The sequence below is a fragment of the Bradyrhizobium sp. Leaf396 genome (assembly GCF_001424605.1).
GTDB lineage: Bacteria > Pseudomonadota > Alphaproteobacteria > Rhizobiales > Xanthobacteraceae > Bradyrhizobium > Bradyrhizobium japonicum_C.
In genome coordinates, this window is record NZ_LMQJ01000012.1 from 335,694 (window position 1) to 392,645 (window position 56,952).

53 protein-coding genes, 1 tRNA gene and 1 pseudogene (1 of these 55 cut by a window edge) are annotated in these 56,952 nt (G+C 62.8%); 41 read left to right on the forward strand and 14 right to left on the reverse strand.

The features are described from left to right. Positions 1–210: 210 nt before the first annotated feature. The 7 genes from ASG57_RS14660 to ASG57_RS14690 all read left to right on the forward strand — a co-directional run bounded on the left by ASG57_RS14660 (position 211) and on the right by ASG57_RS14690 (position 7,354). Positions 211–1,986 (forward strand): acetolactate synthase 3 large subunit, encoded by a 1,776-nt coding sequence (locus ASG57_RS14660; protein WP_024339627.1) that lies wholly within the window; start codon positions 211–213, stop codon positions 1,984–1,986. 24 nt (positions 1,987–2,010) lie between these two features. Next, entirely contained in the window at positions 2,011–2,553 is a 543-nt protein-coding gene (ilvN, locus tag ASG57_RS14665; RefSeq protein ID WP_024339628.1) for an acetolactate synthase small subunit, read from the forward strand. Between the two features lie 3 nt (positions 2,554–2,556). Further along, positions 2,557–3,252 carry a class I SAM-dependent methyltransferase gene (locus tag ASG57_RS14670; RefSeq protein WP_024339629.1) on the forward strand — a complete coding sequence of 232 codons (696 nt, stop codon included), beginning with the start codon at positions 2,557–2,559 and terminating at the stop codon, positions 3,250–3,252. Positions 3,253–3,297: 45 nt separating this feature from the next. Continuing rightward, positions 3,298–4,173, forward strand: coding sequence for an EamA family transporter (locus ASG57_RS14675; RefSeq protein ID WP_024339630.1), 876 nt, complete (start codon positions 3,298–3,300; stop codon positions 4,171–4,173). Between the two features lie 7 nt (positions 4,174–4,180). Continuing rightward, on the forward strand, positions 4,181–4,783 hold the full coding sequence (locus tag ASG57_RS14680; protein WP_024339631.1) for a LysE family translocator: 603 nt from the start codon (positions 4,181–4,183) through the stop codon (positions 4,781–4,783). A gap of 132 nt (positions 4,784–4,915) precedes the next feature. Then, positions 4,916–5,935: a ketol-acid reductoisomerase gene (gene ilvC, locus ASG57_RS14685; protein WP_024339632.1), complete on the forward strand. Its 1,020-nt coding sequence runs from the start codon at positions 4,916–4,918 to the stop codon at positions 5,933–5,935. A 570-nt stretch (positions 5,936–6,505) separates the two neighbouring features. Continuing rightward, complete coding sequence (locus ASG57_RS14690) at positions 6,506–7,354, forward strand: SDR family oxidoreductase (RefSeq protein WP_057196606.1); 849 nt, start codon at positions 6,506–6,508, stop codon at positions 7,352–7,354. Positions 7,355–7,364: 10 nt separating this feature from the next. Here the strand turns inward: ASG57_RS14690 and ASG57_RS14695 are convergent, their stop codons facing one another. Then, positions 7,365–7,985, reverse strand: a complete 621-nt coding sequence (locus tag ASG57_RS14695) for a hypothetical protein (RefSeq protein ID WP_024339634.1) — start codon at positions 7,983–7,985, stop codon at positions 7,365–7,367. A 107-nt stretch (positions 7,986–8,092) separates the two neighbouring features. Between ASG57_RS14695 and ASG57_RS14700 the strand changes: the two genes are divergently transcribed. Together ASG57_RS14700 and ASG57_RS14705 are read left to right on the forward strand one after the other, a co-directional pair. Continuing rightward, a complete protein-coding gene (locus ASG57_RS14700; protein ID WP_057196607.1) occupies positions 8,093–8,740 on the forward strand; it encodes a TetR/AcrR family transcriptional regulator in 648 nt (215 codons plus the stop codon). 201 nt (positions 8,741–8,941) lie between these two features. Beyond that, positions 8,942–10,654 carry a sulfatase-like hydrolase/transferase gene (locus ASG57_RS14705; RefSeq protein ID WP_057196608.1) on the forward strand — a complete coding sequence of 571 codons (1,713 nt, stop codon included), beginning with the start codon at positions 8,942–8,944 and terminating at the stop codon, positions 10,652–10,654. Positions 10,655–10,882: 228 nt separating this feature from the next. Here ASG57_RS14705 and ASG57_RS14710 read toward each other — a convergent pair whose 3' ends face one another. From ASG57_RS14710 to ASG57_RS14720, 3 genes are all read right to left on the reverse strand, one after another. Next, positions 10,883–11,935, reverse strand: a complete 1,053-nt coding sequence (locus ASG57_RS14710) for a Bug family tripartite tricarboxylate transporter substrate binding protein (protein WP_082528948.1) — start codon at positions 11,933–11,935, stop codon at positions 10,883–10,885. 282 nt (positions 11,936–12,217) lie between these two features. After that, a complete protein-coding gene (locus ASG57_RS14715; protein ID WP_057196610.1) occupies positions 12,218–13,777 on the reverse strand; it encodes an ABC transporter permease/substrate-binding protein in 1,560 nt (519 codons plus the stop codon). Then, a complete protein-coding gene (locus ASG57_RS14720; protein ID WP_024339639.1) occupies positions 13,774–14,556 on the reverse strand; it encodes an ATP-binding cassette domain-containing protein in 783 nt (260 codons plus the stop codon). Before ASG57_RS14720 ends, ASG57_RS14715 begins: the two co-directional genes overlap by 4 nt. A gap of 141 nt (positions 14,557–14,697) precedes the next feature. On the opposite strand from ASG57_RS14720, the gene ASG57_RS14725 reads away from it, so the two are divergent. From ASG57_RS14725 to ASG57_RS14790, 16 genes are all read left to right on the forward strand, one after another. Then, entirely contained in the window at positions 14,698–15,513 is an 816-nt protein-coding gene (locus tag ASG57_RS14725; protein ID WP_024339640.1) for an ABC transporter ATP-binding protein, read from the forward strand. Further along, positions 15,513–16,301 (forward strand): ABC transporter permease, encoded by a 789-nt coding sequence (locus tag ASG57_RS14730; protein WP_024339641.1) that lies wholly within the window; start codon positions 15,513–15,515, stop codon positions 16,299–16,301. Before ASG57_RS14725 ends, ASG57_RS14730 begins: the two co-directional genes overlap by 1 nt. Positions 16,302–16,429: 128 nt before the next feature. Continuing rightward, a complete protein-coding gene (locus tag ASG57_RS14735) occupies positions 16,430–17,455 on the forward strand; it encodes an ABC transporter substrate-binding protein (protein WP_057196611.1) in 1,026 nt (341 codons plus the stop codon). 29 nt (positions 17,456–17,484) lie between these two features. Next, positions 17,485–18,189, forward strand: coding sequence for a hypothetical protein (locus tag ASG57_RS14740; RefSeq protein ID WP_057196612.1), 705 nt, complete (start codon positions 17,485–17,487; stop codon positions 18,187–18,189). 95 nt (positions 18,190–18,284) lie between these two features. Next, positions 18,285–19,595 carry an ABC transporter substrate-binding protein gene (locus tag ASG57_RS14745; protein WP_057196613.1) on the forward strand — a complete coding sequence of 437 codons (1,311 nt, stop codon included), beginning with the start codon at positions 18,285–18,287 and terminating at the stop codon, positions 19,593–19,595. Between the two features lie 15 nt (positions 19,596–19,610). Next, a complete protein-coding gene (locus tag ASG57_RS14750; protein ID WP_024339645.1) occupies positions 19,611–20,378 on the forward strand; it encodes an ABC transporter ATP-binding protein in 768 nt (255 codons plus the stop codon). A gap of 3 nt (positions 20,379–20,381) precedes the next feature. Next, on the forward strand, positions 20,382–21,086 hold the full coding sequence (locus ASG57_RS14755; protein WP_057196614.1) for an ABC transporter ATP-binding protein: 705 nt from the start codon (positions 20,382–20,384) through the stop codon (positions 21,084–21,086). Between the two features lie 5 nt (positions 21,087–21,091). Beyond that, complete coding sequence (locus tag ASG57_RS14760) at positions 21,092–21,973, forward strand: branched-chain amino acid ABC transporter permease (protein WP_024339647.1); 882 nt, start codon at positions 21,092–21,094, stop codon at positions 21,971–21,973. Further along, the gene (locus ASG57_RS14765; protein WP_057196615.1) at positions 21,970–22,989 is read left to right on the forward strand and encodes a branched-chain amino acid ABC transporter permease; all 1,020 of its coding nucleotides are present in this window, start codon (positions 21,970–21,972) and stop codon (positions 22,987–22,989) included. Before ASG57_RS14760 ends, ASG57_RS14765 begins: the two co-directional genes overlap by 4 nt. Beyond that, positions 22,949–23,899: a polyphosphate kinase 2 family protein gene (locus ASG57_RS14770; RefSeq protein ID WP_057196616.1), complete on the forward strand. Its 951-nt coding sequence runs from the start codon at positions 22,949–22,951 to the stop codon at positions 23,897–23,899. Before ASG57_RS14765 ends, ASG57_RS14770 begins: the two co-directional genes overlap by 41 nt. Before the next feature lie 298 nt (positions 23,900–24,197). Continuing rightward, positions 24,198–24,323: a hypothetical protein gene (locus ASG57_RS39650; protein WP_283806188.1), complete on the forward strand. Its 126-nt coding sequence runs from the start codon at positions 24,198–24,200 to the stop codon at positions 24,321–24,323. Between the two features lie 523 nt (positions 24,324–24,846). Further along, on the forward strand, positions 24,847–27,174 hold the full coding sequence (locus ASG57_RS14775; RefSeq protein ID WP_024339650.1) for a mechanosensitive ion channel domain-containing protein: 2,328 nt from the start codon (positions 24,847–24,849) through the stop codon (positions 27,172–27,174). A gap of 163 nt (positions 27,175–27,337) precedes the next feature. After that, positions 27,338–28,990: an NAD-dependent malic enzyme gene (locus ASG57_RS14780; RefSeq protein ID WP_502690790.1), complete on the forward strand. Its 1,653-nt coding sequence runs from the start codon at positions 27,338–27,340 to the stop codon at positions 28,988–28,990. A 173-nt stretch (positions 28,991–29,163) separates the two neighbouring features. Further along, a complete protein-coding gene (locus ASG57_RS14785) occupies positions 29,164–29,706 on the forward strand; it encodes a septal ring lytic transglycosylase RlpA family protein (protein WP_024339652.1) in 543 nt (180 codons plus the stop codon). 78 nt (positions 29,707–29,784) lie between these two features. Then, the gene (locus tag ASG57_RS38695) at positions 29,785–29,940 is read left to right on the forward strand and encodes a hypothetical protein (RefSeq protein ID WP_196232372.1); all 156 of its coding nucleotides are present in this window, start codon (positions 29,785–29,787) and stop codon (positions 29,938–29,940) included. Between the two features lie 62 nt (positions 29,941–30,002). Continuing rightward, on the forward strand, positions 30,003–30,212 hold the full coding sequence (locus ASG57_RS14790) for a hypothetical protein (RefSeq protein ID WP_156402687.1): 210 nt from the start codon (positions 30,003–30,005) through the stop codon (positions 30,210–30,212). 63 nt (positions 30,213–30,275) lie between these two features. On the opposite strand, the gene ASG57_RS14795 is transcribed toward ASG57_RS14790, so the two are convergent. From ASG57_RS14795 to ASG57_RS14805, 3 genes are all read right to left on the reverse strand, one after another. Continuing rightward, positions 30,276–30,581 (reverse strand): hypothetical protein, encoded by a 306-nt coding sequence (locus ASG57_RS14795; RefSeq protein ID WP_024339654.1) that lies wholly within the window; start codon positions 30,579–30,581, stop codon positions 30,276–30,278. 86 nt (positions 30,582–30,667) lie between these two features. Then, the gene (locus tag ASG57_RS14800) at positions 30,668–30,940 is read right to left on the reverse strand and encodes a hypothetical protein (RefSeq protein WP_024339655.1); all 273 of its coding nucleotides are present in this window, start codon (positions 30,938–30,940) and stop codon (positions 30,668–30,670) included. A 131-nt stretch (positions 30,941–31,071) separates the two neighbouring features. Further along, on the reverse strand, positions 31,072–33,756 hold the full coding sequence (locus ASG57_RS14805; protein ID WP_057196619.1) for a flavin-containing monooxygenase: 2,685 nt from the start codon (positions 33,754–33,756) through the stop codon (positions 31,072–31,074). 192 nt (positions 33,757–33,948) lie between these two features. On the opposite strand from ASG57_RS14805, the gene ASG57_RS14810 reads away from it, so the two are divergent. Continuing rightward, complete coding sequence (locus ASG57_RS14810) at positions 33,949–34,197, forward strand: hypothetical protein (protein ID WP_024339657.1); 249 nt, start codon at positions 33,949–33,951, stop codon at positions 34,195–34,197. Positions 34,198–34,268: 71 nt separating this feature from the next. Then, positions 34,269–35,735, forward strand: coding sequence for a carboxylesterase/lipase family protein (locus tag ASG57_RS14815; RefSeq protein ID WP_057196620.1), 1,467 nt, complete (start codon positions 34,269–34,271; stop codon positions 35,733–35,735). 7 nt (positions 35,736–35,742) lie between these two features. Here the strand turns inward: ASG57_RS14815 and ASG57_RS14820 are convergent, their stop codons facing one another. Then, positions 35,743–35,922 carry a hypothetical protein gene (locus tag ASG57_RS14820; protein WP_024339659.1) on the reverse strand — a complete coding sequence of 60 codons (180 nt, stop codon included), beginning with the start codon at positions 35,920–35,922 and terminating at the stop codon, positions 35,743–35,745. Positions 35,923–36,074: 152 nt separating this feature from the next. Between ASG57_RS14820 and ASG57_RS14825 the strand changes: the two genes are divergently transcribed. Beyond that, positions 36,075–36,872, forward strand: a complete 798-nt coding sequence (locus tag ASG57_RS14825) for a DODA-type extradiol aromatic ring-opening family dioxygenase (protein ID WP_057196621.1) — start codon at positions 36,075–36,077, stop codon at positions 36,870–36,872. 32 nt (positions 36,873–36,904) lie between these two features. Here the strand turns inward: ASG57_RS14825 and ASG57_RS14830 are convergent, their stop codons facing one another. From ASG57_RS14830 to glgC, 3 genes are read right to left on the reverse strand one after another with little or no spacing between them, the layout of a single operon-like run. After that, a complete protein-coding gene (locus tag ASG57_RS14830) occupies positions 36,905–37,165 on the reverse strand; it encodes a SemiSWEET transporter (protein ID WP_024339661.1) in 261 nt (86 codons plus the stop codon). A 32-nt stretch (positions 37,166–37,197) separates the two neighbouring features. Further along, positions 37,198–38,652: a glycogen synthase GlgA gene (glgA, locus tag ASG57_RS14835; RefSeq protein ID WP_057196622.1), complete on the reverse strand. Its 1,455-nt coding sequence runs from the start codon at positions 38,650–38,652 to the stop codon at positions 37,198–37,200. After that, on the reverse strand, positions 38,649–39,911 hold the full coding sequence (gene glgC, locus ASG57_RS14840) for a glucose-1-phosphate adenylyltransferase (protein ID WP_057196623.1): 1,263 nt from the start codon (positions 39,909–39,911) through the stop codon (positions 38,649–38,651). The genes glgA and glgC overlap by 4 nt, the downstream gene beginning before the upstream one ends. 341 nt (positions 39,912–40,252) lie before the next feature. On the opposite strand from glgC, the gene ASG57_RS14845 reads away from it, so the two are divergent. Together ASG57_RS14845 and ASG57_RS14850 are read left to right on the forward strand one after the other, a co-directional pair. Continuing rightward, positions 40,253–40,702, forward strand: coding sequence for a hypothetical protein (locus tag ASG57_RS14845; protein WP_024339664.1), 450 nt, complete (start codon positions 40,253–40,255; stop codon positions 40,700–40,702). 365 nt (positions 40,703–41,067) lie between these two features. Further along, positions 41,068–42,237, forward strand: a complete 1,170-nt coding sequence (locus ASG57_RS14850) for a Gfo/Idh/MocA family protein (protein ID WP_057196624.1) — start codon at positions 41,068–41,070, stop codon at positions 42,235–42,237. Positions 42,238–42,427: 190 nt separating this feature from the next. On the opposite strand, the gene ASG57_RS14855 is transcribed toward ASG57_RS14850, so the two are convergent. Together ASG57_RS14855 and ASG57_RS14860 are read right to left on the reverse strand one after the other, a co-directional pair. Then, complete coding sequence (locus ASG57_RS14855) at positions 42,428–43,738, reverse strand: ABC transporter substrate-binding protein (protein WP_057196625.1); 1,311 nt, start codon at positions 43,736–43,738, stop codon at positions 42,428–42,430. A 210-nt stretch (positions 43,739–43,948) separates the two neighbouring features. Beyond that, positions 43,949–45,184: an SMP-30/gluconolactonase/LRE family protein gene (locus ASG57_RS14860; protein ID WP_024339667.1), complete on the reverse strand. Its 1,236-nt coding sequence runs from the start codon at positions 45,182–45,184 to the stop codon at positions 43,949–43,951. Between the two features lie 183 nt (positions 45,185–45,367). On the opposite strand from ASG57_RS14860, the pseudogene ASG57_RS39125 reads away from it, so the two are divergent. The 7 genes and pseudogenes from ASG57_RS39125 to ASG57_RS37780 all read left to right on the forward strand — a co-directional run bounded on the left by ASG57_RS39125 (position 45,368) and on the right by ASG57_RS37780 (position 51,426). Beyond that, a pseudogene (locus ASG57_RS39125) lies at positions 45,368–45,636 on the forward strand (hypothetical protein). A gap of 478 nt (positions 45,637–46,114) precedes the next feature. Then, positions 46,115–47,677, forward strand: coding sequence for a 2-isopropylmalate synthase (locus ASG57_RS14865; protein ID WP_024339669.1), 1,563 nt, complete (start codon positions 46,115–46,117; stop codon positions 47,675–47,677). Between the two features lie 217 nt (positions 47,678–47,894). Next, positions 47,895–48,899: a TRAP transporter substrate-binding protein gene (locus tag ASG57_RS14870; protein ID WP_057196626.1), complete on the forward strand. Its 1,005-nt coding sequence runs from the start codon at positions 47,895–47,897 to the stop codon at positions 48,897–48,899. A 193-nt stretch (positions 48,900–49,092) separates the two neighbouring features. Continuing rightward, the gene (locus ASG57_RS14875) at positions 49,093–49,686 is read left to right on the forward strand and encodes a Spy/CpxP family protein refolding chaperone (protein ID WP_057196627.1); all 594 of its coding nucleotides are present in this window, start codon (positions 49,093–49,095) and stop codon (positions 49,684–49,686) included. Between the two features lie 166 nt (positions 49,687–49,852). Further along, positions 49,853–49,928: transfer RNA gene (locus ASG57_RS14880), tRNA-Lys, on the forward strand. Positions 49,929–50,169: 241 nt separating this feature from the next. After that, the gene (locus ASG57_RS14885) at positions 50,170–50,499 is read left to right on the forward strand and encodes a hypothetical protein (RefSeq protein ID WP_156402688.1); all 330 of its coding nucleotides are present in this window, start codon (positions 50,170–50,172) and stop codon (positions 50,497–50,499) included. Positions 50,500–51,117: 618 nt separating this feature from the next. After that, positions 51,118–51,426 carry a hypothetical protein gene (locus tag ASG57_RS37780; RefSeq protein ID WP_210169290.1) on the forward strand — a complete coding sequence of 103 codons (309 nt, stop codon included), beginning with the start codon at positions 51,118–51,120 and terminating at the stop codon, positions 51,424–51,426. Positions 51,427–51,452: 26 nt separating this feature from the next. On the opposite strand, the gene ASG57_RS14890 is transcribed toward ASG57_RS37780, so the two are convergent. Beyond that, positions 51,453–52,343 carry a hypothetical protein gene (locus tag ASG57_RS14890; protein WP_057196629.1) on the reverse strand — a complete coding sequence of 297 codons (891 nt, stop codon included), beginning with the start codon at positions 52,341–52,343 and terminating at the stop codon, positions 51,453–51,455. Positions 52,344–52,570: 227 nt separating this feature from the next. Between ASG57_RS14890 and ASG57_RS14895 the strand changes: the two genes are divergently transcribed. The 4 genes from ASG57_RS14895 to ASG57_RS14910 all read left to right on the forward strand — a co-directional run. Further along, on the forward strand, positions 52,571–53,368 hold the full coding sequence (locus ASG57_RS14895) for a 2OG-Fe dioxygenase family protein (protein ID WP_057196630.1): 798 nt from the start codon (positions 52,571–52,573) through the stop codon (positions 53,366–53,368). Between the two features lie 232 nt (positions 53,369–53,600). Further along, complete coding sequence (locus ASG57_RS14900; protein WP_063996998.1) at positions 53,601–54,743, forward strand: trans-sulfuration enzyme family protein; 1,143 nt, start codon at positions 53,601–53,603, stop codon at positions 54,741–54,743. 11 nt (positions 54,744–54,754) lie between these two features. Continuing rightward, positions 54,755–55,696, forward strand: coding sequence for a phosphotransferase (locus ASG57_RS14905; protein ID WP_057196632.1), 942 nt, complete (start codon positions 54,755–54,757; stop codon positions 55,694–55,696). A gap of 592 nt (positions 55,697–56,288) precedes the next feature. Continuing rightward, positions 56,289–56,952: the 5' portion of a PhzF family phenazine biosynthesis protein gene (locus ASG57_RS14910; RefSeq protein WP_057196633.1), read on the forward strand. Its footprint extends 290 nt past the window's final position; only the first 664 of its 954 coding nucleotides appear in the window; its start codon is at positions 56,289–56,291; its stop codon lies beyond the right edge, outside the window.

Sequence of the window (56,952 nt, forward strand, 5' to 3'; positions counted from 1 at the left end):
GTTTCGCGCAACCTTTGGGAAGCTGACCGCCTGCCATGCGTAATATTATTACCAAACTCCTTATCGCCGTCGTACCCAGGCACACCGCCGGGGATGGCTAGCTGCCATCCAGAAGACAGGCGGTGTGCATGGGCCCTCTTCGGGGCCTTTTTTATTTGCCGAACCCGACACGAACGAAGCCGCTGACAACAGCGCATCCGGAGCAAGCCAATGAGCGACAAGAGCCACGATCCGAACCAGATGACCGGCGCCGCGATGATCGTCCGCGCGCTCATCGATCACGGCGTGACCGACATTTTCGGCTATCCCGGCGGCGCCGTACTTCCGATCTATGACGAGATTTTCCAGCAGAGCGAGGTCCAGCACATCCTGGTCCGCCACGAGCAGGGCGCAGGCCACGCCGCCGAGGGCTATGCGCGCTCGACCGGCAAGCCGGGCGTCGCGCTGGTGACCTCCGGTCCCGGTGCCACCAACATGGTGACGCCGTTGACGGATGCATTGATGGATTCGATCCCGCTGGTCTGCATCTCCGGCCAGGTGCCGACGCATCTGATCGGCAACGACGCGTTCCAGGAATGCGACACCGTCGGCATCACGCGCCCCTGCACCAAGCACAACTGGCTGGTGCGTGACGTCAACGATCTCGCAAAAGTGCTCCATGAGGCCTTCTATGTCGCGACCTCCGGCCGTCCCGGCCCGGTGCTGGTCGACGTTCCCAAGGACGTGCAGTTCGCCACCGGCACCTATCATCCGCCGCGCAAGTCCGACGTGCATCGCTCCTATGCGCCGCGCCTGAAGGGCGATGCGTCGCAGATCCGCAAGGCGGTCTCGCTGCTCGCGAGCGCCAAGCGCCCGGTGATCTACAGCGGCGGCGGCGTCATCAATTCCGGCCCGGAGGCGACCAGGCTCCTGCGCGAGCTCGTCGAAGTCACCGGCTTCCCGATCACCTCCACGCTGATGGGCCTCGGCGCCTATCCGGCGTCGGGCAAGAATTGGCTTGGCATGCTCGGCATGCACGGCACCTACGAAGCGAACATGACGATGCATGATTGCGACGTCATGCTGTGCGTGGGCGCGCGCTTCGACGATCGCATCACCGGCCGCGTCGATGCGTTTTCCCCTGGCTCGAAGAAGATCCACATCGACATCGATCCGTCCTCGATCAACAAGAACATTCGGGTCGACGTGCCGATCATCGGCGATTGCGGCAACGTTCTTGGCGACATTCTTCAGGTGTTCAAGGCGGAGGCGAAGAAGCCCGACATCAAGTCGTGGTGGCAGCAGATCGCACAATGGCGCGCCCGCAACTCGCTCTATTACAAGAAGAGCAACGACGTCATCCTGCCGCAGCACGCGATCCAAAGCCTGTTCGAGGCAACGCGCGGCAAGGATACCTACATCACGACCGAGGTCGGCCAGCACCAGATGTGGGCGGCGCAGTTCTACGGCTTCGAGGAGCCGCATCGCTGGATGACGTCGGGCGGTCTCGGCACGATGGGCTACGGCCTGCCGGCCGCGGTCGGCGTGCAGGTGGCGCATCCCGACAGTCTCGTCATCGACATCGCGGGCGATGCCTCGGTGCAGATGACGATGCAGGAGATGTCGACGGCCGTTCAGTATGAGCTGCCCATCAAGATCTTCATTCTCAACAACCAGTACATGGGCATGGTGCGGCAATGGCAGCAGCTGCTGCACGGCAACCGACTGTCGCATTCCTACTCGGAGGCGTTGCCGGATTTCGTCAAGCTCGCGGATGCCTATGGCTGTGTCGGCCTTCAGGTGCACAAACCCGCCGATCTCGACGGCGCCATCCACGAAATGATCTCGGTCAAGCGTCCGGTGCTGTTCGACTGCCGCGTCGCCGCGCTGGAAAACTGCTTCCCGATGATTCCCTCCGGCAAGGCGCACAACGAGATGCTGCTGCCGGAGCAGGCGAATGACGAGGCCACCGCGAGGGCATTCGCCGGCGGCAAGGCGCTGGTGTGACGAGAGACATTTGAGGGGACGACAATGAACCAGCCCGCATCCGCCTACTTCATCGAGGAGCGTCACGATCCCAACGAGACGCATACGCTCTCCGTGCTCGTGCAGAACGAGCCGGGCGTGCTCGCGCGCGTCATCGGCTTGTTTTCCGGTCGCGGCTACAACATCGAGAGCCTCACGGTCTCCGAGACCGAGGCCCAGAAGCATCTGTCGCGCATTACCATCGTCACCACGGGCACGCCGATGGTGATCGAGCAGATCAAGCACCAGCTCGATCGCATGATCCCGGTCTACCGCGTCGTCGACATGACTCTGACGAAGCGTTCGATCGAGCGCGAGCTTGCCATGGTGAAGGTGCGCGGGCAGGGCGAGCACCGCGTCGAGGCGCTGAGGCTGGCGGACGCTTTCCGCGCCCGCGTGATCGACGCTACGACCGAGAGCTTTGTGTTCGAGATCACAGGCAATACGGACAAGATCAATCAATTTATCGACCTGATGCGCCCGCTCGGCCTGGTCGAAGTGTCGCGCACCGGCGTTGCCGCGATCGGTCGCGGGCCCGAAGGGATGTGAGCCATGCTGGCGCGCGATTGGTACTATAATGAGCGGAATCGGATGGGAATCGAGCCCGCCGTGGCCTCGATCTACGACAGTCACGAGGATGCCGATCTGCGGGCGCGCGCCGCGCTGAAAATGCTCGGTGTGCAGCGCGGCTGGCGCATCGCCGACATCGGCTGCGGCAACGGCGTGCTCGCCACCGAAGCCGCACTGATGGGTGCCGAGGTCGACGCCATCGACATCTCGCCCGCGATGCTGGCGCTCGCCGAGATCTACGCGCGCGACCGCAAGGCTCCCGTACGCACTCAATCGGCCGGCCTGCTCAGCTTCGCCTATCGCCCGGAAACCTATGACCTGATCGTCAGCGAGTTCACGCTGCACCATCTGCCTGATTTCTGGAAGGCGGTGGCGATATCGCGGATCTATCGCGCACTGAAACCGGGCGCGAGCTTCTATCTACGCGACATCGTCTACACCGCGATGCCTGATGCGATCGAACGTGACGTCGAGCAATGGGCCGACTTTCAGATCAAGAACCACGATTTTTCGCGCGAGAGCGTCGTGGCGCACATGCGCGATGAATATTCCACCTTCGGCTGGGTGATGGAGCGGATGCTGATCGACGTCGGATTTACGCTGGTCTCGGCCGATTACCACGCGCCCATGCACGGTACCTATCTGCTGCGGAAACCAAAGGCCGGCGAGCAAGGCTAGAGAAAAGCAACAGGGCTGCACGACAGTGCAGAACCGGGAACGACAATGAAGCCGGCCGACATCCTCATCGCCATCCTGGTGGCGATCATCTGGGGACTTGCCTTCGTGGCGAGCCGGATCGCGCTCGACGAATTTTCGCCGGAGCTGATGACGGCGATGCGCTTCGCCATCGCCGCCATACCGTGTCTTTTCATTCCCAAGCCGAAGGTCGCCTGGTCGCTGCTGCTGGCCATCAGCTCCACTCTGTTTCTCGGACAGTTCCTGAGTCAAGCCTATGGCATCGCCCACGGCGTACCGGTGGGGCTGACCAGCGTGGTCGTCCAGAGCCAGGCGCTGTTCACGATCGGCTTTGCCGCGCTCGCTTTCGGTGAGCGGCCGACGCCGGTGCAGACGCTGGGCATCGTCATCGCGGCGGCGGGACTTTTGATGATTTGCGCCACGGTCGGCTATGATTTCAGCGTCGGCGCGTTCGCGGTGCTGATGATCGCGCCGATCTGCTTTGCCGTCGGCAATCTTCTGCTGCGGGGCGCCCGTGGCGCGCCGATGTTCGACCTGTTCGCCTGGCTTTGCCTCACTGCGGCGGTGCCGCTGTTCGCGCTAACGCTGGTCGTCGACGGGCCGATGCCGACCGTCCGGGCGCTGACCCAAATGTCGCTCACCGGCCTGATTTGCCTGCTGGCGATCGGCGCCATCTCCACCAGCATTGCATACTGGCTCTGGGGCCGTCTGCTGCGCGACTATCCCGCCGCGCAAGTCGTGCCGTTCGCGCTGCTGGTGCCGTTCGTGGGATCAGCGGCTTCCAGCATCGTGTTCGGCGAGCGCTTCGGCCCTCTGAGGCTCGCCGGCATGCTCACCGTGATCGGTGGTATTGCGGTGATGGTGCTGGCGCAGCGTCCGCAAGTCCTGTCGAAGGCCGCGTGAGCTGAGCATGTCCCAATCGCTGTTCTATGCCTTCCTCATCTTCATGGTCGTGATGTATTTCACGCCCGGCCCGAACAACATCATGCTGCTGTCCTCGGGCCTGACCTACGGCTTCCGCCGTACCATTCCCCATATCGTCGGGATCGTCATCGGCTTTGCCTTCATGGTTGCTGCAGTCGGCCTCGGGCTCGGCACCGTTTTCCTGGCCTATCCGATCCTCCAAACCGTTCTGAAATATGCCGGAGCCGCCTATCTGATCTACCTGGCCGCCGTGATCGCCATGTCCGGTCCGGCCAGGCCGGGCGAGGAGGAGGGCCGCGGCCCGATGACCTTCTGGGGCGCGGCCATGTTCCAGTGGATCAACGCCAAAGGCTGGGTGATCGTGATCGGCACCATCACCGCCTATGCCGCGATTGCCCAATTCCCTCTCAACATCGCCATCCAGACCCTGATCAGCCTCATCGTCGGCACGGTGTCGACCGTAGTTTGGGCGCTGTTCGGCACTGCACTACGGCCGGTGCTGACCTCCGAGCGGCTGGTGCGCGGCTTCAATATCCTGATGGCGATCCTGCTGCTCGCTTCTCTCTACCCCGTTTTCATGGATGCATGATGTCGCGGATTTCCATGCAGAAACGGGTTTCCCTCAAGGCTGAAAATGCTCTAGACAGCCTCCGAAATCCGCAAATTTCACCCTTCGGACACTGACCATCGGCCGATTACGGCCCTGAACGAGGAAACGACCATGCGTGTTTACTACGATCGCGACGCCGACCTGAACCTGATCAAGGGCAAGAAGGTCGCCATCGTCGGCTACGGCAGCCAGGGCCACGCCCATGCGCTCAACCTGAAAGATTCCGGCGTCAAGGAAGTCGCTATCGCGCTGCGCAAGGGCTCGGCCTCGGCCAAGAAAGCGGAGAACGCCGGCTTCAAGGTGATGGAAGTCGCCGAAGCCGCCAAATGGGCCGACCTCGTCATGATGCTCACGCCCGACGAGCTTCAGGGCGACATCTATCGCGAGCACCTTCACGACAACATGAAGAAGGGCGCCGCCCTCGTGTTCGCGCATGGCCTCAACGTGCATTTCAACCTGCTCGATCCGCGCGCCGATCTCGACGTGCTGATGATCGCGCCGAAGGGCCCCGGCCACACGGTGCGCTCGGAGTATCAGCGCGGCGGCGGCGTGCCCTGCCTGATCGCGATCGCCAAGGACGTCTCGGGCAACGCCCATGACCTCGGACTGTCCTATGCTTCGGCGATCGGCGGCGGCCGCGCTGGCATCATCGAGACCACCTTCAAGGAAGAGTGCGAGACCGACCTGTTCGGCGAGCAGGTCGTGCTCTGCGGCGGCCTCGTCGAATTGATCAAGGGCGGCTACGAGACGCTGGTCGAAGCCGGTTACGCTCCGGAGATGGCCTATTTCGAGTGCCTGCACGAAGTGAAGTTGATCGTCGACTTGATCTATGAAGGCGGCATCGCCAACATGAACTACTCGATCTCCAACACGGCCGAGTACGGTGAGTACGTCACAGGCCCGCGCATCATCACCGAAGAGACCAAGAAGGAGATGCGCAAGGTTCTGGCCGACATCCAGGGCGGTAAGTTCGCTCGCGACTGGATGCTCGAGAACAAGGTCAACCAGACCTCATTCAAGGCGACCCGCGCCAAGCTCGCCGCGCACCCGATCGAGGAAGTCGGTGCGAAGCTGCGCGACATGATGCCCTGGATCAAGAAGGGCGCGTTGGTCGACAAGACCAAGAACTGAGCTGTCGCGCCCCGGACGCAGCGCAGCACCTCAATGTTGCGCTGCTGATCCGGGGTCCATACGGCTGTTCTCTGCGCTTCGCCGCACTGCGCTTATCCGGAATGCGAGAGCGCCAAGCTTCGGTCGCCACACCAAATCTTAAATCTTCACGACTAGATTCGAGCGAGGTCGCAAGTAGCGGTCTCGCTCTTTTCATCACGCGCGGAAGCATTGCTGCTTCATCCACATTCTTCGCGCGTTGACGTGTATTCTGAGCACGAAGAACTGACGCTTAAACCACATTCTTGATCGCGCGCCGCTTCTGGCGATTTGCCTGCGAGCTTCCGAATACCAAAACGTCAGCGTCTTCAGCGGCCGGGAGTCGGCTCTTCATCTGCACTCTCATCGTCAGATCGAGCCCTCCGCACGACGTTCACGTCTCGCAGATACCAAGAACCGACATCAGCTACGCCTTCTTGCCACGCGTCGCCCGTGCCGGTTTCATCGTCCTTGCGCGGCCAGACAACCGTGGTCCATTGCGCTGGCGCGGCCTTCTCCGGCATGATTGTGGGAGCTTGAGGGGAGGGGACCATGCGATCAGTCGTCGTGACCGGGGCATCCACCGGCATCGGCTGGGCCATTGCGAAACTTCTGATCGGGCGCGGCTATCGCGTGTTCGGAAGTGTCCGCAAGCAGGTTGACGCCGATCGCCTCAGGGATGAGCTCGGCGCCGGCTTCGCGCCGCTGCTGTTCGACGTCACCGAGGAGGCTGCTGTCCTCGCGGCCGCGCGAACTGTCCGCGAGGCGCTGGGCGGCGAGACGCTGGCCGGTCTCGTCAACAATGCCGGCATCGCCGTCGCGGGTCCCGTCCTCGAATTGTCGGCCGACGATTTCCGGCGCCAGATGGACGTCAACGTTATCGGCCCGGTCCTCGCGACCCAGGCGTTCGGGCCGCTGCTCGGCGCAGATCCGTCGCTGAAGGGATCGAAGGGGCGGATCGTGATGATCAACTCGGTGGCGGGCAAGAACGGCAATCCGCTGTTGGCGCCCTACAGCACCTCCAAGCACGCCATCGAGGGCCTGTCGGAGAGCCTGCGCCGCGAACTGATGCTGTTCGGGATCGACGTCGTCATCGTCGCCCCCGGCGCGGTCAAGACGCCGATCTGGAGCAAGGCCGAACAGGTCGATCTCTCCATCTACAAAAACTCGCCCTACCTGCCGGCGCTCAACAAGGTCATGGCCGTCATGATGGAACTCGGCGCGAAGGGCCTGCCGGCCGAGCGCATCGCCGAAATCGTGCTCGAAGCGCTGACCGCGGCAAGCCCCAAGGTACGTTACCAGATCACGCCGGACCCGATGCGCCATCTGATCGCGGCCGTGTTGCCGAAGCGGACGCTCGACCGCATCATCGCCAAGCGGCTCGGTTTGCGGGAGCAGTGACGCCAGAGCCTCAGCCCGCCGCCGCGGTTCGTCCGCTCGGGTGGCGGGCCGTCGCGATCATGCGCAGCGTCATCGCGATCAGGAGTGGAAGGAGGAACGCGGCATAGAGCGGCATCGTCGGGACGCGCTTGCCGAACGACACCATGAATTGGAACCAGAGATAATAGCTGCCCACAAGGTGCAGCGCGCGCCAGGCGCGCGGGCCGATCAGCGCGGCGGTGCGGTCCAACGAAGTCACGCTCATGGCAATGATGAAGGCATAGCCGATGCCGCCGAAAACGTAGGAGACGGCTGATGTGGCTTCCGCAAAGCCCGCCGGATCCATCTTGGCGAAGACGACGATCGCCACCGCATGGATGCCATGGGAGACCGCAAAGCTCAAACCGAGATAGCGGCGGTTGCGGCGCTGCCAGCGCGCCCAGACATTGGGCCAGAGCCGCGCAACCGCGGCGGCGCTGAATGCGAGGCAGAACAGCAGCAGCGAGCTTCGCGCCGTGAAGCTGATCACCGTGCGGACACCCTCGACCTCGAATTGCCGCATCGAGGCGATCCATACGCTCAGCGCGATCAGACTCAATGAGAGGGCGGTAAGCAGCCGCCAGCCTTCAATCCAGCTTCGACGTTGCGACATGGACGATTCCTCTTTTTATGTAATCAGCGATTACATATCGGTTGCAGGACCGTCAACGGTGTGATCATTGATTACATTCACGTTCGAGTGAGGCTAAAAGCGGGGCCATGCCCGTCCGTCAACCGTCGAGGCCGTCCGCCGGTCGCACCGCAACGCGGCCGTATCACCACGGCGACCTCCGCCGCGTCCTGATCGAAGCTGCGCTGCAACTTGCAGCCGAGGGGGCCGAGGTCTCGGTCCGTGAGGCCGCGCGCCGGGCAGCTGTGTCGCCCGGAGCGCCGTTCCGGCACTTTCCGACCCGCGATGCGCTGATGGCGGCGGTGGCGGAGGAGGCGCAGCGGCGTTTTCGTGCCGAGATCGAAGCGGCGCTGGCGGAGGTTCGGACCGCCGGTCCGCTCGCTCGTTTCCGAGCCTTTGGCCTTGCTTACCTGTGCTGGGCGATGTGCAATCCCGCACATTTCGAGATCATCTCGACAGGGCGCTATTTCGCCCATGGCAGCTCGCCGGAGCTGACGCGCGACAATGCCGAGCTGATCGCGCTGACGGAGCAGATGCTGGCTGACGCGGCTGCGCAGGGCTTAGTGCGCGCGGCCGACATCAAGCGCATCCAGATCGCCGGCCGGGCCTTGGTCTACGGTTTCGCCCGGATGAATCTGGATGGTCACTTGCCGCGTTGGGGCATCGCGCCGCACGAGATCGAGCAGATGGCCGAAGCGGTGCTCGACCTGTTCATCGTAGGGATCGCAAAGACCTAGCGCGACGACGCTGAGGCCGCCGACCTGCGGCGCTTGGTCGCTCGCTGGGTCGCATCGCGGCGGCGCGTTGCCTGTCCTTGACCATTCCGTTACAGTTTTATGACACGGTGCAGGCTTCCGGTTGCGCCGGACGCCTCGGCTGTTCAACGCGGCCAGACGGCTGGCATCACCGCGCCGGACTTGAAGTTTAGCGTGTCCTTGATGGCGTCCGCGCCCAATCCAGGTCCTTCCGCCACGACTGCCGCGCTCGCGAGCGTTGCCGCACTCGGCATCTGGCGGCTGCTCGCGGTCGCGGCGCCGCATCTGGCGGCGCTTGCGCTGATGTACGAGACCGAGACCGATTTCGGCTCGAGGCTCTCCTTCGCGCTGGCCTGGGGCATCCTCAACTTCTTCTGGATCGCTGTGCTGCGGCGGCCGGCATTATCGGGCGCGCTGTCGCTGACCATGGTCGTCGTGCTCATGCTGCTGTCGCGGCTCAAGCACGACGTCGTGCAGATGACGGTCAACTTCATCGACCTGATGATGATCGATCGCGACTCCGTCGCCTTCCTGTTCACGATCTTTCCGAACTTGCGCTGGTCGGTGATCCTCGCCGGGTTGGTCACCCTGCCGCTGATGTACGCGTTGTGGTGGCTCGATCCATTCCGCATTCGCCGCCTGCCGGCGCTCGCCTGCAAGCTCGCCTGTCTTGCCGCGCTCGTCGGCTATTCACTCTATCATCCGGACGAGGCCTGGCGCGGCTATTACGATGACGGCTACCTCTCAAAATTCTTCCGTTCCGGCGTCACCGCGGTCTCCGACTTCGTCCAATACGGTCTTATGGAAGCCGCTGCCGCGAACAGCGAGCGGCTCAACATGCCCTTGGTCGATGCCTGCCACCCAGCGGGTCGCCGGCCGAACATCATCATGATCCATGATGAATCGAGCTTTGACATCCGCGCCGCCCAGGGGATCAAGGTGCCGCAAGGCTATGGCAGCCACTTCAAATCCTGGGACGGCAAGCAACGCTCATTCCTGGCCGAGACCAATGGCGGGCCCAGCTGGTTCACCGAATACAACGTGCTTGCCGGGCTCTCCTCGCGCTCGTTCGGCCGCTTCGCCTATTTCGTGACGCGGATCGCCTCGAACCGGGTCGAGCGCGGCCTGCCGCTGGCGCTGCGCCGCTGCGGCTACGACACGCTGTCGCTCTATCCTGCCCATGGCGGTTTCATGGGCGCCCGCAGCTTCCAGATGACGACGGGCATCCACCGCTTCCTCGACTCGAAGGATCTCGGCGCCAAGGACGTCGAGCCGGACAGCTTCTTCTACGACAAGGCGCTCCAGCTGATGGGCCAGCAGCCGCCGAACAAGCCGCTGTTCACCTTCATCTATCTCGGCGCCAACCATTTCCCCTGGGAGATGCGCTTCCGCCCCGATCTGCTGCCGAACTGGCGCCCGCCAGGCAACGTGCCGTCCATCGACGAATATTTGCGCCGGCAGGCGATGAGCGCCGAGCAGTACAAGGCGTTCGTTGCGGGACTGAAGAACAAGTTTCCGGGCGAGCCTTTCCTGATCGTGCGTTACGGCGATCACCAGCCGGAATTCGCACCGCAGATCCTCGAGCCCGGGCTCGGCGACGGCGCTCTAGGCAAGAAGCTGGACAATTATGATCCGCGTCTCTACGCAACCTACTATGCGATCGATTCCGTCAACTTCGAGCCGGTAAAGAGCCCGGTCGTGATGGACACGATCGACGGCCCCTATCTGCCGCTGGTGATCCAGGAAGCTGCCGGCATCCCGCTCGATCCGTCCTTCGCCGAGCAGAAGGAGATCATGCTCCGCTGCAAGGGAATATTCTATAGCTGCAAGGACGGCGCGGAGGCGCGACGGCTGAACCGGCTGCTGATCGACGCGGGGATGATCAGGGGGCTCTAGCGCTGGCTCGGTTGCAAGTCATACCACTTCGCGATGCAAAGACGCATGCTGTGCGTCGGTGTGGTGCCCGCGCCGAGGCCTACAGACCAGAAGGCCAGCATCGTCAGCTATCATTCGGATCGCTCGCTCCCGAACTTGACGCCGGGGCGATCTCCTTTCGCTGAATGACGCGGGGTGTCATCGAAGGAAGCCGTGCCGTTGCGGCATAGTCGAGCGCCCATTGATCGATCACTCCGATGGCTTGACCCCGAGATCGCGCAAGATGCGGAGCATCACATCGCTGTCGCGCTTGAAGATGCGATTGGTCGTCTCGAAATCGGCTGGAGAGGACAGTAGAAAGTTGTTCAGCATCTGCTGGACCTTCGGATCGGATCCGGCCTGGATCAACATCGGAGAGAGCTGCTCCACGATCTCCTTTGGCGTGCCGACCGGCACGGCGAAGGTCGTGAACGCGCGCAGCTCATAGAAGTCACCGATAGCACCCTGCTCGGTCATGGTAGGCGTGTCGGGATACGGCGGCAGCCTGCTGCCGACCACGCCGATCAGGTTTCCGGTTCCCGCTTGGATGACGGGTGCTGCTGCGGCATAACTTCCTGCGGCGCCATCCAGCGTCTGTCCCGCAATGTCATTCCACATCGGAGCCTCGCCGCGGTACTGGATGACTTGGAATCGAATGCCGTATTGCTTCGCGATTGTCTCAATGAGGACGTGCGGCGTCGAACCTACGCCGTAGGACCCCCAGTTCAGGCTGCCGGCCTTGTTTGCATATTCGATGAACTCACGAAGATTGGTCGCTCCCGTCTTCTTCGCCGCGACCACCGGACCACCGGCGCCGCTGACCATGGTCAGATAGATGAAGTCCCGTTCAGGATCATAGGGAAGGTCTTTCACCGTAATGCGGTTCTGGATGAGTGACGAAGAGATCGTGCAGAGGATGGTGGTGCCATCCGGCTCTGCGCGTTTTGCTTCAGCCACGCCGATGACGCCGCCGGCGCCGGCCCTGTTTTCGACGATGACCGGCTTTCCCACCAGCCGCGCCAGGTAGTCACCGAAAGCTCGCGCGATGCCGTCCGTCTGACCGCCAGGCGGATATGGCACGACGATACGAAGCGGTCGGGCTGGCCACGCAGTTTGCGCGTGCGCCATTCCGAATGGAGGGCACAACAGTGCCGCTGCACCAGTCATGAACAGTCGCCGTGTCGGCTTTTTCATTTTTCCTGCCCCATAGCGTTTCTGATGTTCTTCTTTGGTCGGCCGCAAGGGGCGAGCAAGCGCAATCATCACTCAACTCGCCACCGAGCTCGGTGAAAAGCTATCACGGCGAGCTCATTCAGGCGACGTTCGCTGAGGTGACATTTCGGCACACAATTGTATCTGCCGGCTTACATGGATATCGAAGGATCGCTGGCTACTCCTCCCAGTACGCGACCAGCTCTACGCAACGAGGCGTCCTTCGGTCCGCGGGCGACCATTCGGCCGCGAACTCGATCTTGCGGTGCATCAGGCGGCCGATCAAAGCCTTGTCGATGCTTGGTCGGTTCCGCCAGCCGGAATTGTCGTGCCCTAACGCTGCTTCACCGTCTCCCATAGCCATTTCGCCACCGCATCCGGAGACGAGTTTGCGTCGTTGCCGCTGGCGCGTAAATTTGCCTCCCGCATGGTGGCGATGCCGATCTTGCCGAGCAGCGGCTTGAGCGCCGCTTGCAATCGCTCGTCACCGGCGCGTTTCGGTGCGAGCAGCAGGATCGCGTCGTAAGGCGGGATCGCCTGCCTGGGATCATCGAGCGTGGTGAGATCGTATTTCGCGATCAGTCCGTCGCTGGTGTAGCCCGCGATGACGTCGACCTCGCCACTGGCAATTGCGGCATACATGAAATCGGGTTGCATCTGGCGCTGCGCGCGGAACGAGAGGCCATAGGCCTTTTGCAGCGCGGCCCATTCCGGCCGGGAGAAGAACTCATAGTCGCCGGCAATCGACATGCTCGGTGCGTGCGCGGCGAGATCAGCGATGGTGCGGATGCCGAGTGAATCGGCGCGCTGCCTCGGCATCACCAATGCATAGGCATTCTCGAAACCGAGTTCGCCGAGCAGAGTGATCTTGTCGCGGGCGAGAGCGGTCTTCAACTCCGCGAGCAGCTCCGTGCGCGGTCTGATGTCGGCGCGATGCAGCTGGTTGGCCCAAAGCGTGCCGGAATAGTCGACATAGAGATCGATGTCGCCGGCCTTCAGCGCCTCAAAGATCACGCTGGAGCCGAGACCCGATCGCACCGTCGCGGACAGGCCGGCGACCTGGAGGCGGTCCTTGAGCAGCGCCGACAACACATATTGCTCGGCGAAGGTCTTGGCGCCGACGACGTAACCCTGCGAGGAGCGCCCCATCGCCGGCACCAGCGTTGCGGCGACGAGGGCAGCGATGCCGACGCAGCCGAGCGCTGCTCGCAGACGGTTGCGATGACGCAGGCCTCGCTCGATCAGACCGAGCAGCTGATCGACCGCGAGCGCCAGCAGTGCCGAGGCAAAGCAGCCGAACAGCACGAACACCCAGTTCTGGGTCTGAAGCCCCGCAAAGATGTAATTGCCGAGGCTGGTTTGCCCAATCGGGGTCGACAGCGTTGCGGTGCCGATCACCCAGACTGCGGCGGTACGGATGCCGGCCATCATCACCGGCAGCGCCAGCGGCAGCTCGACCATGAGGAGCGACTGCCGTGCAGTCATGCCGACGCCCTTCGCGGCCTCGATCAGCGCGGGATCGATGCCGTTGAGCCCGGTGATGCCGTTGCGCAACACGGGCAGCATCGAATAGAGCGCCAGCGCCAGCATCGTCGGCAGGAAACCGAATGCGGAGAACGAAACACCGAACCACGCCAGTGTGACGGACGCCGCAGCGAGCAATAGCGGATAGAACAGCGCAAGCATCGCCAGCCCGGGCACGGTCTGCACGATGCTGGCGAACGCGAGCAGCATGCCACGCGGCGCCGGGCGGTTGCGCGTCAGGATCGCCAGGGGCAGGCTGACCACAAGGCCGAGCGCCAGGGCGGCGAGGCTCACCCGCACATGATTGCCGAGATAATCGGGCAGATGCGCCAGCGCCTCGCCCCAGCGTGGATCGGCGAGAAGACTCATGCACACCCGCTTTCCGGCAGCAAGGCATTCAGCCGCTCGACCTGGCGCCGCGGCGTGCGGAGCAGCTCCGTCACGTACGCATCGCCGCTCTTGGTCAGCTCCTTGGGCGTGCCCTGCGCGAGAAGCTTTCCAGCGCGCATCACGGCGATTCGGTCGGCGAGCAAAATCGCCTCGGTCATGTCATGGGTGATCATCACGCTTGTAAGGCCGAGCTTGCGATGCAGCGACCGGTAGTCGTCGCCGAGGGCGTCACGCGTGAGGGGATCGAGCGCTCCGAAGGGCTCATCCATGAGGACGATGCGAGGCCTTGCCGCAAGCGCCCGCGCAACGCCGACGCGCTGGCGTTGGCCCCCCGAGAGCGCTTCCGGCAACCGGTCGCGATGCGCAGCACGGTCGAGCTGCACCAGCTCCAGCAGCTCGTCGACGCGTGCAGAGATGTTCGCCGTCGGCATGCCCAGCAGCTTTGGCGTGATGCCGATATTGTCCGCGACACTCAAATGCGGAAACAGCCCGCCGCTCTGGAACACGTAGCCGATCCGTCGCCGCAACGCGACCGGATCAACGTTGCTCACGTTGCGACCTTCGACGGTGATGTTGCCGCCGTCGGCTTCGATCAGCCGGTTGGCGAGGCGCAGCAGCGTGGTCTTGCCCGACCCCGAGCCGCCAACGATCACCATAAACTCGCCCTCCGCGATGTCGAGCGACACGTCATCGACGGCCTTAAGTCGACCGAAGCATTTAACGACGTGTCGGTAGCTGATCGCCAGCTTGGCGGGCATCGATTTTAGACTCGCTTTTATCCGACCCTGGAGGGGGAAAGGGTGAGGGGGCGGCAAGCTCCATGCGTAGCACGCTTGGCCCGTTGATTGAACTTGGCGACGCAAGCGGCTATGGCATCGGGCTGAACTTGGAGGGAATACATGACGCCCACCGCAGTGGCGCTGGAAGATGCCAAGGTTGCATTCCGCCTCGGGGACGGGCGGGTCTATACGGCGGTCGAGCAGGCCCATCTCACGGTCGACCAGGGCGAGTTCGTGGCTATCGTCGGTCCGACAGGCTGTGGCAAATCGACATTGCTCAACGTTGCCGCGGGGCTCCTCAAGCCCGCTGCCGGCAGCGTCAGGATATTCGACCGGCCGCTGGCCGGACTGAACCGGGATGCCGGATATCTATTCCAGGCCGATGCGCTGTTCCCCTGGAAGACGGCGCTCGACAATGTCGCGATCGGGCTTGAAATCAAGGGCACGCCGCGCGCAGAGGCGCTGCCGCGGGCCCAAAAATGGCTGACCTCGGTCGGCCTCGGCGCCTTTGGGGGCCGCTATCCGCACATGCTTTCCGGCGGACAGCGCAAGCGCGTGGCGCTGGCGCAGGTGCTGATCCGCGATCCAAAGATCCTGCTGATGGATGAGCCGTTCGGGCCGCTGGATGCGCAGACGCGCCAGGTCATGGGCAACCTGCTGCTCGACTTGTGGAATGCCGACCGCAAGGCGGTGCTGTTCGTGACTCATGATCTGGAAGAGGCGATCGCGCTCGCCGATCGCGTCGTAATCATGTCGGCCGGGCCGTCCTCGCGCATCATCGGCGACTGGCGCGTAAGCCTGCCGCGTCCGCGCGACATCTTCGAGGTGCGGCTCGACAAGGAGTTCCACGCTCTCCATCGTGAGATCTGGAGCGTGCTCAAGGACGAGGTCATGAAGGGCTACGCCCAGTCCACCAACGCGGCGGAGGCGGTCTGATGTCGCGCGCGACGCTCCTTGCTTTGCAGATTCTCGTCGCCGTCATCGGCATCGTGCTGTGGCAGGTGCTGACGACCGTTCCCCTCTTCGGCAAGATCCTGTTGCCGCCGTTCTTTTTCTCCAACCCGTTCGACGTGTTCAGTCAGATCGTGAAGTGGTTCTCGACCGGCGTGATCTGGAAACATCTCGGCATCACCCTGGCGGAATCGATCCTCGCCTTCGTAATCGGGTCGGTCGGCGGCGTGCTGGTCGGCTTCTGGTTCGCGCGACAGCCGCTGGTCGCGGCCGTGTTCGATCCCTACGTGAAGATGGTCAACGCTCTGCCGCGCGTCGTGCTGGCGCCGATCTTCGCGCTGTGGCTCGGTCTCGGCATCTGGTCCAAGGTCGCGCTCGGTGTGACGTTGGTGTTCTTCATCGTCTTCTTCAACGTCTATCAAGGCGTCAAGGAAGTCAGCCGCACCGTGCTCGACAATGGCCGCATGCTCGGCATGAGCGAGCGGCAATTGATGCAGCACGTCTATTGGCCTTCGGCGTTGTCCTGGATGTTCTCCTCGCTGCACACCTCGGTCGGCTTCGCCGTGGTCGGTGCGGTCGTCGGCGAGTATCTGGGATCGGCTGCCGGGCTCGGCTATCTCATTCAGCAGGCCGAGGGCATCTTCGACGTTGCCGGTGTCTTTGCCGGCATGTTCGTGCTGTCGGCGTTCGTCATCCTGATCGACTTTGGCGTCACGCTGGTCGAGCGGAGACTGCTGGTGTGGCGCCCGACCGCGGCGGACGGGCGAGGGTAGGCGCCAAGTCTGTTCGATTGCGCCGCTGCGATCCGAGGTGCGTCCGGCTGGGGGCCGGGCCGCTGCGGGCGGCGCTTCTCAAGCCCGTCCCGCTGCTCTATGGTGCGGCCGGCCGAACGGAGGAACCAATGAAGAAGACGATTGCCAGGCTCGCCGGCGTGCTGCTTGCGCTGACGCTCACCACCGCGCTTGCCGCGGCGCAAAGCAAGGTGACCATCGCGATCGGCGGCGGCTCCTGTCTGTGCTATTTGCCAACCGTGCTGGCCAAGCAGCTTGGCGAGTACGAGAAGGCCGGCCTCAACGTCGAGCTCGTGGACCTCAAGGGCGGCTCGGATGCACTGAAGGCCGTGCTCGGCGGCAGTGCCGACGTGGTCTCCGGCTATTTCGATCATTGCGTCAATCTCGCCGCCAAGAAGCAGGAACTGCAGTCCTTCGTGGTCTATGACCGCTATCCCGGCCTCGTGCTGGTGGTCGCGCCCTCGCGAACCAACGAGATCAAGTCGGTCAAGGACCTCGCCGGCAAGAAGGTCGGTGTGAGTGCTCCCGGCTCCTCCACCGACTTCTTCCTGAAATACATGCTCAAGAAGAATGGGCTCGATCCCACCAACGTCGCCGTGATCGGCGTCGGCCTCGGTGCCACCGCGGTCGCCGCCATGCAGCAGGGCCAGATCGACGCGGCGGTGATGCTCGATCCCTCCGTCACCGTGCTTCAGGGCAACCACAAGGATCTGCGCATTCTCTCGGACACCCGGACCCAGAAGGATACGATCGAGACTTTCGGCGGCGAATATCCGGGCGGCGCGCTCTATTCGACCGCGGCCTGGATCAATGGTCATGAGAAGGAGGCGCAGGCGCTCACCAATGCGATCCTCGCCACGCTAGCGTGGATCCATTCACATTCGCCCGAGGAGATCATGGCGAAGATGCCGGAGGAAACGGTCGGCAAGAACAAGGATCTCTATCTTGCCGCGCTGAAGAACACGATCCCGATGTATTCCGAGACCGGGAAGATGGACCCGAAGGGCGCGGAGGCCGTGCTCGCGGTGTTCAGCGTCGGCTCGCCCGAGGTCGCGAACGCCAAGATCGACCTCAGCAAGACCTTCACCAACAGATTCGTCGATCAGGCCAAGAAGACGACGGGGAATGCCAAGTAGCCGACGCGAAGGCCTGGAAACCAAGCGTCATGACGTCACCTGTCATTCATCGCGTTGCGACGCTTGATCTTGCCGTGCGGCCGATCGCGTGGTCGTTCGCGGAGGAGCGTCGCACCGAGATCGCGACGCATTTCGCCGAGAAGCAGCGTGAGCGGCCGAAGATCTGGAACGGCCGCGTCTTGCTTGGCCGCGATCCCGTGTTTGCGGGTGACCATTTCGCTGCGACCTATTTCGAGACCGATTTCGCGAGCTTCCTCGCTTGGCGCGACTGGGGCTTTCCCGGCCCTGCCGTGTTCAACGGTTTTGGCATGGGCGCGCTGCGCGCGTCCGATGGTGCGTTCATCATGGGCGAAATGGCGCCCCACACCGCCAATGCGGGTCGCATCTATTTTCCCTCCGGCACGCCGGATCTCGACGACGTCAGGGACGGCGTGCTCGACATCCCCGGCAGCGTCATCCGCGAACTCGGCGAGGAAACCGGCCTGACCACGACCGACTATCGGATCGAGCCGGGGTGGCACTGTGTGGTGACCGGCCCGACGATTGCGATGCTACAGGTCATCAATCTGGACATGCCGGGCGATGAGGCCCGCGCCCGGATCGAAGCCAATCTCGCGCGCGAGGCCGAACCGGAGCTGTCGGCCATCCATCTCGTGCGCGCGACGAGTGATCTCAGGCCGTCCATGCCGCGATTTGTCACGGCCTTTGTCGAGCAGCAGTTTGCTGCGCGCTGATGCGTGAGGCTTGACATCGCCTCGCGCAGCCCATGTGATGGGCAAAAAAGAATTTGCACCAAGAATGCAATGCACAATCGTCCAGGGAGGTTTTGATGCGCCTGCGCATGGCTGCCCGTTTGGTACGTGGGCTGTTTGTCGCGATTGCCGCGACGGGCTTGGCGGTGTCCGCCGAGGCCCAAGAGAAGAAGCTCAAGATCGGCGTCATCTATGATCTGACCGGCCCGCTCGCCGGCGGTGGCTCGGAGCTGCAATATACCGGCGCCAGGATCATGCTGGATCAGTACAGCGCGAAGGACGTCGAGGGCTACAAGATCGAGGCGATCTATGCCGATGCTCAGAGCAAGCCGGATGTCGCCATCAACGAAGCGATCCGCCTGATCGAGCAGGAAAAGGTCGACATGCTGCTCGGCTTCTTTTCCTCGGCGCAGTGCGTGCCGGTGGCCGCGCGCGTCGAGCAGCTGAAGAAGTTCATGTGGATCACGACCTGCATTTCGTCGGCCGTGCTGGAGAACAAGAACTACAAGTACGTGTTTCGCCCGCAGGCCTCCGGCGATCAGTTCGGGCTGATGACGATGGACTTCATCGCGCAGAACACGAAGGAAAAGTTCGGCAAGGATCCGAAGGACCTGCGGATCGCCATCATCCATGAGGACGGCGCCTACGGCGTCGACGTTGCCAAAGGCAATGAGGCCGGTGCCAAGAAGGCCGGCTTCAACATCGTGCTCAGGGAAGGCTATTCGGCGACCGCCCCGGATTTGTCTGCGCTGGTCACCAAGCTGAAGCGGGCCAAGCCGGATGTGATCTTCCACACCGGCTACAATCCGGACATCACCCTGCTGCTCCGGCAGGCCCGCGAACAGGGGCTGAAGTTCGGCGCATTGGTGGGGCATGGCGCCGGCTACGGGGTCTATGAGAAGCTGAAGGAGGGCCTGGGCGCCGATGTAAACTACGTCTTCAACACCGACCCGATCTCGATCTGGCTCGCCAACCAGAAGAGTATGGATCCGAAGCTGCCGCCGATCATCAAGGCGGTTGGCGAGGAGTTCGACAAGCGCAAGCCGGGCATCGCCATCCGCTCGGCCCATGTCGGCATGGCTGCATCCAACACCTACTTGTTCCTGACCGACGTGTTGCCCCGAGCGATCAAGAAATATGGCGGGATAGATCCCGACTCCCTGCGGAAGGCCGCACTCGACACCGACATACCCGAAGGCGGCACCATGCTGGGCTTCGGCGTCAAATTTCACGGCGAGGGCTCGCCAATGGCCGGCCAGAACGAGCGCTCGTTCCCCGTCGTGATCCAGTACGTCGACGACAAGTCCTATGTGGTGTGGCCCAAGAGCCAGGCGCAGCGCGAGGCCGTGCTGCCGCTGCCGAAGGGCACCACCTATAGTAACCAGTAGCGGCGGAGAGCGGCGGTGCTGGAGGTGAACGGGCTGGTGAAGCGGTTCGGCGGCTTCACCGCCGTGAACAACGTGTCGTTCAAGGTCGAGCAGGGCGAGATCCTCGGCCTGATCGGCCCCAACGGCTCGGGCAAGAGCACGATCTTCAACATGCTTTCCGGCACGCTGGCTCCGACATCAGGTTCGATCCTGTTCGCCGGGCATGAGATCGCTGGCCTTGCGCCGCACCGGATCATCAATAGCGGCATCGGCCGCACCTTCCAGATCCCGCGGCCCTTCCGCCGCTTGACCATCTTCGAGAATGTCGCGCTGGCCGGCTTCTACGGCCAGGGCCGCCATAGCCGGGCCAAGGCGGAGGAGGCGGCGGAGCGGTCGCTGGCGATGGTCGGCCTGCCGACTGACCGCCATGCCAGCGTCGATGGGCTCGGCGCGGCCGGCCTGAAGAAGCTCGAGCTTGCGAAAGCGCTCGCCACCGCGCCGAAATTGTTGCTCGCCGACGAGAGCCTCGGCGGGCTCGACGAGGCCGAAATGGATCAAGCGGCCGACATGCTGCGCAACATACGCGATGAGCTCGGCATCACCATCATCTGGGTCGAGCACATCATGGGTGTGTTGATGCGCGTCGTGGACCGCGTGATGGTGCTCGACCACGGCGAGAAGATCTCGGAGGGACTGCCGAGTGCCGTTGCGGGCGATCCCCGCGTCATCGAGGTCTATCTCGGCACCGATGCCGAGACCACGCAGGCCGCGGCGGCCGAAGCGCGCCGCCGGGCGGGAGGCTAGCCGATGCTGGAGCTCCGCGGCGTCAATGCCGGTTATGGCACCTTCCAGGCGCTGTTCGACGTCGATCTCGACGTCAGGGCCGGGGAGGCGGTCGGCGTCATCGGCCCCAATGGCGCCGGCAAGACGACCTTGATGCGCGTGATCTCCGGCCTGATCCGGCCTTCGCGCGGCTCGATCAAGATGGAAGGCATCGACCTCATCGCGACACCGTCGCACAAGATCGTCAGCCTCGGCATCGCGCATGTACCGGAGAACCGCCGGCTGTTTCCGCAGCTCTCGGTCGACGACAATCTCAAGATGGGCGCCTTCATGAAGGAGGCACGTGGGCATTATGCCGAGCGCCTCGAGGCCGTGTTCGACCTGTTTCCACGCCTGAAGGAGCGGCGACACCAGATGGCCGGCACCATGTCCGGCGGCGAGCAGCAGATGTGCGCGATCGGCCGCGCGATGATGTCCAATCCGAAGCTGCTGCTGCTCGACGAACCCTCGGCAGGGCTGGCGCCGGTCGTGGTGCAGCAGGTGTTCGAACTGGTGAAGCGGATTCGCGCCAGCGGGCTGACCGTGCTGATCGTCGAGCAGAACGTGCAACAGGTGCTGAAGGTCGTCGACCGCGCCTATCTGATCGAGGCGGGTACGATCCGCGCGTCCGGCAGTGCGGCCGAGATGCTGGCGAGCGACACGGTCAAGGAAGCGTATCTCGGGGTGTGAAGGGCATGCAGGCATTTCTGGAGGTCTTCGACATCTACCTGCTGGAGGCCGTGATCAACGGCATTCTCCTCGGCGGCGTTCTGGCGCTGCTTGCGCTCGGCCTCAACCTGATCTTTGGCGTCATCGACGTCACCTGGATCTGCTACGCCGAGCTGGTGATGATCGGCATGTACGGCATGTATTTCATGGTGCAGTATTACGGCGTCAGCTATTTCGTCGCCGCCCCGCTGACCATCCTACTTGTCGCGGTGCTTGGCGCAGCGCTGCACTATCTCGTGATCGCGCCGCTGCTGACCGCGCCGCCCATCAATCAGCTGCTTGCCACCGGCGGCGTGCTGTTCGTGCTCCAGAGCTTTGCCACCGTGGCCTTCGGGATCGACTTCCGCAATCTCGGCATCCGTCTGCCGGTGCTCGCCTTCGGCGACATGAATTTCAGCTATGCACGGCTGCTGTCCTTTGCCGCCGCGCTGGTCGGCATGGTTGCGGTCTATCTGTTCATGACGCGCACCTTCACCGGCACCGCCATCCGCGCCATCTCGCAGGACCGCCAGATCATGGCGCTGATGGGCGTCGACACCAGGCGGATCTATCTCATCACCTCCGCCCTCGGTGGCGCACTCGCCGGACTCGCCGCGTGCCTGCTGGTGCTGCAATACGACGTGCATCCCTTCGTCGGCCTCTCGTTCGGACCGATCACCTTCCTGATCTGCGTGCTCGGGGGCCTTGGCAATTTCATCGGCGGCTTCATCGCCGCTTTCGTGTTCGCCGAGATCATCTCGCTCGGCGGCCTGTTCTCCGACCTTGAATGGGGCTATGTGCTCGCCTTTGCCTTCTTCATCGTCATGATGTTCATCCGGCCCGCGGGCCTCTTGGCGAGGCGCCGATGATCGGGCAGGGGCGGCTTGCAGCATGGGGCATAGGACTGGCCGCGCTGGTCGCTCTGCCCTTCGTCTATCGCGATCCCTATCATCTGCACATCCTGGTGCTGATCCTGATCTGGTCGTTCGCCTACACCTCCTGGTCGATGATGGGGCGGTTCGGCCTCGTCTCGCTCGGGCATGGCGGCTTCATGGGGATCGGCGCCTATGTCACCGCCTTGCTGTGGAATCATCTGGGCCTGTCCCCCTGGATCGGCATTCCCATCAGCATGGTCGCGGCCGGCGTGCTGGCGCTGATCGTCGGATATCCCTGCTTCCGCTTCCGCATCACCGGGCACTATTTCGTGCTGGTGACCCTGGCGCTCTCCGGTATCGTGCTCCAGGTCATCACCGCGACCCGTGACTACACCGGCGGCTCGCTGGGCTACACGCCGAACCGGACCTCAGGCAACAAGCTGCTGGCGCTGCAGTTCGACGACAAGACCACCTGGTACCTGATCGCGCTCGGGGTCTGGCTGTTCGGCATCGTGGTCTGGCACTGGGTCGACCGCAGCATGGCCCGCTACGCGCTGGAGGCGATCTCGGAGGACGAGGACGCCGCCGCCGCGGCCGGCGTCGACGTCACCGCCGAGAAGCTGAAGATCACGCTGCTCAGCGCGTTGATGACGGCGCTCGCCGGCGCGATCTACTGCCAGTACCAGATGTTCATCACGCCGGACACGGTCAGCGGCATCGCGGTGTCGCTGCAGATGGTGTTTGCGGCCATCGTCGGCGGCCTGTTCGTCTCGCTCGGCCCGACCGTCGGCGCCATCATCACAATTCTGCTGGCGGAGAGCTTGCGTATCGGCTTCGGCACCAAGGCGGTCGGCTGGGACAACCTCGTCTACGGCGTTCTGCTCGTCCTTTTCATCATATTCCTTCCCAAGGGCATCCTTGGTAGCTTGCTCGACCGATTGAAGCCGCAACGCAAGGTGCCCCGCGCTCATGAGCAAGAAGCCGTCCAGATCGCTCGCCCAGGAACTTGACCGCTACATCACCCCGTTCCGCTACGACGGGTCGGGCAAGTTTCACCTCAAGGACCACAAGACCGACGAGAAGGGCGATCTCGACAAGGAGAAGGCGCTGGCGATCCTCGACGCCAACAAGCAGCGGCTCATCGAATTTCAGGAAAAGCTCTACGCGCAGGACCGCTGGTCGCTCCTGATCGTTTTCCAGGCCATGGACGCCGGCGGCAAGGACTCTGCGATCAAGGCAATCTTCGAGGGGATCAATCCGCAAGGCTGCGAGGTCCATGCCTTCAAGGCGCCGAGCAGCAAGGAGCTCGATCATGACTTCCTCTGGCGCCATATGATCGCGCTGCCCGAGCGTGGGCGTATCGGCATCTTCAACCGCTCGCATTACGAGGAATGCCTGGTGACGCGCGTGCACCCGGAGATTCTCGCCAAGGAGAAGCTGCCGCCGAAGCTCGTCACCAAAAACATCTGGAAGGAACGATTTGAGGACATCTCCGCCTTCGAGCGCTATCTCTGCCGCAACGGCACCGTGGTGCTGAAGTTCTTCCTCAACGTCTCCAAGGAAGAGCAGCGCGAGCGCTTCCTCGAACGGCTGGAGAACCCGGCCAAGCAGTGGAAGTTCTCCATGGACGACATCAGGGAGCGCGCGCTGTGGCCGCGCTACCAGGCCGTCTATCAGGATATCGTCCGCCACACGGCGACACAGCATGCGCCATGGTATGTCGTGCCGGCCGACCACAAATGGTTTGCGCGTGTCGTGATCGGCTCCGTGATCAACGCGGCGCTCGAAAAACTCGACTTGCGTTTTCCTCGCGCCGACAAGGCCTCGCTGGAGGAGTTCGAGCAGGTGCGCAAGGCACTCGAGAAGGAAGAAAGGAAGGGCAACATGGAAAAACCTCGAAAACAACCCCATGCACAGTAGACCGCGATAGCAAAATCAATGGCTTGACGGTCGCGTCGAGGAATTGCTGGTTTTGCGAAGAGAATTTGCGTCGTCGGGCAAAACAGGGGTAGGGTGTTATCGTTGTCCCCGCTCGTACCGCGGCATCACCACGAACATCGACTTCGGCCGCCGTAGCGAAGACATCGACATTGTCGGTGCCGTCGACCCTCCTGGTGGACGTGCGGCGGACTCTGAGCGAACGCTGATCCGGTGACGAGAGCACCGAAGATGGCGACGCAAAACGGTCCTATCATTTCTTGCTTCCCGGGAAAGAACGATGACGGCAGAGACGGTCTCTTCGGTGGAAACGCTGCCTTCAGGGATGATTGGCGAGGCCGTTCCGTCGCGGAACGAAACGGAACGCGTCTTCAAATGTGATCTCAAGGCCTTTGATCCCGCTTGACAGTTTTGTGTCGCGGGAGGACCATGCCGATGGTCGCAAACAAGCGACGCGCAACGTCCACCTCATGAGCAAGGGGAGGTCTATGACGCCACCTCCGCAAATCCAGCCGCGTTAATTGCGATGGAGCTCGTTCGGACTATCGCATAGCGGCAGCAACCGCGAACGGCACGCCGGGATCAGGTTTAGCGGGCTGCATCAGTGAGGCAAAGCCCCTACCTTCCCGGCGCTGTATTTTATAGGCGCATCGATGGTGCCCGATGGCTGTGGCGGGCGTATCGTTTGACGTCCTGTCTTTTCCTTCATCCGTTTCCTGCATCGAGGATTCTCACGCGCAGAGTCCGGTGGCGCTTAGCTGACGCCGCCACTGCCGACCTGCACTGCGGCAAATGCCTAGAGAATGTCCTCTCGAAGGCCAACTTCCGACACAGGGCCGGGGCGAATAGCCGCAATCCGACATGACGCATGCGCTTCGGCGGTAACGGTCCCGCCGCCGCCGGCGCATTCGTTTTTCCAAGGAATCCTCGTGGCGCACAAGCTGGCCGCGGCGCTCTTCGCCGCTCTCTTCCTCACGATTCCATCTCTCTCCGATGCGCGTGCCGAGCCGCCTGCGGCGGCGAACAGCACCGTCACACTGTCGGCCGACGAGGCGAAGCGCGCGCTCGAAACCCTGCAGGACGACAAGAAGCGCGGGCAGATGATCGACACGCTCCGCGCGATCGCCAATGCGTCCGGTCCGCAGCTCTCCGCGCCCGAGCCGAAATCGCCGATCCCCCTCGCGGCCGACGGGCTCGGCGCACAGCTCCTGCTCACGGTGTCGGAGGAGATCGGTGCGATCTCGAGCGAGATCGCCAGCGTGGCGCGGACGCTCACGCATTTCCCGGCATTCTATTACTGGATCATGCGAACCGCGAACGATCCCGCGGCCCACAACCTCCTGCTCGAGATCGCATGGAAGCTGGCACTGGTGTTCGGCTCCGCCTTCTGCGCGGAATGGGCGATCGTCCGCCTGATCCGGCGTCCGGTCGCGTTCCTGGAAGCACGCGTACCACAGAGCCCGCGCTTGCCGGTGCAGGTGCTGCCCATCGCCGATCCTCCGTCCTCAGTGACCGCTGTCACCCCCGCGCCCGAACTGCAGAAGCGCCGTCACAATCTCGCGCGCATGTGGCAGGTCGTGGTGCGGCTGCCCCTGGTGCTGGGACGTCTCGCGCTCGAACTGATCCCCGTGTTCACCTTTGCAGGCGTCGCTACGGCGCTGCTCGGGACCGAGATTGGCGAGCCCACAACTGTCCGCCTCGTCATCCTCGCAGTCATTAACGCCTATGCGTTCTCGCGTGGGTTGATCTGCATGGTCCGGGCGCTGGCAGGGCCGTTCGGCCTGCTTCCGGTGCGTGCGGAGACCGCCGCCTACATCGAGATATGGGCCCGCCGCATCGTCGGTGTCGGCGTTTCCGGCATCGCCTTCGCCAATGTGGCGCTGCTGCTCGGCTTGCACCGCGCCGGCTACGCCGCGCTGCTGCGCATGGCGATGCTGGTCGTGCATCTGTTCGTCGTCATCATCATCCTGCAATGCCGTCGCCAGGTCGCCGAAGCCATTCGCGCCCCTGCCGAGCGGCAGGGGATTGCAGCCCGCTTGCGCAATCGCGTCGCCGGCGGCTGGCATTACCTTGCCATCGCGCTCGACATCGCGCTGTGGGCAGTATGGGCACTGAACATCCGCAACGGCTATTCGCTTCTGCTGCAATACTTCGTCGGCACCATTGCGGTGGCGCTGGTCACGCGTGTCGTCACCATGGTGACGCTGAGCCTGATCGACCGTGGCTTCCGCATCACGCCGGATATCCTCCAGCGCTTTCCGGGCCTCGAGATCCGGGCCAACCGCTATCTGCCGCTGCTGCGCAAGATCATGTCTGGCGTGATCGCCTTCATCGGCTTCGTCGCCGTGCTCGAAGTCTGGGGCGTGGACGCCATCGTCTGGTTCTACGGCGGCCAGATCGGCAGCCGGCTGATCTCGGCCGTGGTGACGATCGGCCTCGCCGTGTTCGTTGCGGCCGCGATCTGGGAAGCCAGCAATGCGCTCCTGGATCGTCAGATCAATACGCTGTCCCGGGACGGTCATTATGCCCGTGCCGCGCGCCTACGCACCTTCCAGCCGATGCTGCGTACCGCGCTGCTCTGCCTGATTGCCACGGTTGTCGGCCTCACAGCGCTGAGCGAGATCGGCGTCAATGTCGCGCCGCTCCTGGCGGGCGCCGGCATCGTCGGCATAGCGATCGGCTTCGGTTCGCAAAAGCTGGTGCAGGATCTCATCACCGGCCTTTTCCTGCTGCTGGAGAACACCGTGCAGGTCGGTGACAATGTCAGCGTGTCGGGCTTGTCAGGCGTGGTCGAGAACGTCTCGATCCGCACCATTCGCCTGCGCGCCGGTGACGGCGCCATCCACATCGTACCGTTCAGCGCGGTCACGACCATCACCAATGCCAGCCGGGGTGCCGGCAATGCCTCGGTCAGCGTCAACGTCGCCTACAAGGAGGATACCGACCGCGCGGGTCAGATCCTCAAGGACATCGTCGACGAGATGCGGCGTGAACCGGATTTCCGGGCCTTGATTCGTGGCGATCTCGAGCTGTGGGGCGTCGACAAGGTCGACGGCGCGATGGTGTCGATCGTCGGCCAGATCCGCTGCACCGATGCCGGTCGCTGGCCGGTCCAGCGCGAATTCAACCGGCGCATGAAGCTGCGTTTCCAGCAGAACGGTATCGAGGTCGCATCCGCCACCCAGACCATCCTGATGCACGTCGTGCCCCCGATGGACAGCGCGGCCCATCTCACGCCGCGGCGGGCGGCCGGATAGCGGCGTCCCTGCGTTAACCCTCTCGCGCGCAATGGCCAGTCGATTTCGACAGCCTCGCTGCGGTGCGAGATCACAGGCGACCCCAAGTCTCTCCGTCCTTGATCTGGATGGACCGCTGGCCGACAATGTCTGCGGTTCAATGAGAAGCTCCTTGGGGGAATTCGTGAATAGACCTGCCCGGGTCGTTGCCCGCTCGACGTCGTCCAATCCGCCGCAAGGCATGACTCTGCTGCGCGATCCCTTGCTCAACAAGGGGACTGCCTTCACAGAAGCGGAACGCGAGAGGCTCGGCCTGCGCGGCCTCCTGCCGCCGTGCGTGCTGACGATGGAGACGCAGGCTCAGCGCGTGCTCACCAATCTGCGCACGCTGCCGACCGACCTCGAAAAATACGTCGCATTGAACGCGCTGCATGACCGCAACGAGGCGTTGTTCTTCCGCGTCGTGGTCGACCATATCGACGAGATCCAGCCGATCATCTACACGCCGACGGTCGGGCTTGCCTGCCAGAAATACGGCCTGATCTTCCAGCGCCCGCGAGGGATGTTCATCTCCTCGCGCGATCGCGGCCAGATCGCGGACATTCTGAAGAACTGGCCCTATCAGGCCAAGCTCATCGTCGTTACCGACGGCGAGCGCATTCTGGGCCTCGGCGACCTGGGTGCCAACGGCATGGGGATTCCGGTCGGCAAGCTTTCGCTCTATTCGGCCTGCGCCGGCGTGCATCCGGAAGCATGCCTGCCGATCGTGCTCGACGTCGGCACCAACAACGAAGAGCTCCTGAGCGATCCCTATTATCTCGGCCTGCGTGAGCGGCGGTTGACGGGCGAGGCCTATGACAGCTTCGTCGACGAATTCATTCAGGCCGCTCGCAAGACCTTTCCGGGCGTGCTGATCCAGTTCGAGGATTTCGCCAACCATTCGGCGTTCAAGCTGCTGCACAAATATCGCGACGAAGCCTGCGTCTTCAACGACGATATCCAGGGCACCGCTGCGGTGGCGCTCGCCGGTCTGTTCTCGGCCTTGCGCATCTCCGGGGGCAAGCTCAAAGACCAGCGCATCCTCTTCCTCGGTGCGGGCGAGGCGGCGACCGGCATCGCCGACCTCGTGGTCTCGGCCATGATGGCGGAGGGGGCTTCCGAGGCGGACGCGCTCCGGCGCAACTGGCTGGTGGATTCCCGCGGCCTCGTGGTCGGCGGCCGTGATGGCCTGTCCGGCCACAAGCTGCGCTATGCCCATGCCGGGCAGGCGCCGATCGCCGACTTTCTCACCGCGATCAAGACGCTGAAGCCCACGGCGATCATCGGCGTCGCTGCCGTCGGCGGCGCCTTCACGCCCGAGGTGCTCAAGACCATGGCCGAGCTCAACGAGCAGCCGATCGTGTTCGCTCTCTCCAACCCGACGTCGAAGGCCGAATGCTCGGCGGAGGATGCCTATCGCTACACCGAGGGCCGCGCATTGTTCGCCTGCGGCAGCCCGTACGACCCGGTGAAGCTCAATGGCCGCAGCTTCGTGCCGCGCCAGGGCAACAACTCCTACATCTTCCCCGGCGTTGGACTCGGCGTCATCGCCAGTGGCTCGCGCCTCGTCACCGACGAAATGTTCATGGCGGCGGCCCATGCGCTTGCTGACTGCGTCGGCAAGGACGACCTCGCGCAAGGCAGCCTCTATCCGGCACTGCCGCGCATCCGCGAGGTCTCGATCCGCATCGCCGCAGCCGTCGCAGACGTCGCCTATCAGCGCGGGCTTGCGGACGGACCGGCCCCCAATGACGTCAAGGCCCTGGTCCAATCCCAGATGTACGAGCCGCATTACTGAGGATGCCGCAACGGGCGGTCACCTCCGGGTGGCCTGTCCCTTTTCGGCACAGGCCAGTGTGGTGGAATCGTCACAGCAGGCGCGAAACGGCGGCGGCCCTAGAGCCGCTTTTGTTCCGACAAGGTTCTGCCCTCATTGCCCACCGAAAATCCCGGCCGTTCGGAGGGCGTACCATGTCTTGCATTGCACGTACCGAAAGTGCCCGGATCTCCGTCGCAACCTCGTGCCGGCTGCTGCTCGCCATCGCCGGCGCCGCCTCGCTCGCAGCCTGTGCGCAAGCGCCGGTCGGCCGTCAGAAGGCCGATCTCGCCGCTACGGGCCGACACGCCGCGGTGGAGCGCCCGCACAGGGTGGCGGCGCTGCATCCCCGGCCGATCAGCCGGGCGCGCGCTCCAGCCGATGATGCAAAGCAGGCGGCCTCGCATGGCGTGGCCAGCTTCTATTCGGATACCCAGACCGCGAGCGGCGAAAAGTTCGACAGGAACGAGCTGACCGCCGCGCATCCCACCTTGCCGTTCGGCACCAAGCTGCGCGTCACCGATACCTCTTCCGGGCGCTTCGTGACCGTGCGAGTCAACGATCGTGGGCCGTATGTGCGCGGGCGCGTGGTCGACGTTTCGCCTTCCGCGGCCGAGGCGCTCGGCATGGTCGACAAGGGCATCACCAATGTCAGGCTCGAGGTCGTGCAATTGGGCGCGACCAGTCGAGGCCGATGAGGGCGCGGTTAACCGGGTGTTAGCGGCTATTGAGCACCATGGCTGCCCACGTTAATTGGGGATCTGGGGAGCCGGCGTTTGAACACGATCAAGTATCTCGAAGATCAGGCCGCGCGTGCCGAGCGGCTCGCCAAACGGATCACGGATACGTCGACGATCGAGAAGCTCCTGACTTTCGCGGGCGAGCGCCGCCGCGAGATCGAGGCCATCGCCGGCAAGCATCGCAGCGCCTGAAGCGCGAACTGACCTCGTCGAATTGCCACCGCACCTTGAGCATCATCCGGCTCGGAAGCGCTTTGCGTTTTTCGATCTGGTTCTATTTCCTGCGTTCCATGCGGCTATCGCATCCGCCCTCGTTCCAAAGCGCGGAACTTCTCTTTTGCTCCGGCGTCATGACAGTGTTTGAAGAGGAGGACATCATGGGTCTTGGACGAGGTGCTTTGCTTTGGATGCTTGGCGTGCCGCTGCCGATCGTGCTGCTGCTGGCGCTGTTCTGGAACAACTGACGTGCCTACACGAAAAGCGCCGCGGAAGCGGCGTTTTTTGCTGGTGCGATCGGCGCAACGAAATCAGCTGTGGTTCTCGACGAAGTCGCTGAGATAGTCGGGCAGCGTCACGCCATCGATGTCGCAGCGTGCCTTGATCTCGCCGGCCACATCGCTCGAGATGTCCTTCATCCAATGCTCGAGCGTGTTGAACGAAATTACCTTGATGGGATCGTTGAAGCAGCCGGCCACGAGCTCGCCGATTGTGGCCTCGAGATCGCTGCGCTCGACACGGACCTCGGTCGACCGGTCGAGGCGATCGATTACCACGAACAAGGTCTGGTCTGCGCCATAGGGCACGACCGGAATGGGCACGCCAGCTTCAAGCATCCTGAGGCACTCGCGACTTGGCTTCCGATCCCTGACAACGGGAAAATCCGGATGAAAGTTCCTGTCCGCGTGCTTGTGAAAGGCCGTCAGAGAAATTCTCTCAGGCGCGACAGCTCGATGATGTGCTCTGGCATGAGGATTTCGGTGACGAGCGGTGGCTGCGCGACGGTGCGGATTTCATAGAGGTGTCGGGTTGCCGCCGGCTTCGCCATGAAAGCCGAGATGCAATCGTCGAGGGTGCCTTCGATGACCTCGTAAGGCTCCCGGTCCGGCCGCCGCTGGTTGGCCAGCGAGGGCCATTTATGCAGCGTTGCTGGCGCGCCGAAATCGACCTTGGAATCCCCGACCACGCCGCCCATCGCCTCGCCTCACGCAAACGACGACCCCAGCACACCGATTGGCGTGCCGGGGCCTACGCACCTGTCGCTCTATCTCGATGCCACGATCAAACGCGGCGGCCGGGAAAAGGTTCCCGGCCAATCGTCTGCCGTCAGCTGGCGGCCGCCGCGATCCTCAGTCCCGGGCTGGTGTGGCTCTTGCTGTTCTCGTCCTGGCTGAGCTCCGGCGGCAGACCGGCGAAGCGCCGCAGGGCCCTGGCCATCTGTGCCCGGCCCGGCGCACCTGTTATCACCACGTCCACCATCGCGAACGATGAGTGGAAATGACCCCGAGCCTTGAGCTGTTCGACCGGGACGCTGGCAGCTTCCATCGCCTCCGCATAGGCGACGCCCTCGTCCCGCAGCGGATCGAACTCGCAGGTAACCACGAAGGCCGGGGGCAGGCCGGCGACCTTGCCTCGTAGCGGCGAGACGCGCGGATCGATGCGGTCGGCCGGCGAGCAGTACAGGTCCCAGAACCAGTACATCAGGGAGCGCGTCAGGAAGTAGCCGGTCGCATTGTCGTTGTAGGACGGCCGGTCGAAGCTGCAGTCGGTGACCGGGCAGACCAGAAGCTGGCCGGCGATCGCGGGCCCGCCGCGGTCGCGCGCGAGCTGGCAGGTGACGGCGGCGATATTGCCGCCGGCACTCCAGCCGGCGACCAGCACCGGGCACGTACTGCCGCCGAGCTCGGCGGCGTGCTCGGCGATCCAGCGCGTCGCCGCGTAGCCGTCCTCGGCGGCGGTCGGGAAGCGATGCTCCGGCGCGTGGCGATAGCCGACGCTGACGAACATCATGCCGGTCCGCCGCACCATGTCGCGGCAGAACGGCTCGTCCGACTGCTCGTCCCCAAGCACCCAGCCGCCGCCATGGAAATAGACCACGACCGGATGCGGCCCGGGCGTTGCCGGCTTGTAGACGCGATAGGGCAGCGCGCCGTCGGCAACAGGCAGCGTGCCGTCGACGATGTCGCCGATCGGTCGCCCGGCGGGGCGGCTCTTGTTGAACTCGTTCACGAAGGCACGGGCGCCTTCCGCGCCCATCGACTCGATCGGCGGCAGGTTCAGCGAGGCGAGCAGGTTCAGCACCAGCCTCACATCCGGCTGGAGACGCACGACCTCGCCGTCGTTGCATTGCACGGCCCCGCCCGGTCCGGTGAGCTTGAAGCCGAGCATGCCGCGGCTGACCACCTCGTCGCAGATGCTGCGATAGGGACCGACGCCGCCGGTATAAGGCATCAGGCCCTGCACCTTGCCGGGCACGTTGGCGCCCGTGTACCAGGTGTTGGCGAGCCGGTGCAGCGTCAGCATCGAGCAGTCGGCCATGTGCCGGCCCCAGCCGGCCTGCGCTGTCTCGGTCGGCTCGATCGTGGTGAAGCCGGCATCGCGCAGCGACGCCAGGCGATCGACCACCCAGTCGACATGCTGCTCGATCGACACCGCCATGTTCGACAGCACCGATGGACTGCCCGGGCCAGTGATCATGAAGAAGTTCGGAAAACCCTCGACCGTGAGGCCGAGATAGGTCTGCGGCCCCTGCGCCCAGACGTCGGAGAGCGACTTGCCGCCACGCCCGGTGATCGGATGCACGGCGCGGATCGCGCCGGTCATGGCGTCGAAGCCGGTCGCGAAGACGATGACGTCGAGGTCGACGCTGCGCCTGGCCGTGGTGATGCCGCCTGCAGTGATCGCCTTGATCGGCTCCTGGCGCAGATTGACCAGCGTGACGTTCGGCCGGTTGTAGGTCGCGTAGTAGTTCGTCTCGAGGCAGGGACGCTTTGCGCCGAACGGATGATCATCCGGCATGAGCGCAGCGGCAGTCTCGGGATCCCTGACCGCGGCGCGGATTTTCTCGCGAATGAGGTCCTGAACGATCTTGTTGCCGTCGAGGTCAACCGCCTGGTCGGCCCACAGCTGCGTCAGGATGTGGACGAGGTCGCCCGCTGCCCAGGCGCGTTCGAACCGCTCGCGACGCTCGGCATCGCTCAATTGCCAGCTCACGACGGTCTGCTGCGGGTAGGGCACGCCGGCCATCGATTGGCGCGCCTGCTCGCGATAGGCCGCACGGTCGCCTTGCAGCAGGCTCATGCGGTCCGCAGGCGCCGGACCGTTATGCGCCGGTAATGCGAAATTCGGCGTGCGCTGGAACACGGTCAGATGCGCGGCCTGCTCGGCGATCAGCGGGATCGACTGGATGGCCGAGGAGCCCGTGCCGATCACGGCGACGCGTTTTCCCGCCAGGTTGACGCCGTCATGAGGCCAGCGTCCCGTGAAATAGACCTCGCCCTTGAAATCCTTGACGCCGTCGATCTCCGGCGGCTTCGGCGCCGAAAGGCAGCCGGTGGCCATGACGTAGTGGCGGCAGGAGACCGGCGCGCCGTTGTCGGTCGTGATGAGCCAGCGCTCGGATGCATCGTCCCATCTGGCCTCGGTGACCTTGGTCTTGAAGCGAATGTCGCGCCTGAGGTCATACCGGTCGGCGACGAAGCCGAGATAGCGCAGGATCTCCGGCTGGGTCGCGTATTTCTCCGACCAGGTCCAGGCCCTGTCGAGTTCCGGATCGAACGTGTAGCTGTAGTCGATCGTCTGGATATCGCAGCGCGCGCCCGGATAGCGGTTCCAATACCAGGTGCCGCCGACATCGTCGGCCTCGTCCAGGCCGACCGCCGAGAAGCCGGCCTTGCGCAGGCGATGCAGGAGATAGAGGCCGGAAAAGCCGGCGCCGACCACGGCGACATCGACTTGCTGAGCGGTTCCGCGCTCATCGGAGGCACGTGTGGCAACCATTGCGTCAGGCATGGCATTCCTCCCTTATGTTTTGTTTTGCCGGCAGGCTATCGCCGCAGGTTCAGCTTGTCATCAGAGCAAGTGCAATCCTCGGTGGTCGTTTGCGGCGCGATCGTGACCGCGTTGCTGTTTGCGGCACCATATGCACCGCGATGCAAAATGGCCCGTGATAGCCCGGGGTAATCAGACCGCATTCGTCCGTGTATGCTTGCGCCTACAAGCCACGCGTACCGGCCGGGCGTCATGACAGAGTTGAGTGAGCGAACCAAGGCGAACATGGACGTCGTCCTTGAGGAGACGTGCCGGCAGCTGCCGCATGGCGGCGATCACGACAGCCGCCGGTTCATCGCCGAGCGCCTGATCGAGGCGGCGCAGGCGGGACACACCACGCTCGGCGAGCTCGGCATCATCGCGCGGCGCGCCCTCGCGGAACTCATTGGCAAGGGCAGCTAGGCGCGCGAGGCTTGCCTCGCCGACGGCTCTGGACCTAACCTGCCGAGACCTTGATCGAGATCTCATCGAAGATGCGGTGTCTGCTTGCACTCGTTGCGGCTTCCGCAGTCCTGTGTTGCGCACGATCGGCCATGGCTCAGCCGGTTGGGCAGTTTCCGTTCGCGCTGACACGCGAAGGGCAGATGCTCGGGGCCGTGGAAGGCGAGGTGGCCTCGTTCAAGGGGCTGGCCTACGCAGCGCCGCCGGTCGGCGCCCTGCGCTGGGGCCCGCCGCAGCCGACGAGCGAAAGCTCGGAAATGCACACCGCCTATGATCACGGTGCGTCGTGTCTTCAAGCTGCGCTGCCGGAGTCGCGCGAGGATTGTCTGACGCTGAACGTGTTTCGTCCCTTCGGGCTCGACGGCCCATTTCCGGTGATGGTATTCATCCATGGCGGCGACTTCGTCTCGGGCACCGCGAACGAGCCGCTGTTCGACGGCGCCAAGCTGGCGCAGGCGGGCCTCATCGTGGTCACCGTGAATTACCGTCTCGGCGCGCTCGGCTGGCTCGCTCATCCCGGATTGTCCGACAGCGGCGGAAATTACGGGCTGATGGACCAGATCGCGGCGCTGCATTGGGTGCGCGACAATATCGCGGCCTTCGGCGGCGATCCCGATAACGTCACTTTGTTCGGCAGCGATGCAGGCGCGACGTCGATCGCGCTGCTGATGCTGTCTGCGCAATCGCGTGACCTCTTCCAGAAAGCCATTCTGCAATCCGTGCCCGGCCGCGCGCGGCTGCGCACGGCGCACGAGGCGGAGGCGGTGGGCCGGCAGTTCGCAGCCGCGCTTGGACCGGACACGGATTTGCGCGCCGCCGAGCCGCAGCGCCTGCTTGCCGCCGAAAGACGTCTGCTCGAGAAATCGCCGCGGAGCTTCGGGCCGACGATCGATGGGCGTCTGGTGACCGAGGACCTTGCCCCCGGCTTTGCGGCCGGACATCAGAGCCGCATTCCCCTGATCATCGGCTCCAACGAGGTCGAGGCGGATTCTGGGAGTGAGTCAGGTATCAAGGAAGCGCTTGCATCGTCTGGCATTGCCAGCGGCGAACTGCGCAAGCTCTATCCCGATCTCGCCACAGCATCGGATCTCTCGGCGAGGCTCTACACCGACATGGCCTTCTCAGAGCCGGTGCGATTGCTGGCCCGCCTGCATGCCGCTGGCGGCGCGCCGACCTTTCGCTACCGCTTCGCCTATGTGCCGGAGGCGAGGCGCGGTTATCCGGATGCCGACCGCGGTCGGGAATTGCAGTTCATCTTCGGCGCGGAGGGCGTGCCAGGTGCGGGCATCCTGTCGCGACGTGATCGCGAAGTCGCGAGCCGCATGCGTGGCTACTGGATCAATTTCGCGCGGAGCGGCGATCCCAATGGGCCCGATCTGCCACGATGGGACACGGCGGGCGGCGATCGCCTGCTGCTGATCACGAACGATCGCATCGCGAGCGGAGACGATCCCTTGGCGGAGCGTCTCGATCGGCTCGCGAATGAGAGCAGGAAATGAGCTGGCGTTAAGCCGCGAGCTCGACGCGCGGCGCCGGGCTCAGCCGGTCTTCCTCCAGATAGTCTATCGCGCCATCCTTCTCGACGGCGTAGAATTGCTGGCCGTCCCTGGACTTGAAGGCGGCGCGAACCACACCGCGGCGCCCCTTGTCACTGTTGACGACGTCCCCCAGCGCGAACTTCCTCATCTCACGTCTCACTCGTCTTCAGGCCGACTGCTTCGGCCACGCCCGGATTTTGGGCGCCAAATCGTTAACGGCTTGCTAACCATGCCGGCTTGCCTATGCTCGCCGCCGGTCGCGTGAGTAGGCACGCGCCCGTTGCTGACGAGACAAGCCCCATGACGCGATCTCCGACTCTCTTCCTGTCGCATGGTGGCGGCCCCTGGCCGTTCATGGAGGACCGGCGGGTGCAATATGCGAAGACGGCCGAGGCGTTCGCCCGGCTGCCGCAGCTTCTGCCCGCGCGGCCAAAGGCCGTGCTCGTCATCACCGGACATTGGGAGGCCGATGCGTTCACCGTATCGACCTCGGCGCATCCGCCGATGGTGTACGACTATTACGGCTTCCCCGAGCATACCTACCACCTCAAATATCCGGCGCCTGGCAAACCCGAGCTGGCGGCCGAGGTGAAGGCGCTGCTGACGCGGGCCGGCTTCGATTGCCGCGAGGATCCCGGCCAAGGCTTTGACCACGGCACGTTCGTCCCGCTCGGATTGATGTATCCGAACGCCGACATGCCGATCGTGCTGCTGTCGCTGAAGTCGAGCTATGATCCGGCCGAGCACATCGGGGCAGGGCAGGCGATTGCATCGCTTCGCGATGAAGGCATTCTGATCGTCGGCAGCGGGCTCACCTATCACAACATGCGCGGCTTCAACCGGCCGGAATCCACGCAGGTCTCCTACGACTTCGAAGCTTATCTGAACGAAGCCATCGGCAACCCGGATGCGGCGCGCCGCAACGCGATGTTGGCCGACTGGGAGAGCGCACCGGGTGCGCGCCTCGCCCATCCGCGCGAGGACCATCTGCTCCCGCTGATGGTCGCAGCCGGTGCCGCCGGCAACGACGCCGGCCGCCGCGTCTTCGTCGACGAGGTCGCGCATGTGGCGATGGCGTCGTACGTGTTCGGCGGGTGATCTTCCTTCTCGCCTTGTCGGAGAAGGGGGCCTTACCCGTATTTCAGCTTCATGAAGAGAATTCCGCCGGCGAGCAGCATGGTGACGGCGTTGGCGGCGACCAGAGGCGCGTCGCCGGAGAGCAGGCCGTAGACGAGCCAGAGCGCCAGGCCCAGCACCATGACAAGGAACATGCCGAGCGAGATGTCGCGCGCCGAGCGGGTCTTCCAGACCTTGATGAACTGCGGCGCGTAGGCAACGGTGGTGCAGGTCGCAGCGGCAAAGCCGAGCAGCTTGATCGCGAAGGGGTCCATGTCCGGCTCCATAGCATGGATTCGGCCATGCCTCACGCGCGCGCCGCCATGAGGCTGCGATAGAGCGCGGCATAGTCGCCGGCGCGATTGCGCCAGGAAACGTCGGTCGCAAGGCCGCTTCGTTGCAGCCGGCGCCAGGTCAGCTTGTCGTGGAAGGCGATGTTGGCCTTGCGCAGCGTGCCGGCGAGGGCATCCGCCGTCACCGGGCCGAACTTGAACCCCGTGGCGTCGTGGCCGGACGCATCGGCCTCGCCGATATCGACGATGGTGTCTTCGAGACCGCCGACGCGGGACACGATCGGCACGGCGCCATAGCGCAGCGCGCAAAGCTGGGTCAGGCCGCACGGCTCGAACCGCGATGGAACGACGAGCGCGTCCGCCCCGGCCTGGATGAGATGCGCCAGAATCTCGTCGTAGCCGATCACGACGCCGATCCGGCCGGGATTGGCGCGGGCCGCAGCCTGATAGCGATCCTGCAGGTCGCGGTCGCCGCTGCCGAGCAGCGCGAGCTGCATGCCTTCGCGCAAAATGGTCGGGATGGCCTCGAGCAGCAGATCGAGCCCCTTCTGCCAGGACAATCGACTGATGACGCCGAGCAGCGGCGCTTCGTCCGAGGAATCGAGATTGAACTGCTGCTGCAGCACCGCCTTGTTCGCAGCCCGGAACGTCAGGTCCTCCGTGCCGAAGCGGTAGGCGATGTGCGGATCGGTTTGCGGATTCCACACCGAAACATCGATGCCGTTGAGGATGCCGCTGAGCACGCCGGCGCGTGCGCGCAAGAGGCCGCCGAACCCCATGCCGCCTTCGTCGGTCTGGATTTCCCGTGCGTAGGTCGGTGACACCGTCGTGATGCGGTCGGCGAATTGCAGTCCGGCCTTCAGGAAGCTGATCCCGCCGAAATATTCGAGCTCATTGACGTTGAAGGAGGACCAGGGCAGACCAACCGCTCCGATCAGCTCGGGCGCGAACTTGCCCTGGTACGCCATGTTGTGAATGGTCATCACGGTGCCGGGCCGCGGGCGGTTGTCATAGTGCAGATAGGCCGGCGCGAGGCCGGCCTGCCAGTCATGGGCATGGACCACATCGGGCACGAAGGCCGGCACGAGGCCGTGGCCGATGTCCGCGGCGATGCGCGACAGCGCCGCGAAGCGCACGCCGTTGTCCGGCCAGTCGATGTTCTCGCTGGTGACGTAGGGATTACCCGGCCGCGCATAGAGATGCGGCACGTCCAGAACGAAGAGATCGAGCCCGTCGTGCGAGCCTGCGAGCAGCCGTCCGGGACCGCCGAAATAGTCCGGCCACCGCCGCAGTTCCTCCGCGCCGGCGAGCAGGCGCATCACGTCGGGATAGCCCGGCATCAAGGTGCGCATCTCGACGCCATGCGCCTTGAGCGCAACCGGCAGCGCGCCGGCGACATCCGCGAGGCCGCCGGTCTTGACGATGGGATAGACTTCGGAAGCGACCGCGAGGACGCGAACAGGCGTCATTTATTGAGCCTGTCGAGCATCGGTTGGGTGATCAGCGAGATGCCCTGCTCGGTGGTGCGGAAGCGCTTTGCGTCCAGCTCGGGATCCTCGCCGACGACCAGGCCTTCCGGAATCTCGACGCCGCGGTCGATCACGACGTTCTTCAAGCGCGCGCCGCGGCCGACATTCACGTAGGGCATGATGACGGCGTTCTCGACGTTGGCGTAGGAGTTGACGCGCACGCCGGTGAACAGGAGCGAGCGGCGTAGCGAGGCACCGGAGATGATGCAGCCGCCGGAGACCAGCGAGCTCACCGCCTGGCCGCGCCGGCTCTCCTCGTCGTGAACGAACTTCGCAGGCGGCGTGATCTCGGCATAGGACCAGATCGGCCAGGCGCGATCGAACAGATCGAGCTCGGGCACGACGTCGGTGAGGTCGATATTCGCGGCCCAATAGGCATCGACCGTACCGACGTCGCGCCAATAGGCGCGGAGGTCGCTGCCGGTGCGGACGCAGGAGGTCGAGTACTGGTGCGCCATGGCGCGGCCGTTCTTGACGAGGTAGGGAATGATGTCCTTACCGAAATCGTGGTTCGAGTTCGGGTCCTCGGCGTCGCGCTTGAGCTGATCGAACAGGAACTTCGCATCGAACACGTAGATGCCCATGCTGGCGAGCGAGACGTCGGGCTTTCCGGGCATCGGCGGCGGATCTTTCGGCTTCTCCAGGAACTCGTGAATCCAGCCGTTCTCGTCCACATGCATGATGCCGAAACCCGAGGATTCCGTCCGCGGCATCTCGAGGCAGCCGACGGTGACATCGGCGCCGCTCTCGACGTGCTGGCGCAGCATCACCTCGTAGTCCATCTTGTAGATGTGGTCGCCGGCCAGCACCACGATGAAGCGGCAGGCGTGAGATTCAATGATGTCGATGTTCTGGTACACCGCGTCGGCCGTGCCGACATACCACATGTTCTCGGAGACGCGCTGACTTGCCGGCAGAATGTCGAAGCTCTCGTTGCGCTCGGGACGGAAGAAGTTCCAACCCATTTGAAGATGCCTGATCAGGCTGTGCGCCTTATACTGGGTTGCGACTGCGATGCGGCGGATGCCTGAATTCACCGCGTTTGACAGCGCGAAATCGATGATGCGGGACTTGCCCCCGAAATACACGGCAGGCTTGGCGCGCCGGTCGGTCAGCTCCAGGAGCCGGCTGCCCCGTCCGCCGGCCAGGACGAACGCCAGCGCCTGACGGGCAAGCGGCTCGGGTCTCGCGGCACTCATGTCATTCTCCCACAACTCTGGCGCTCGCGAGAAGCCTCCCGGCCGCGCACATTGGAACCGATAATAGTGGCACGAATAGTAAATCGTGAAGATGGTTGATGGTTGCGAATGCACGGGAAGCTTAATACGTGCCCGGGCGATCCGGCCCCAATCGTCGTCGTGCCGGTGTCACATGCGGGAGGGACGAGGTCATTGATCCCGTCCGCAGCCGGTTGATCAGAAGGAAGGCATGTGTCTTGTGCGGTGCACGCAAATCCGAGCTTTGACTTGGCGCAAGGATGGCCGATCATGACACTGCGATCCTTTTCCATCGAAAGCAGACAGAGACAGGGAGCAAGACGATGAGGATCTGGAAGACGGCAATTGCCTGTTCATTGGCCGGCGTGGTCATGGCGGCCCAGATTGGGCAGGCCACGGCGGGCCCGATGCCGACCAATGTCGCGACGATGAAGGCTGCAGCCGGCGATAATGTCACACCGGTGCATTGGCGCGGCGGCGGCTGGGGCTTTGCCCTAGGTGGTCTCGCAGCCGGCGCGATCATCGGGGGCGCCATCGCCAGCGGTGCGCCCTACGGCTATTATGGCGGCCCGTATTACGGCGGATATGGATATCCCGGCTACGGCTATGGTTACGCGCCAGCCTACTATGGCTATGGCTACGGGCCGGGCTATGCTTATCCGCGATACTATCGGCCTTATCGTCCGTATTATAGCTACGGCTATTATCGCCCCTACCGGGCCTATCACCGCCCGTATCGTGTCTACCACCGTCACCACTATCGCCATTGGTGAGCGGCACGCGGCTAAGGACAGCCACACCATCAGGCTCATGCATGCGAAATGCATGAGCACGATGGCCGCGAGGTGCAGCGGGCACGCTCGTGCTGCCCGCGCATATCGTTGCTCGTCGTCATGGCCGATCTGACTCGCACTGGTGCGTAGCTAGCCGTGCGCGGCGAGAACGGACGAACCAGCGGCGCCATCGCGCGAGCCCGTTCGCGCTCCGGGTGCCCCACAGCGGGGACGGACGATCCGTTGCTGCGTGAACGATCGGCCCCGCTCTCGATGGCCGCATCGTCTATGCGCTCGTGGTGCGGGGTCTCGGTGGAATAGGCCTTTCGTCACGCTATACTGCCTCCTCGAAGAAAGGGGGCGCCATGGCCAGGATCAGGGTGGGACTCGTCGGCTGTGGCTTCGTGTCGGAGCTGCACATGCATGCATTCCGACGCGTCTATGGCGTGCGCGTCGAAGTCGCGGCGGTGGCGGCGCGGGGCGACCGCGTCCTCCAATTCGCTGATCGGCACAACATCGCGCGCGTCTATCGCAACTTCGCAGATGTGATCGCGGACGCCGATCTCGACGTCATCGATATCTGCACGCCGCCAAATCTCCATACCGGGATGATCGTCGGGGCGATGCAGGCCGGCAAGCATGTGATCTGCGAAAAGCCCTTCGCCGGCTATTTCGGCCGCGAGGGTGACAAGCAGCCGATCGGCAAGCACGTGCCGAAGGCGCTGATGTACGAGCGCGTGCTGGAGGAGATGGACGCCACGCGCGCCGCAATTGAGCGCACCGGACGACTCTTCATGTACGCCGAGGACTGGATCTATGCGCCGGCAGTGACCAAGACGGCAGAGATCATCCGCGCCACCAAGGACAAGATCCTGTTCATGAAGGGCGAGGAAAGCCATTCCGGCTCGCACGCTGCCCATGCCGCGCAATGGGCGATGACCGGTGGTGGCTCGCTCATCCGCATGGGCTGCCACCCGCTCTCGGCCGTGCTCTATCTGAAGCAGGTGGAAGCCCAAGCGCGCGGCGAGAACATCCGTGTTGCCAGCGTCACCTGCGATGTCGGGAACGTCACCGCGGGCCTGAAGCCCGAGGAGCGTACTTACATCAAGGCGAACCCTGTCGATGTCGAGGATTGGGGCACGCTCACCGCAACGTTCTCCGACGGCACCAAGGCGACCGTGTTCTCCGGCGACATGATCATGGGCGGCGTGCGCAATCTGATCGAGACCTATACGAGCGGCGGCTCGCTGTTCGCCAACATCACCCCGAACACACATCTGATGAGCTATCAGACCAGCGAGGAGAAGCTCGCGAGCGTCTACATCACAGAAAAAGTCGACCGCAAGACCGGCTGGCAATATGTTTGCCTCGAGGAGGAATGGACGCGTGGATATCTGCAGGAGATCCAGGATTTCATGGAATGCGTCGCCACCGGGCGCCAGCCGCTGTCGGATCTCGCGCTGGCCTATGAGACGATCAAGGTGAACTACGCCGGCTATTGGGCGGCGGAGGAGGGACGAAGGGTGGTGTTGTAGATATCACCATGTGCACACTGCGAACCCTTCTCCTCTTGTGAAGAAGGTGGCGCGAAGCGCCGGATGAGGGGTTTGTCTCGGCGGGTTCGAAGTGAGAGATACGCGCGCGGAGAAATACCCCTGACCCGTCTCGCCGCTTCGCGGCGAGACACCCTCTCCCACAAGGGGAGAGGGGACAGCCCGGCCTGCCTCACGCCGCGTAGGTCGATCCCTTCGGCAGTGGGAACACCGGGTCCTGTGTGCGGATATTCGTCGGCCACACCACAGAAATGTGCTCGCCCGCGTTCTGCATCACGACCGGCGTCGAGCGTTCGTTCTGGCCGGACAGGGGGGTGCCCGGCGGGAAGAACTTGACGCCATAGCCCTGGATGGTGCCGCCGGCGGGGATGTCGACGTCGAGCGCAGCCTTGCGGATCGCCTCTGGCTCGAAGCTGCCGTACTTCTCCTTGGCGACCGGCAGCACGTTGTTGAGCAGCACCCAGGTCTGATTGAAGCCCATCGAGCAGTGCGGCGGCACGTCGGTGGCGCCGGTCTTGGCCTGATAGCGCGAGACCATGGTCTTGATCAGATCGCCCATGCCGGGCGCGAGCTTGGCAGGATCGAGCAATTGCGCCGGCACCGGGTCGATGTTGCAGAAATTGTCGATGTCGGCGCCGAAGGTCGCGCGCAGCTTGTCGAGCTGGCTGTAGCCGGCGCCGGCGCCGAACAGCATCTTGAATCGCAATCCGCTTTCGCGCGCCTGACGCAGGAACAGGGTGATGTCGGGGTTATAGCCGGCATGCGAAATCACGTCGGCCTTGGCGCGCTTGATTTTTGTCACCAGCACCGACAGGTCTGGCGCCGAGGCTGAATAGCCTTCGCGCAGCACCACGGGGATGCCGGCCTGCTTGGCATAGGCCTCGTCGGCAGAGGCAACGCCGACACCATAGGGGCCGTCCTCGTGGATCAGCGCGACCTTGACCTCTTTCGGATCCATGCCGAGCTTGGCTTTCGCATGCTCGTTGATGAAGCTCGCAAAGGCCTGCCCGTATTGATCCGAATGGATCTGGGCGCGAAACACGTATTGCAGGTTCTTGTCCTTGAACACTGCGGTCGAGACCGCCGTCGTGATCCAGAGGATCTTCTTCTGTTGCTCGACCTTGGCTGCGAGCGGCACCGCATGCGAGCTCGCATAGACGCCGTTGAGGATGTCGATCTTCTCCTGGTTGATCAGGCGTTCGGCCTCGTTGATCGCAACGTCCGGCTTGCTCTGGGAATCCGCGGCGACCGGAGCAACCTTGTATTTGCCGCTGACGCCGCCTTGCTCGTTGACGAGATCGATCGCGATCTGCGCGCCGATCGAGGAGGCGACCGAGCCGCCGGCGGCGAAAGGGCCCGTGAGGTCGTAGATCAGCCCGATGCGCAATGTCTCGGCTTGCGCCTGGGCGCGTGTCCAGTCGAGGCTGAGTGCGGCGGCGGCAGCCGCCGAGGTCTTCAGCAGCTGCCTGCGTGAAGTCGGCATCCTATCCTCCCTCAAAACCGTCGTGTGATCTTGTTTTTACGAAGTATGGGGAGGGGGACGGTGGAAAGTCAACATGACGAAAGCCGAGGCTCGTCGTCGCTGGCAGGGAACGCAAATGCGAGATGCTTCAGACGACAATATTCCTGCCCTAGAGATCGGTGATGCGCCGGCGAAAGACGCCGGCGCGCTCTTGTTCACGGATTATGTGGCTCAGCCCGGCCCCGCGCCTTGCGTCGCCGTGTACACCGCATAGAGCGACTGGCTCGCGGCCATGAACAGGCGGTTGCGCTTGGGGCCGCCGAAGCAGACGTTGCCACACACTTCCGGCAGGCGGATGCGGCCGAGCAGCTTGCCCTCCGGCGACCACACCGTCACGCCGCTGTAGCCGACCGCGCGGCCGGCATTGCTGGAAGCCCAGAGATTGCCGTTGACGTCGCAGCGCAGGCCGTCGGGCCCGCATTTCACGCCATCGATCACGCAGTCGGAGAAGCGTTTCAGGTTGGACAGCTTGTTGTCGCTGCCGACATCGAACACGAAGATCTCGCCCTTGCCGCCGGGACCGGTGTCGCCAGGCCCTTTGCCGGTGGAGGCGATGTAGAGCTTCTTGTAGTCCGGCGAGAAGCACAGGCCGTTCGGGTCTGGCACCTGGTCCTCAGTGACCACGAGGTCGACGCGGCCCGACGGATCGATGCGATAGCAATTGGTCGGCAGCTCGCGCCTGCCCGGCACGAAGCCGGCGGGCTGGCCGATCCGCGGGTTGAGTTTGCCGGCCGTATTGCTCGGACCACCCGCGACGTCGGGCTCGCCTTCATAGAGTTGGCCGCCATAGGGCGGGTCGGTGAACCAGTAGCTGCCGTCGGGATGCGCGGCGATGTCGTTCGGCGAATTCAGCCGCTTGCCCTGATAGGAATCCGCCAGCACGGTGGCGGTGCCGTCATGCTCGTACCGTGTCACGCGCCGCGTCAGGTGCTCGCAGGAGAGCTGACGACCCTGGAAGTCGAACGAGTTGCCGTTGGAGTTGTTGGAGGGCGAGCGGAATACGCTGACGCGGCCATCGTCCTCGCTCCAGCGCATTTGCCGGTTGTTGGGAATGTCGCTCCACAACAAATAGCGGCCTTGCGCGCTCCACGCAGGGCCCTCGGCCCATAGCAGTCCGGTGTAGAGACGCTTGATCGCGGTGTTGGGCTGCGCGAGATCGTTGAAGGACGGATCCACCGCGATGATGTCCGGGTCCCAGAAATAAGTGGTCGGTGCGCCGCGAGGGCCGAAATCGCGCGGCGGGTTGGTGATGGTGCTCGGCGGTGCGGCGGGTCCGGTCTGGGCCAGTGCGGCGCCGGCTCCCGCGATCGTGGCCGCACTGATTGCAAGCCCCCGGACAAGTGTTCGTCGCGAAAGCGCAGCATCCTGGTCACGCTGCTCCTGGTCACGAGCCTCTTGGCGTGTCATTCGCGTCCTCCCGGTCATGTCTCGCTGGCCGGTTGATCCGGCCGAGCGGGATGGAGGTTAGTCCGGTCCGCCGCCGGTTGCGAGAGGTGGAATCGAAACCACTGCGCGATCGCGGGTCGCAATTTCGTCACCTTCAAATGCGTTTAGACTTGAAGGCGCTGAACGGGAAAAAAGCCGGAGCTCATTTTGCAAGTCGTCGTCCTGGTCATCGTTCTCGCGATCGCATTTGCGGCCGGATATTTCACGCGTGACTACGTCTCTCGGAAAGGAGGGCGGAGGCACGCCGCTGGCGCGAATATGCGGAGCCGGATTGGCTCTCCGCGAATGCGCCGGCAAACACCAACGAGATCGCGAAGGCCGGCACCGCTGTGCCCGGGGCCACCGGCGAACTCGGCCAGATGCTGAACCGTTGGGAGAGCAGGGCCCGCGCCCGCCGCACCGGCACGGGATAGCCGCCGTGGCGCGCTCGCACTCGATCGCCTGGCAGGACGTCCCGTCGCCCGGATCGAGCGAATGCGGGACGCATTCCGCTCCATTCGACACGAACCGAAATCAGCCAGGTCAGCTATCCTGACCATCTTTTGGCGTTGCGGTTGGGGCCTTTTCTCGTCTAGAAACGGACCGCGCTGAGCCTCCCGGCAACCAACCGTCAACGGTTTTGACCGAGGATTTGTGGCTCAAAGGGTCCGGCAATGCTGATTCGCGGCCAAATCGAGGGGATTTCGAGGGAGGTGGCTCTGGCCGCCGCCACGATTCCGGCCGCCTCGCTGCCCACCCTCCTTATTGGCGGCCTCCTTCTTACTTGCCCCTGAGGGCCGGCTGGGCGCCATGCGCCTGGGCGCTCAGGGGTTGGTCGAGATCACCGGACACCCAAGCGCCAGGGACCAAGACAGTCTGAACGGCGCAAAAGCTCAAAAGGAATTCTAGAAAATGGCCACCCAGAACAAGTCCGAGAAGGACCGCGTCATCATTTTCGACACCACGCTGCGCGACGGCGAGCAGTGTCCCGGCGCCACCATGACCTTCGAGGAGAAGCTCGAGGTCGCCGAACTGCTGGACGATATGGGTGTCGACGTGATCGAGGCCGGCTTTCCGATCACCTCCGAAGGCGACTTCCAGGCGGTCAGCGAGATCGCGCGTCGCTCCAAGAACGCCGTCATTGCCGGCCTGTCGCGCGCACATCCGGCCGACATCGATCGCTGCGCCGAGGCGGTGAAGTTCGCCAAGCGCGGCCGCGTCCACACCGTGATCGCGACCTCGCCGCTGCACATGCGGGTGAAGCTGAACAAGACCCCGGAGCAGGTGATCGAGACTTCAGTGGCCATGGTCGCACGCGCCCGCAACCAGATCGACGACGTCGAATGGTCGGCCGAGGACGGCACCCGCAGCGAGATGGATTTTCTGTGCCGCATCGTCGAGGCCGTGATCAAGGCCGGCGCAACCACCGTGAACATCCCCGACACCGTCGGCTACACGGTGCCGGAGGAATACACTCACTTCATGCGGACGCTGATCGAACGCGTGCCTAATTCGGACAAGGCGGTATTCTCCGTGCACTGCCATAACGACCTCGGCATGGCGGTTGCGAACTCGCTGGCCGGCATCGTCGGCGGTGCGCGCCAGGTCGAGTGCACCATCAACGGCATCGGCGAGCGCGCCGGCAATGCCGCGCTCGAAGAGATCGTGATGGCGATCAACGTGCGCAACGACAAATTCCCGTACTGGAACAAGATCGACACTACGCAGCTCACCCGTGCCTCGAAGGTGGTGTCGGCGGCAACCTCGTTTCCCGTCCAGTACAACAAGGCCATCGTCGGCCGGAACGCCTTCGCGCATGAGAGCGGCATCCATCAGGATGGCGTGCTGAAGGACGCCTCCACCTACGAGATCATGCGGCCCGAGATGGTCGGGCTGAAGCAATCCTCGCTGGTGCTCGGCAAGCATTCCGGCCGCCATGCCTTCGTGCACAAGCTGGAGGAGATGGGCTACAAGCTCGGCCCGAACCAGTTGGAAGACGCGTTCACGCGGATGAAGGCGCTGGCCGACCGCAAGAAGGACATCTACGACGAAGACATCGAGGCGCTGGTCGACGAGGAAATGGCGGCCTCCCACGACCGCATCAAGCTGACCTCGCTGACCGTGATCGCGGGCACGCATGGCCCGCAGCGCGCGACCATGAAGCTCGACGTCGACGGCCAGATCAAGATCGAGGAGGCCGAGGGCAACGGCCCGGTGGACGCGGTGTTCAACTGCATCAAGCGCCTCGTGCCCCACGAGGCCAAGCTGGAGCTGTATCAGGTTCACGCCGTGACCGAAGGCACCGACGCGCAGGCCGAAGTCTCGGTGCGGCTGGCGCAGGACGGTCGATCGATGACGGCACGCGCGGCGGACCCCGATACCTTGGTCGCGTCGGCCAAGGCCTATCTGGGCGCGCTCAACAAGATCGTCATGAAGCGCCAGCGCGACACGGTGACGACGGCGGCTGCGAGCTGACAAGCGAAGCTTGCCATTCCGGGGCGCCTCGGCGAGGCGAGCCCGGAATCTCGAGATTCCGGGTTCGATGCTTCGCATCGCCCCGGAATGACGGCCGGAGAGATGGCAGCCCTGCGAACGGCCAATAGCCGTACGATGCGCCGGCCTGTATTGATGTGACGGCCATGAAGGATCGGTCGCCCCCGCCGGGCGACCTCAATAACCACAGGGAGAAACAATGCGCACCTTCGCGATCGCCGCGTCCATCGCGGCTCTGGCACTTGGCTTGACCGGGCCGGCGTCGGCCCAATCACCGATCATCATCAAGTTCAGCCACGTCGTCGCCACCGACACGCCGAAAGGCAAGGGCGCGGAGAAGTTCAAGGAGCTGGCCGAGAAGTACACCGGCGGCAAGGTCAAGGTCGAAGTCTACCCGAATTCGACTCTCTACAAGGACAAGGAAGAGCTCGAGGCGCTGCAGCTCGGCAGCGTGCAGATGCTGGCGCCGTCCAACTCCAAGTTCGGGCCCCTCGGCATCCGCGAGTTCGAAGTGTTCGATCTGCCCTACATCCTGCCCGACCTGAAGACGCTGCGGAAGGTGACGGAAGGGCCGCTCGGCACGCGGTTGCTCAAGCTGCTGGACGCCAAGGGCATCACCGGCCTTGCCTATTGGGACAACGGCTTCAAGCAGATGAGCGCGAACAAGAAGCTGGTCACGCCTGCCGACTATCAAGGCTTGAAATTCCGCATCCAGTCGTCGCGCGTGATCCAGGCCCAGTTCAAGGCGCTCAGCTCTCTGCCGCAGGTGATGGCGTTCTCGGAAGTCTATCAGGCACTCCAGACCGGCGTGGTCGACGGCCAGGAGAATACCTGGTCGAACATCTACACCCAGAAGATGCACGAGGTGCAGAAGTACATCACCGAGACCAATCACGGCTACATCGGCTACGTCGTGATCGTGAACAAGAAGTTCTGGGACGATCTGCCGGCCGACATCCGCGACCAGCTCTCCAAGGCGATGAAGGAAGCGACCGCTTTCAGCAACGCGCAGTCTCAGAAGGAGAACGATGACGCGCTGGCCGAGATCAAGAAGAGCGGCAAGAGCGAGATCATCAAGCTCACCCCGGAGCAGGACGAGGCGATGCGCAAGGCGATGGAGCCGGTCTACAAGGACGCGGCGAGCCGCGTGGGCCAGCCGCTGATCGACGAGTTCCTGAAGGAAGCCAAGGGCACCACGAACTGATCATAACGAACGCTGAACGAAGGCTTCCGTGCCGTCGGCACGGAAGCCTCTTTGTTGCGAATGATGTCCAATTGCGGCTAGAGGTAAAATCGGCCGTTACATCTTCGTAACGTCGCGCTCCCTGTCCAAGTTGTAAGTTGCGCGTGGGCCGCGCTGCGCTCATCCTCCGGGCATCCTTCCAGAGGAGGTTCGCATGAAGAAATTCACCATCGCAGCCATCGCCGTGCTCAGCATCGCCGGCTCGGGCGCGGTCTATGCCCAATATCATCGCCCGTGGACGGAGCACGTCCGCCACATGCGCATGAACCCCGAGGACCGCGCCGCCTTGGTCGACGCGCGTATCGCCGCCGTCCATGCCGGGCTGAAGCTCAACGCCGATCAGGAGAAGCTGTGGCCGCCGGTCGAGACTGCCGTGCGGGAGTTCGCCAAGCTGCGCATCGACCGCGCCAATGCGCGGATGAATGCCGGCCCCAATGATGCGGACAAGCCTGAAGATCCGATCGCCCGCCTGCGTCAGCGCGCCGAGGACATGGGCGCCAGCTCCGCCGCCCTGAAGAAGATCGCCGATGCCGCCGATCCGCTCTACAAGACCCTGGACGAGGGCCAGAAGCGGCGCCTCGCGGTGCTGACCCGCCACCGCGGCCCGTTTGGGGGCGGCGAGGACGGTCCGCGCCACCGCCATTTCATGGAGCGCGGCATGGACCGCATGATGGGCCACGGCATGGACCATTTCCACCATCACCGCTTCGACCGTGACGAGGGCCGGGACCGCGAGGGCCGGCTCTGAGCGGCCGGGTTTCCGCACGATTAACCTTGGCGAAGCCGCTGGAATCCAGCGGCTTTCCGCTTTTCCGCCCCTGGGGACGAAGCCTTGGAAAACTTGCGTCCCGTCGCTTGCCATCCCCGGATCGCTTTGCTAAACGACCGGCCTCGCAAGGCTTCGATCGCCTTTCGGGCGCATAGCTCAGTTGGTAGAGCAGCTGACTCTTAATCAGCGGGTCCCAGGTTCGAGCCCTGGTGCGCCCACCAAGTCTTTCAAAGACTTATCCTCGCGAACCGTTTGAGACGACCGAACTAAAACGGTTTTTCAAACGGTGTTTTTAGGGGCGGTAGCCAAGCAAGCTCTCGATAATGTGAACCGCCGGCAAACGATGTCGAGATGCGGATCTTCCTGCTAGGGCCAAACAGCCGCACTGTATTATGAACCCTCTTGATCATCGGCGCAGTGAGCGGCCCCGTGAGGTCCGGCCTGATCGTTTGGTTACTTTGCTTGGCCGCACGGATCGATTATCAACCGTCGCTCCTCAACAGCGGCGCCGAGATAGAGATGGACTGGCTGGGTTTTCTGAAGCTTGTGTTGTCGGTCGGTACGGTAGTTTGCACTTGTTTGGCTGGGATCAATTGGGCTGGATCGGCGTCAGTGAAAATCCCCAACCTGACTGCAGGCACGAACTGGGACGGCAGCGGACCGTACCCGGACGCGCTAAAGGAGCAGGGTAGACTCAATGCTCGAGCAGCCGCCTGGGCGTGCTTCGCAGCAGCCTTTCAAGCCGCGGTGTTCATCTGGGAAACTGCGGCGGGTCTTTTATCGCCCCACTGATGCAATCACGAGGAGCGCTGCTAGAGAAGATCGCATAGGTAACCATGACCGGTCGTCTCTGATGCGAAACTGCTGCAGTTACTCCTGCTCATGCAGACTAGCCGAGCTTGATATCCATAACGTCTCCATGGCGGGCCTCTCCCACGATGATCATTAAGCGGATCGACTTACCCGCTCAAAGCTGAAACAGGGGTTCGATTCCCCTAATCTAGGGAGCGCCAGCAAATCCAATAACTTAGAACGGCGATGGCGAAATCGTCGAATATCCGTTGAATAAGCGTCGGCGGATGTTGGCGAACCCCGGCACACTGATTCAGTGATCCGACCACGCAGGTTCGCGCGAATAGATCCGACAGCTCCGCCGGCAATATGAGCGGCAGTGACAGCCACAACGATATCCAATCCGCCTCCAAGCACGCGAAGTGCTCGCATTTGGTTGGCCGCATTCATGCGTCGAATGCGCGATGTTTACCGTGCCGCAAATGAAAGGCTTTCGGATCGGCGGCGGTGCAACTGAGTTCGGCGCGAAAGCGACTGGCAATATCATTTTGTTAGGCTCGACGATCCGACCTTGCTGGCGCTTCGCTGGTATAGGTCGACGTCGACGCGGATTCATTATTGATCGCGTTCGCGCCGCGCCGGTCATCACCGAAGAGGAAGGCAGGGACTTTAAGAATTGGACGCCTTCGCGAGCCGCAGGATTTGAACCTGCAGACCGTTATGAGCGGCAGACCAGACTATAGTTCAGGTTTGTTGATTTCCCTCGACTTTCGTTCGATTTCGTCGCGTTTGTTGCGCTTCGCTCGCACCGCTTCTGGTGCGAAACTGGTGCAGTTTGCGAATTTGCGCTTCGCGTCTACAGCCGTCGCCAACATGGTTTGCGTGGGCGAAGGCGAAAGAGTCCAAGATGAAGCCTATGAAGGGTAGAACCGCCTGAGCGTGCGTTAGCCGGTTTAGTCGTTCGCGATGAGTGCGAACGGAACCTTGTCGCTGGTAATCAAGTTGTTGATGTTTTTGATATCATCCATCGTTGTAGGCCCAAGCGTCGTTGGATCTGTCTCGTCAATGTAACCGGCATACTTTCTGATGTCCTCAAACGAGGAGACCGGCGATCCGATCGCGCGCGAAGCTTCCTCAAAAGTCCTTCCCAGGAACGAGAAATAGACTCTGGAAGCCGCGGGAAAGAATGAGGAAGATTGCCGGTTCTTGAGCTTAACGGAGTTGCACAGAATGATGCCGAACAGGTTTCTGTTGTGGTCGTTGGGGAAGTTGGTGCAGTAGACAACGATCTCATCCAATCCTCTATCTTTCTCCAGCATATAGTACAGGTGATTTCGGATGGGGACGCACAGACCGCTGTAGTCGAAGAATCCATCAGCCAAGCGTACCCTGATATGGCCGAATTCATCGACCCTGATCACCTGGAATACGTCGCGACACACCATTCGCTTTTCGAAGTTTGAAACCGAGTAGTAGTAGGAGAAAAAAATGCCCTCGGTGAGAGAAAATATATCCTGGACCTGCCCTTTGTCCTTGAGTTGCGATCGAAAGTTGATCCCCACGATCTCGATATTGAGAACGTCGGCGATCTGGTAGTCGGTCAGGCCAATGGCGGCGCCGAACGCTGAAGGCGTCAGTTCCCAATGCCGCGGATCGATACCGGACGCCTTGATCACTAGGCTCTTGATCTTGTCAGTAGGTGACTTGCTACCACTCAGGATTTGACGCGCGTAATTGTCCGAGATGCTTCCTTTCTTTAGAAGGAAGTCGATGTCGATGGTTGTCCGACCCGCCTCGCCATCGATCAGCTTGTTGTAGAGTCGGATCATTTTGGCGAAGCTCATTAGAAAATTCCTTTGTCTCTCAAATTTGTAGCGCCGCCCGCATCAGTCGGTCATGCAGTAGGTGCCAGGGCCGGAAAGCGTAAAAGTCTCTTGACGCACTATTCCTTGACTACACCGGCAAGTTGTTCTAAATCAGAAACATCTAGAAATTGCCAGACTTTTTTATTCGCCGTGCCCCCGGGCAGGGATGCGCCTATTTTTGGTGTCTGAACCCCTAGGAGATTGCGATGTATACCGAATTTTTCGGTGCCGGCGCAGCGGATAACCCCTCACTTCCCGGTCTGGTATCCGTCAGGAACTCCCTCCTGAGCATGAAAACCGAAGGTTTCTGTTATCTCGAAGCGAATAGCTTCGTTCTGACCGACGAACAGTATAAGTCACTTGCAACGGTGCAGGACCACTTCAACTCACTGCCCCTCGATACATACGACGAGAGTGCCAATCGCTGTCGGCAGCTCTCCAGATATGTACTACTGCCGTTTGCCGGTCTGTTGATGCCGCGTCCCAACAAGGCGCTGATTTACCAGCAGAACGTTAGCTTCAATGCCGAAGCGAAGGGCATCGAACGACGGTTCGCGGCCCTTCCGGAGGCCATCATCAAGGCAGATTTCCTTCGCGAATTGATCATGCATGACTTCGTGAACTCGCCGCTGGATCCGGAAATGCTGAGCGGACCGATTGAGGTCGGCGTCCACTTCATCCGTCTCCGGGCAACGCCGGATCGTCCAGGTGTTGCGGTGCCGAACCGTCTTCACAAGGACGGTGAGCCAGTAACGTGGATCCACCTGATGAACAGGAGAGACGTCGTTGGTGGCGAAAGCATCATCACAGACAATAGCCAGGCAAAGTTGCTGTGCGAGGCGACGCTGAGCACGCCGCTCGACTCGATTGGCATCGTGGACGACATGGTTTGGCATATGGTGAAGCCGGTGAGGGTAGCCGAGCCGGCAACGGTCGGTATCCGGGATGTTATCCTAGTCGATTTCACGCCAATGGTCGCCGCACCGTCCAAGCCGAAGAAATAACCGCAGTGAGGGTGCGGCGACCATTGCGTGAATTTGAGGCCGTGTTGAATTACCAGCCTTGGCGCTCCTTCGACACGGCTCCTTTGTGCATTGGCACGATGTTGCCTTCATTTGAGCCCGCCGTCATCCTTACAATAAGTTGACGACGGCGCGTCCGCTTGCCGACCGGCTGTCGGTGCTGCGCGCGGGTCCTCAAACGGAACAGAAGTCGATAAGCACAGGGGGCATGATCATGAAGCGTTCTATCGAAACGGCGTGCGTCCACGCCGGCACCATTGTTGACATGGCGACGCGAGGCACCAGAACACCTCTCTATCCGTCGAACTCTCACCTACATCTTGAAATAGATGAAGATATCTATCCGCGGCACTCGAACCTCCCGAACCAGCGGGCGGTCGCCGACAAGCTCTGCGCCCTGGAGTATGGGCAAATGGCGCTGATGTTCAGCTCCGGAATGGCCGCGATATCCACGGCTCTCCTCTCACATTTGCATACCGGCGATCACCTCGTGGTTCAGGCGGGCGTCTATTCGGGCGCCGCCAACTTTGTGCGGCGTCATCTCCCTCGCCAGGGCATTGAAGTATCGTTCACTCAGGGGACGACACCGGCCGACTTCGTCGCGTCTGTTCGCCCGAACACTAAGGCCATCTACATCGAATCACCGACGAACCCTCTTCTGGGAATCGTGGACATCGGCATGGTTGCGGCCCTTGCTGTAGAACGGGGCCTCCTCACATTCATCGACAATACCGTCGCCACCCCCATAAACCAGAATCCGATTCTAGCGGGCATTGATGTTGTGCTGCACAGCGCCACGAAATTTCTCGGCGGGTATGGCGACATCACCGCAGGCGCCGCCATCGGATCGAAGAAGATGCTAGCGCCCATGCTCGAATACATCAACGACTACGGCGGATGCCTAAACCCCCAGGCCTGTCACCTTCTTGAACGGAGCCTCCTAACCCTGGCGCTGCGGATGGACCGGATCAACCATAACGCGAGCAGACTAGCCGAGATGCTTGCCCGGCATCCCTGTGTATCTTCGGTTCGCTATCCCGGCTTGGTAGACCATCCGGGACATGACACTGCCAAAAGGCAGATGACGGGCTTTGGCGGTCTGTTGACCTTCGAGGTCAAGGATCACGTGGATCTCCGCACCTTCCAGAAGGCCCTTCAGCTGGTCATCCCCGCGAACAGCATGGGTGAGGTCTCCACCACACTTAATTCGCCGTTCGAAGCTTCCACCTCGTTCAGGAATCTGACGGCGGAACAGCAAAAAGCATTGGGTGTGTCCCGAAGCATGATCCGGATGTCCGTCGGGATCGAGAATGTCGACGACCTATTTGCAGATCTGGATCAGGCCTTGATGAGGTAGGCGACGGATTTATGCCGCAAGACTGGTGTATTGAGGCTGTCTCGCGCCTGGCGGGGTCGATCTACGATATCGAAATCGTGGAAGCGAGCTTGGCTGGACAGGGCTCGGGCAACCGCAATTACATCCTCAAATCGGATGGCGATGCCTTCGTGCTGTGTGTGATCGAGGAGCAGTCAGCGGAAGAAGTCGAAACAATGGCCCTCACCCTGGACTGGCTTGAGGTCCATAACTACCCGACCACGACACTCAAAAGGACCGCGGCGAAGACCCTTACTGCGGTCATCAACGGCAAGCCAGCGCTGTTGCGCCATTTCCTCCACGGGGAGGTCTGCCGGGCGCCGGATGAAGAGCACGTTCGCCAGGTTGGCGCATCGATCGCATCCTTGCACGCGGTTCCTTGCCCATCCTTTCTGCCGAAGGACATCTACTACGCGCAGGATCGTTTCCGGCAGGCCTTGCAATCGGGGCATGATCGCCAATACGAAAAATGGGCAATCCGGTCGCTCGACAGCATCGATATCGGCTCATATTACGATCTTCCAACGGGCCTGATCCATGGCGATGTGTTTGCGGACAATGTTCTGTTCGATGGAAGCGACCTTGTTGCGATCATCGATTTTGAACTGGCGTGCAACTACATGCTGGCCTTCGATGTGGCGATGGCGATCGTCGGAATGTGCGTTGTGGACGGGATACCTTGCTTCCGCAGGATCGGCAGTCTCGTCGCCGGCTACGAGTCAGTTAGAAAGCTGAGCACTGCAGAGAGAGCTTCGATCAAGCCGATAGTCGAGTACGCCGCGATTATGACGTCGCTTTGGCGCTACTGGAGGTATCGTTGCCACGAACCCGGGCACTTTAAACAGCATGCCTATCGGGAGATGGCGGCAGTGGCCCGGTATATTGCTTCCGATGATGAGTGGGATACTCAGTCCTGGCTTGTGAACCGTGCCTAAGCTTCCCTGTTACGTTCATGCATCTCTATTGGTCTTCGATCAACAACCCGATCGTGGTCCTGGACGCGAGTTGTTCCAAGAATACACGCAATAATTGCGCGATTGCACATTTGGTGCTAAAGGCCATTCAGGCAATTGCGAAAATTGCATGCCGAGCCCGTGTCATCCTGCTTCAGTAGGCAAGGTGGAGGCGACATATTGCCGACGTGGACGAGCGTTGGAAGACCGAAGAGGACGCAAATGCCGCTGATCATGCTGAAGTGTCCAACTACGAATGAAGAGATAGCCGGCTGGAGACCGACGAGCTTACCTTTGACCAGTCGCAAGATTCCCGAATTTCGATCCGATGCCCCAAATGTCGAATCGATCATGAGTGTTTGCTTGGGCTCGGCCGTCTAGCGTCGGTCGGCAGGATCCGCTCAGAATCGTCACACAAGAACCAGCTTACGTAGCAGTGGGAGACCGCAGGCAAGTAGGAAGCCGGATGACTTCCGTGCAATGGGATGCCGCCTGGCTGGTCCCCGACTCTCAAAGAACGACTGACTGCATTGGTTGACGCAATCCTTGTTTGTCCAGCCCCCGAGCGGAAAAGATGGGAACGAAGAGCGGCGTGATGCAATGGCAAAGATTGAAATATGTGACAGTCGACGTGTTTACTTCGCAGCGTTTCACTGGAAATCCGGTCGCGGTAATACTTGGAGCAGACGGGATCGCGGATGAGGAGATGCAGGCGATTGCCGCAGAATTTAGATATTCAGAGACGGCCTTTCTTACGGCGCCGACCAGCGCATGTTGTGCGGCGCGGCTACGGATTTTTACGCAAAAAGACGAGTTGCCGTTTGCGGGACATCCAAATATCGGAGCGGCCTACGTCGTCGCCAGACTGGGGACCGTCTTCGGTAGGCCCATCGGCAAGTCGCTATCATTTGAGCAGCGTGCTGGAGTCGTTTCGATCGACATAACTTTGCAGGACGGAATACCGCTTGGCGCGACTCTGCTGGCACCCGAGCCGTATCGGCGTCTTGTGGAGGTCGATCCTGCCGTAGTCGCAGCTTGCGTTGGTCTTGAGGACGAGGACATCGTCTCGCAGCAGCATCGGCCGATAATCGCTTCGATCGGCTTGCCGATCTTGCTTACGGAAGTGCGGGACTTGGAATCACTCGGCCGGTGTCGTCCGATACCCGAACAGTTTGCTCGGCACTTCCCTCGCAGCGGGGCCAATAGCATACATCTCTATACACGGACGAATTCTGGCA

Coding starts and splice junctions, on each gene's coding strand:
- ASG57_RS14660 (WP_024339627.1), top strand. CDS start 211: ATGAGCGACAAGAGCCACGATCCGAACCAGATGACCGGCGCCGCGATG.
- ilvN (WP_024339628.1), top strand. CDS start 2,011: ATGAACCAGCCCGCATCCGCCTACTTCATCGAGGAGCGTCACGATCCC.
- ASG57_RS14670 (WP_024339629.1), top strand. CDS start 2,557: ATGCTGGCGCGCGATTGGTACTATAATGAGCGGAATCGGATGGGAATC.
- ASG57_RS14675 (WP_024339630.1), top strand. CDS start 3,298: ATGAAGCCGGCCGACATCCTCATCGCCATCCTGGTGGCGATCATCTGG.
- ASG57_RS14680 (WP_024339631.1), top strand. CDS start 4,181: ATGTCCCAATCGCTGTTCTATGCCTTCCTCATCTTCATGGTCGTGATG.
- ilvC (WP_024339632.1), top strand. CDS start 4,916: ATGCGTGTTTACTACGATCGCGACGCCGACCTGAACCTGATCAAGGGC.
- ASG57_RS14690 (WP_057196606.1), top strand. CDS start 6,506: ATGCGATCAGTCGTCGTGACCGGGGCATCCACCGGCATCGGCTGGGCC.
- ASG57_RS14695 (WP_024339634.1), bottom strand. CDS start 7,985: ATGTCGCAACGTCGAAGCTGGATTGAAGGCTGGCGGCTGCTTACCGCC.
- ASG57_RS14700 (WP_057196607.1), top strand. CDS start 8,093: ATGCCCGTCCGTCAACCGTCGAGGCCGTCCGCCGGTCGCACCGCAACG.
- ASG57_RS14705 (WP_057196608.1), top strand. CDS start 8,942: ATGGCGTCCGCGCCCAATCCAGGTCCTTCCGCCACGACTGCCGCGCTC.
- ASG57_RS14710 (WP_082528948.1), bottom strand. CDS start 11,935: ATGATTGCGCTTGCTCGCCCCTTGCGGCCGACCAAAGAAGAACATCAG.
- ASG57_RS14715 (WP_057196610.1), bottom strand. CDS start 13,777: ATGAGTCTTCTCGCCGATCCACGCTGGGGCGAGGCGCTGGCGCATCTG.
- ASG57_RS14720 (WP_024339639.1), bottom strand. CDS start 14,556: ATGCCCGCCAAGCTGGCGATCAGCTACCGACACGTCGTTAAATGCTTC.
- ASG57_RS14725 (WP_024339640.1), top strand. CDS start 14,698: ATGACGCCCACCGCAGTGGCGCTGGAAGATGCCAAGGTTGCATTCCGC.
- ASG57_RS14730 (WP_024339641.1), top strand. CDS start 15,513: ATGTCGCGCGCGACGCTCCTTGCTTTGCAGATTCTCGTCGCCGTCATC.
- ASG57_RS14735 (WP_057196611.1), top strand. CDS start 16,430: ATGAAGAAGACGATTGCCAGGCTCGCCGGCGTGCTGCTTGCGCTGACG.
- ASG57_RS14740 (WP_057196612.1), top strand. CDS start 17,485: ATGACGTCACCTGTCATTCATCGCGTTGCGACGCTTGATCTTGCCGTG.
- ASG57_RS14745 (WP_057196613.1), top strand. CDS start 18,285: ATGCGCCTGCGCATGGCTGCCCGTTTGGTACGTGGGCTGTTTGTCGCG.
- ASG57_RS14755 (WP_057196614.1), top strand. CDS start 20,382: ATGCTGGAGCTCCGCGGCGTCAATGCCGGTTATGGCACCTTCCAGGCG.
- ASG57_RS14760 (WP_024339647.1), top strand. CDS start 21,092: ATGCAGGCATTTCTGGAGGTCTTCGACATCTACCTGCTGGAGGCCGTG.
- ASG57_RS14765 (WP_057196615.1), top strand. CDS start 21,970: ATGATCGGGCAGGGGCGGCTTGCAGCATGGGGCATAGGACTGGCCGCG.
- ASG57_RS14770 (WP_057196616.1), top strand. CDS start 22,949: ATGAGCAAGAAGCCGTCCAGATCGCTCGCCCAGGAACTTGACCGCTAC.
- ASG57_RS39650 (WP_283806188.1), top strand. CDS start 24,198: ATGACGGCAGAGACGGTCTCTTCGGTGGAAACGCTGCCTTCAGGGATG.
- ASG57_RS14785 (WP_024339652.1), top strand. CDS start 29,164: ATGTCTTGCATTGCACGTACCGAAAGTGCCCGGATCTCCGTCGCAACC.
- ASG57_RS14795 (WP_024339654.1), bottom strand. CDS start 30,581: ATGCTTGAAGCTGGCGTGCCCATTCCGGTCGTGCCCTATGGCGCAGAC.
- ASG57_RS14800 (WP_024339655.1), bottom strand. CDS start 30,940: ATGGGCGGCGTGGTCGGGGATTCCAAGGTCGATTTCGGCGCGCCAGCA.
- ASG57_RS14805 (WP_057196619.1), bottom strand. CDS start 33,756: ATGCCTGACGCAATGGTTGCCACACGTGCCTCCGATGAGCGCGGAACC.
- ASG57_RS14810 (WP_024339657.1), top strand. CDS start 33,949: ATGCTTGCGCCTACAAGCCACGCGTACCGGCCGGGCGTCATGACAGAG.
- ASG57_RS14815 (WP_057196620.1), top strand. CDS start 34,269: ATGCGGTGTCTGCTTGCACTCGTTGCGGCTTCCGCAGTCCTGTGTTGC.
- ASG57_RS14820 (WP_024339659.1), bottom strand. CDS start 35,922: ATGAGGAAGTTCGCGCTGGGGGACGTCGTCAACAGTGACAAGGGGCGC.
- ASG57_RS14825 (WP_057196621.1), top strand. CDS start 36,075: ATGACGCGATCTCCGACTCTCTTCCTGTCGCATGGTGGCGGCCCCTGG.
- ASG57_RS14830 (WP_024339661.1), bottom strand. CDS start 37,165: ATGGACCCCTTCGCGATCAAGCTGCTCGGCTTTGCCGCTGCGACCTGC.
- glgA (WP_057196622.1), bottom strand. CDS start 38,652: ATGACGCCTGTTCGCGTCCTCGCGGTCGCTTCCGAAGTCTATCCCATC.
- glgC (WP_057196623.1), bottom strand. CDS start 39,911: ATGAGTGCCGCGAGACCCGAGCCGCTTGCCCGTCAGGCGCTGGCGTTC.
- ASG57_RS14845 (WP_024339664.1), top strand. CDS start 40,253: ATGAGGATCTGGAAGACGGCAATTGCCTGTTCATTGGCCGGCGTGGTC.
- ASG57_RS14850 (WP_057196624.1), top strand. CDS start 41,068: ATGGCCAGGATCAGGGTGGGACTCGTCGGCTGTGGCTTCGTGTCGGAG.
- ASG57_RS14855 (WP_057196625.1), bottom strand. CDS start 43,738: ATGCCGACTTCACGCAGGCAGCTGCTGAAGACCTCGGCGGCTGCCGCC.
- ASG57_RS14860 (WP_024339667.1), bottom strand. CDS start 45,184: ATGACACGCCAAGAGGCTCGTGACCAGGAGCAGCGTGACCAGGATGCT.
- ASG57_RS14865 (WP_024339669.1), top strand. CDS start 46,115: ATGGCCACCCAGAACAAGTCCGAGAAGGACCGCGTCATCATTTTCGAC.
- ASG57_RS14870 (WP_057196626.1), top strand. CDS start 47,895: ATGCGCACCTTCGCGATCGCCGCGTCCATCGCGGCTCTGGCACTTGGC.
- ASG57_RS14875 (WP_057196627.1), top strand. CDS start 49,093: ATGAAGAAATTCACCATCGCAGCCATCGCCGTGCTCAGCATCGCCGGC.
- ASG57_RS14890 (WP_057196629.1), bottom strand. CDS start 52,343: ATGAGCTTCGCCAAAATGATCCGACTCTACAACAAGCTGATCGATGGC.
- ASG57_RS14895 (WP_057196630.1), top strand. CDS start 52,571: ATGTATACCGAATTTTTCGGTGCCGGCGCAGCGGATAACCCCTCACTT.
- ASG57_RS14900 (WP_063996998.1), top strand. CDS start 53,601: ATGAAGCGTTCTATCGAAACGGCGTGCGTCCACGCCGGCACCATTGTT.
- ASG57_RS14905 (WP_057196632.1), top strand. CDS start 54,755: ATGCCGCAAGACTGGTGTATTGAGGCTGTCTCGCGCCTGGCGGGGTCG.